Consider the following 54869-nt stretch of genomic DNA (forward strand, 5'->3'; position numbering starts at 1 on the left):
TAAGACCACTACGTTCGGTAATACAAAACTCCTAGATGGTTCCGGTGGTAAATTAGAATTCCACGTCGGTGCCTACGGTGGAGAAGAAAATATCATCGCCTTCGACTTCGATGCCGACGCGACAACCAGTGCTCTGGGTATCAGCGGTATTGATGTGGCGGATAAATCAGGAGCGCGTAGCACTCTGGAATCCGTCGACGAAGCCATCCAAAAAGTCGGCTCATTGCGCGCAAGTTTCGGTGCGATGCAATCACGACTTGAATCAACAGTAAGTAACCTCGATGTTTCTTACGAAAACTTGTCAGCAGCCAACTCTCGTATCCGCGACACTGACGTGGCGAAGGAAACAGCAGAAATGGCGTCAGCAAGTATCTTGCAAAACACAGCGGTATCGGTTTTGGCTCAAGCCAACCAGTTACCAAATGTGGCGATGAAACTAGTATAATAAAAAATCAAAAACCATATTCGTACACTACGATATCGAGTGGGGCCTTACTGGGATAGGGTCTCATTCGAGAATGAGGGGTCGCCCACATATACCTCTCGTGTCTTAAGCCCACCCTGGGAGCACCCGCTCCCAGGGATTTTCAAGGTGCCTGCTTCTTTTTTGGGTCTACACCGCATCAAAAGGCAGAATCTGAGCTTCGGACCGCAGCAATATCCCGATCGAACTTAGGTGAGTTACATCACCCTTTTTCCTTTGCATTGGTCCCACTTCATGGGACGACCGATATTCCACAATCACACAGAATTTCCTTATCACGTGACCGCGCGATGTATTAATCGAGATTGGTTTTCTTTAGACATGGATTTCATCTGGGAAGTTATGTCTAGAAATCTGTATTTCTTGAATGGCGCATTCAATCTGCGAATTCATGCTTTTGTTTTGATGAGCAATCACTTCCATATGATAGTTCGTACTCCGGATGCTAATCTTAGTGAGGCTATGAGATATTTCATGCGAGAAACAAGCCGTGAGATTTCTTTTAACAGCTTCCGTATCAACCAAACTTACGGATCTCGTTTTCACCGTACTCTAATAGATAATCCGCTTTATTATCTTCACGCCTATAAATATGTTTATCGAAACCCTGTAGCTGCCGGACTCTGTAATAAGGTCGAAGAGTATCCTTACTCTTCTTTGCAAGGACTCTTGGGAAATACATGGATGGACGTTCCTATCTCCGAAGACGAGAACTGGGGTTTCTTTTCATCAAGAACTGAAACGTTGAAGTGGCTAAACACGACACCAGACCCACAATGTATGGAGGAAGTGCGAGTTGCTTTGAGGAAGCCAACTTTTAAACTTTCTCCGCAGAACAAGCGACCTTCAATTTTAGAAAAGCATCCGCTATAAACAGGCAACATCATCGTTACATTGTCGATACTTCGTATTGCAGGAACCTTCGCGCCAGTGTTCTTTTCTGTTGTAACGACGCACTTACGTCGAGTGAAAATAGCTATACGTTCGTGACTCGAATATTCAAGCTTCCCCTAAAAATTTCTGTTAACGCGGTGTAGACCCAAAAAAGAAGCAGGCACCTTTTGGTCGGGGTGGCTTTTGGTCTTGGGCTGGACTTTGGTTTGGGATTTGGATGGATTTTGGGCTGGTTTTCAGGATGTTGGTCTAGGTTTATCTGGATGATGGTCTAGTTTTGCAGGACGCGACTAAAGGCTTCACAGACCTCGCCGAAAGGTATGTCAGAAGCAACGACGGAACTTAAGTCGAAGTACTCGAGAGACTCGGATGGAGTGACTGCCTGAAGAGAATCGTTAGCAGAGGAACCCGACAAAAGTGAAGTCACTAACGTGTACAACAGGCAAGCCTAAGTAGGTATAAGGCTGCCGCAATTAATGGGGGTCCCACATGGGAATGAGAATTTCTACTAACGTATCAGCGATCAACGCACAGAGAACTATGATTACTTCTCAGCGTTCAATCGGTAAATCCATGGAGCAATTGTCTTCTGGATCACGTATCAACAAAGCGGCAGATGACGCTGCGGGATTGGCGATCAGTGAAAACTTGAAATCGCAAATCAGATCATTGAGCCAAGCAGGCCGTAACGCCAACGATGGTATCTCAATGGTACAAACTGCAGAGGGTGGCTTGAGTGAAATTTCTAACATCTTGACTCGTATGAGAGAACTAGGTGTTCAGGCTTCATCTGATACTGTTGGTGACACTGAGCGTGGCTTCTTGGATAAAGAGGTTCAACAATTAAAAGCTGAAGCTCAACGTATTACTCAAACAACTAAATTCGGAACTACAAAACTTCTTGATGGTTCTGGTGATAAGTTCGACTTCCAAGTTGGTATCAACAACAACGAAGAAGCAGACAGAATTTCGTTCAATGCAGGTGAAACAGATTCAACAATTGCAGCTCTTGGAATTGATTCTTTCGACTTCTCTTCCAAAGCGGGTGCGCAAGAGGCTCTTGAGCTAGTGGATAAAGCCCAATCTCAAGTGAACGGTTACCGCGCGAATCTCGGTGCCCTTCAAAACCGCTTGCAATCCACAGTTGATAACTTGGGTGTGCAACATGAGAACATCTCTGCTGCGAACTCTCGTATCCGTGACACTGACGTAGCTGCAGCATCTGCTGAGTCGACTCGTAACTCAGTACTATTGCAGGCAAATACTGCGGTGTTGGCGCAAGCGAATGCGATGCCAAACTCAGCATTGAGATTGATTGGTTAATTATATAAGAAAATAAAAAGTTTGATCTGGGAGGGCACCTCCGTTCCCTCCCGGTACCAACCTACCCAAGGAAGCTGTAACGCTTCCTTGGGGTACTAACAGGCCTTGCAAGAAGGCTTTTTGTATTTGTCCTTACCGTTACCGCAAATGTCGTCGGTCAAAAAAATCTTGTGATAAGATTCAAATTACCAAAAAAATTCTAAGTGATCAGAACGTAATGGCGGTTTCCTTGACCGTTGAATCGTGTCGTAATTTTGTAAGTGCCTCACAGAAAACGGAGGTATTTATGAAAATTGTTCTAGCATCACTATTATTAATGGCTTCTTCATCTGCATTTGCTCTTGAAAGTCACTATGGCCAGGTTTCAAGATCAGGTCATGTGTGGCATTGCTCTTTGAGCAACCAATCAGATGAAACTCTGAGTATGAAATACGTCGAGTTTGGATTTTCTCGTTTAGGGTCTAAAGGAGAGGATCTTGAAATCCGTAAGCAGATTGATGAGCAAGTTTATCCAGGTGAAACTGTGACTTCATCAGTAAGGGAGTCGCGGGCCCACGGTGCTTACTATTGCAGATTCTGGGCTCGCTAATTCCGAGTTCATTATTGCCAGTGAGGATTTAAAAATAAAAGAGCTCTTCCATTTATGAAGAGCTCTTCCTCACACTACTGCGGCTCTACTTTCCATATCTGGCCTTCATCGGTCGCAATATACAGATTGCTGTCAGGACCCATTACTAACGAACGCATGCGAGCCGAAGGTAATGTCGCGGTGGTTGTGGCTTCTCGCTCTCCAGAACTATTTAAGTAAAAGACGTCCATACGTTGAGCCGCCATCATGCCCACGGCAAGATTACCTTCCCACGCACGCCATTTAGATCCCGTGAGGAATGTGGCAGGTCCCATACCTTGAGAATCCGCGTAGACAACTGTAGGGCGCATGGCATTCGGAAACTTTTCTAAGTCCGTCATGGGTGTCGGAATGCCGCTGGGTTTGTTCGAGATGTAACCACAATAATTATCCGCACAGGTGACCCCGGGTTCTGGTTTTGGATCCCAGCCACCATTTCCCCCGGCAACAAGACGAGTGACTTCATCGCTGTGATTTGGACCGTGTTCGGAGATATAGGGCTGACCTGTTACGGGATGAAAAGTGATGCCCTGAACGTTGCGATGACCAAAGGTGAAGATACGCGGATCACCACCGGAAGGAAAATTGTTGTTCGGAGCTCCATTGCCGCTGGTATCGATACGTAAAACTTTCCCACCCAGCTTTGTGACATCTTGAGGGAGTGGACCATTGTGATTATCGCCCGTAGTGACGTATAGGTATCCATTGCTGTCAAAACGAATGCGGCCGCCACTGTGAGATCCTGCCCCACCCCAATTGTTCGCGGCATTTTTATAAGAGATGTATGTGACGATATCGGTACGACTTAATGCCGTGGATAAATCTTGCGATAACGTCAGCTTCACAACGCGATTGGTGCGAGGGCTTGAAAGATTCGAAGCCATGTAAACGTAAATCAAACGATTCACCGCAAAGTTTGGATCTAAAGCGACACCATGAACACCCGATTGACCTTCGCAGAAAAGATCATTCGCAACAAGAGTTGAGCCTGATGTGCCGAAAAGGCGAACAACACTGCCGTCAGTTTTACGCATGGAAAGACCACGGCATTTTTCGGTGTAAAACATTGTGCCGTCTGGAAGAAACGCAAGGTCCCAGGGATTCTGCAACCCGGTCATAAAATTTGTTTTTACTAACGTGGGCTCGCGAGAAGATCCTAAAGACTCTTCTGCGCCATTTGAACTGCCATTTGCACACGCTGCCTGCAGGACCACATAAGCCAAGAGTAGCTTTTTCAGAGACATCCATCACCTCCATGAATTCTGATAACGAGGCAAGGGTACACAAGGCGTAGACTGGGATCAAAGAATTGAAATATGTATGTTGATAGTTGTGAGAGTCACACGGCTGATTTAAAGGGTGGGGCAGCGGAAATGAAATAAAAAAGGGAACTGGTGTCTGCCAATTCCCTATCGAAAGTCTTAATTCTAAGATCCTATTTCTTTTGGCAAGTGACTTCAATAATATCGCCATCCAGCGCCAATCCGCCACGCCCATTAGCTTCGTAAATTAAAGCAACACCACGACGAGAAGCTCCGCCATCTAGATCATTGTCCTTGATTGCGATCACGCTGCCGTTGTTGTTATGAGTGACAAGGAAACGCTCTTTAGACTCGCTCAAGTGGTGGATCGTCAAAGTCTCTTCGCCACCATCGCGATCCACTGTGACAAAATCAAAGCGGTTGGTTTGCGTAATGCACTCCACACCCGCAGATGCAGCTTGAACAGATAAACCGATTGATAAAGACAGTAGCGTAGCCATGATTTTCATAATTTCTCTCCTTTTTTAAACGTAAAGATCCGACTTGAAGAGTGCGAAAGCCGTGCCCTGGTTTTAACGCTTTCAGCAGGGATTGAACACCTGGCGTCTGCCTGCGAATAGGACAGGTGACGGTGAGGGGCGCTGGGCTATAGAAATGGAAGTCTCAATATGAGACAAGAGGCATGAACGTTGAATCGGCTGTGATAAAGAGATCCAAGGCGAACTCCGATAAGTTCTTCATTATGAACGTCATGGGACTTCTTCTATCTTTAATGATTTTTTCTGCGGCTCACGCAGAGGAAAGTTGTTCGACTATTGATTACCGCCAGGAGCTTGGCCCGAACCGGGATCAAGGCGAACTGAGCTGGTGTTTTGCTTACACTTCGGCGGACCTTATTTCTCAACGAGTGAAAACCCGTGTTTCGGCGACCGACATCGCTTCAACTTTCATCTTGGCTGACCCTTATAAGCTGGAAGAGTCTACTCAGCCTGAGGTGAAAAACTATCTGCAGGAAAATCCAGAAATTTACACACGTCTTCAAGGAATTCGCCTAGCATCCGCGGGCAAATACGATCCGGAGCATATCTTACGCAAAGAGGGTTTGATGGATACCGGAGGCCAGGAAGATGCTGCTATTATTTTGGCAAATACCAAAGGCATGTGCACAGAGAAGAACTTTCCCTCTACAGAATCCAATCAGACAAAGTTTTTTGGCCAGATCACAAAACTGTATAAGAAGCGAAACGAAGCACATATAAAACAGAACAACTGCGGTCTATTTCAGTCCCAGGCCGATTTCACTTCCGCCGTCGTTGATCCCTTTTCCGTTGCCATCACCAGCGTGTATGAAGATGAACGCGATCGCCGTTGTCAGCGCAAGCCGTGGCCTGTTCCTCTCGTTCCAGTCATGACGAAGTTCGGTGATAGCCTTGAAGAATACGAAGCGCGTATCAAAAAAGGCGAGATCAACAAAGAAGAGGGATCTAAAAAGCTTTTTGCAACCATTGATCATGCGTTAGAAAATGGCCGTATTGCTGGCATTGGATATAACGCGTACTCATTGATGGCTCCCGAAGAAGGGGAAGACAACAAGCATGCGGATCATTCAAGCGTGATCGCCGCGCGCAAGAAGATTGGCGGAAAATGCCAATACTTGATTCGAAATACCTGGGGCAGCGATTGCTCTATTTACTACGCAAAATTTCACAAACGCTGTGAAAAAGGCAACGTGTGGGTCACCAAAGAAGAACTGAAAGAATCGTTGTATAGCGTCGTCTATATGAAATAGGCCCCGACGAAGGTGACGAAATTTAAGTTTGCTCTTCGAAAATCCGATAAGAACCTCGTATGAATATCAAAGGAATGATTTCAAATATTCTGCCCAACACTGAGGTTCGCTCTGTCGACCGCACGGGGCAGGCTATTAAGTCAGATCAAACCAATGACCGCGACGCCAACGGACAAGAGATGTACGGTGGCAACCAAGAGCAGCGCGAGCCCATGACGGATGAACAGCTTGAAAAAGCCATGGAGCATCTGCGCAACCTTCCTGCGATGAAAGAACACAAGTGGACGGTAGAGCTTGATGCGGATGAAAAAGGCCGCTTCGTCATCGTGAAAGACAATCTGGGCACGGTCATTCGCCGCATTCCAGAGTTGGAATTATGGACTCTTCCCTCTGATAACTCTCACCGTGGGCAGTTGCTGAAGCGATCTGCTTAATTATTTTCGTTCTAACTGCAATTGCTTCCTAGATCGACGTCCAGAGAAATCACCCTCTGTCAAAATCCCTGCTGTCTAAAATTCATTAGAGCCCGGAAACGCTCTCCACTGGCCCTTTCGAGAGACATTTAATTGACTCACGGTTCTTGCCTCACTTTGACACAATGAATTCATGGCAGGAATACGTTTTTCAGGGATGGCCTCTGGCTTACCACCAAATATCGTTGAGCAGCTGATGGAAGCTGAGCGTATTCCTGTGAAACAAATGGAAGTGCAGAAAACCAAGCAGGAAGACAAATTAAAACTTGTCACTGAGTTGGAAACGAAAGTCAGCGATATCACCAAAAATCTGGGTGAACTGACTTCGACAAGCGGATTCATCGACAAGAAATTTGTTAGCGGTGATCCGAATGTGATTGAGGGACAGGTGGATCCCAATTCGGCAATTCCAGGGGACTATTCGATTGAAGTTGTGCAGCTGGCGCAAAAGCCCGCGGCGATTTCAAACGGTTTTCCCGATAAGAATGAAACGCAAATCGGTGTGGGCTACATCAAGTTCGATACACCCGAAGGCGTGAAAGAAGTTTATATTAACGGCAAAAATTCGACGTTAGAAGGCGTTATGAAACAAATCAACGCTGCAAACGTGGGATTGAAAGCACAAGTTTTGGAAGACCGAAAGGATGCGGATAATCCTTTTAAACTTTTGATCTCTGGTCTTTCCACAGGAAAAGACAGCCAGGTGACTTTCCCGAAGATTTATCTTTTGGATGGGGACCAGGATATGTACTTCGATCAATCCCGCCCGGCGCAAAACGCGAAGGTGAAGGTAGACGGATTTGAAATCGAGCTTCCTGATAATAAATCCACGGATTTGATTCCGGGAGTGACGTTGGACTTTAAATCGGCGGCTCCGGGACGTGAAATCCGTATGAGCGTGAAAGAAAACTTGGAAGTGATCAGCGGAAAAATCAAAAGTTTCGTTGATTCTTACAATGCGGCCTTGGATTTCATCCAAAAGCAAAACAAATTGCAGGCGGGTGACGGGAAGAATCCAAAGCTGGGTCCTTTGGGCGGTGATGGAATGCTTCGTTCCATCGAAAACTCACTTCGTCGCGTGATTTTAAATCCGACGATGGGGGTTGATACTCCGATCCGCCGTGTGGGTGAATTGGGAATTGAGTTTAACAGAAACGGTACTTTGAACTTCAACCAGGACAAATTCAACAAAGTGTTGAATGCGAACCCGGCAGGAGTGGCCGCCTTCTTCCGAGGCGACGGTTTCAATACGGGCTTCGTGTCAGGATTGAAAAGAGAAATCGGAAACCTGCTAAACGGTCAGTTCGGTACGATTGCCAATCGCAAAAAGGGACTGACAGATCGTATTAATCAGGTCAACGGACGTATCGAAACCAAAGAGCGTCAGTTGGAAAGAAAAGAAGAAAGTCTGCGACGTAAATTCGCGGATCTGGAATCGAAAATGTCGGACATGCAGGCGCAACAGGCACGTTTCGCGGCAATGGCTCCGAAAGCAGGGTAGTTAAGTTAAGAACTTTTTAGAGTTTTAGGTGTGAGGGACTATGAACAAGAATGCGTATCAGAAATATAAAACGACGTCGGTACAAAGTGCCAGTCGCGAAAAAATTCTTTTGATGCTCTATGAAGGAGCCATCAAATTCACCAAGCTTGCAATCAAAGCTGCTGAAGAAAAGAAGATTGCAGACCGTGGAATGAATATCGGCCGTGCTTTCGATATCATCATGGAATTAAACAACACGCTGGACCACAAGGTCGGCGGTGATGTCGCTGTTCAGCTGGAACAGCTTTATATGTTCATGATGGAACAATACACCAAAGCCAACATCTCGGGCGATCCAGAACCTTTAAGAGCAAATCTAAAGCTTCTGAACACGCTTTATGATGGTTGGGTGCAAGCAGTTGAAAAATTGAAAAAAGAAACAGATAAAGCAGGCTAAAAATTCCCACGGAGGGGACATGACTAGGATTATCACGTTGTTGAACGAAAAGAATCACTACCTCGAGAAGTTCTATTCACTGAACGAAGTAGAGTTGGCGAATTTTGCTCAAGGGCAATTCGATAACTTGGAACACTTCTATCAGACTCGTGAAAGAATTCTTGAAGTTCTAAAGTACGTTGATGCACAAATTGAAAAAGTGCACGACGAAGAAGCTCAACAAAACGCAATCACTGAGGGCGAACGCCGTGAAGTGAAAGAGGCGTTGGCAATCAAGGATGAATATGTTGCCCGCATTATCGAACAAGATATCCAAGTCTTGGCCTGCATCGAGATGGCGAAAAACTCTATCATCAAGGAATTGCAAGAAGTTCGACGTTCACGCAAAGCGGTGGGTAGCTATAAAAGCAAGACCTTCAGTAATCGCTTGAACGAAGAGGTCTAGGAAAATATTTCCTGACAAAATCATGACGGCGAGTTCAGGCAAAGAGTCAAATCTCCTCACTGAACTTGCCTCAGATCAAATTAAAATGAAATGAAGCTTTGGCATCTGTGTTGCTCCTACCAGTCTTTCGAGGAGACCTATTCAGATGTTGGAAAATCAGATCGTTCAAAAGTCCAGTGAAGTTTCTGGAAGCATTTCAAATACCGAATCACAAATTGAAGAGTCCGGTAAAATCTATTTTGATCCGCAACAAGCTATCGCGGAATTTGAAGCCGAATCACAAACAGAAAAAGAAACTTCTGTTCAAGATCCTCGTGTTGCTAAGTTTATTCAAAATGCAAAATTGTTGATGAAGCACAAAGAGTACGCTTTGGCGATGAATCTTCTTCGTCAAGCCAGCAATGTGGACTCTAAAAATCCTGCCACTTTGCAGTTGCTTGCTTCATGCCTAGAGACAACGTCTCGCCTGGATGAGGCTTTGATCGCGCGCAAGACATTGGCGAAAGTGGACTATAGTTTTGAGAACATGTGCCGTTATGCCACGACTCTCTATAAACTAGGTCGCGATCAGGAAGCTCTCGATAAATACTTTGAGGCTTTGGCGATCCTGACTGAAGAAAACGATCATCTTTTTGAAGTCTATAAGAATATGGGAAACATCTTTGTTCGTCAGGGCGATTTTGATGGTGCGGAAGAGTACTATAATAAAGCCTACACAATGAATGCTCAAAGTGACGTACTGCTTGTGAACTTCGGTACTTTGGAAGTTCAAAGAAACGATTTTGAAAAATCCTTATATTGCTTCCGTAAAGCTGTTGAAATCAATCCTGAAAATGACAAAGCTTGGGTGGGCCTTGCGATGGTTCACAACCAATTTGGTGATAGCGACCTTGCTTGGGCCAATATTGAATCTGCTTTGGATATCAATCCGCAAAACCGTACTGCCGTGCACTTAGCGGCGAACTGGGGCTTGCGTGACGGTAAAATCCAAAAAGCTATCGATGCTCTTCAGTCTTATCTTTCTTCTGTGGAAGAAGATGAAGACATGTCTTTAGTTCTTATCAATCTTTTCTGCTCAGCGGGGCAGGTCGACAAGGCTCTGATTGAAATGGAAAGAGTCCTTTTGTGGAACCCGGATCATAAAGAAGTTCGCGCTTTAAAAAAGAAAATTCTTCAATCGCAAAAGGTGGCTTAATCATGTCGATCACATTTTCTGAAAATCACGAGTCCTCTTTAGTGGCGTTTGAATCTGGTGAGTCTTTGGCTTCGTTGCGTGATCCTCGCGGTGAAGGTCTTAAGTGGGTTTATTCTTTGGGTGCGATTCCAACATCTCATGTCGTCGTCGTGGGTTTGGGCTCCGGATTTCATATCGCGGCATTGGCCGACGTCGATCCCAGTTTAAAAATCAGCGTTGTGGAGTCTCGCGAATCTTTGATTCCCGTATTCCGGTCGCAGTTTCCTGAGCTGCAAGACCGCGTTGAGATCGTTATCATTCAAGACGTTCAAGACATCTATAAAGGAGAATTCTTCCAGGAAATCCTGAACAATCGTTCTTACGTTCTTTCTTTTAAAGAATGTTGGGGTCAGAACGTTCAGTTCTTTTCTGAGGTGTTCGCGGGTCTTACGGGACGTTCCGTAGAGTCCGTAAAATATCACTTTGAAGAGTTCAGCATCAATATGAAAGCGCTTTATCTAGAGCAGAACAAGCTCTTGTCCATCAAGGATGTGATCCCAGTGGTGGAAGCCTCTGTGATGCCAGAGAACAAAAAACAGATTTTCCGTATTCTCGGTGAATTGGTGAAATAATGAAGATATTAGTTCTGTCGCTCTTGAGATTGGGCGACATTATTCAACAAGCTCCATTGCTTAAAGGCCTGCGTGAGAAAAATCCTCACGCCGAAATTCATTTGCTCTTAAATCGTCAGTTCGCCAATGTCGAAAAGATTTTGGATGGGGTGGTCGATCATTATATCTATTTCGAGCGTGAAACTTTGCAAAAGGGCTTAAGTGACGCTTCGGCGAACATTTTATGGTCGTATCAGCAGGTGGAAAAACTTGTGGAAAGCCTTAATGGGCAAGGGTTTGATCAAGCGATCAACTTGACTCATAACAAACTAAGCGCTTATTTGCTGGGGACTCTTGAGATCGCGGATAAGCGTGGTCTTTACCAGGCGGAGGGACGCTTTCAAGGTTTGTCGAACCGTTGGCTTAGATACTTTAACGATCGCTTTTCTGGAACTCAAAAATCTTTGTTCCATTACGTCGAGCTTCTGGGGAAAGCTTTTGATATCCCAGTGCAGACGGAAATTGCGACGACGCCACGTAAAAAAAGCAAACTCGTGCTGCTTCAGTGTCTTACAAGCGACTCCAAGAAAAACTGGGGACTTGAACGATTCGCTCAATTGAAGCGCACAATAGAAATTTCTTTGGTGGATTACGAAGTCATGGTTCTGGGGGCCTCTTTTGAAAGAGAAACCTTGTTGGAGTTCTTCTCTGAAAAAGATCTTCTAATCTGTGATCTGCCCGAAGCGCGCAAGCACTTGCAAAGTGCGGCTTTGTTGGTCACCGGAGATACAAGTATTAAACACATGGCGGCTCAGATCGGCACCCCGATTGTGGAAATCGCTATTGGAAGCAGTGATCCTTCAAAAACGGCAGCTTATTCTTCTCAAGCCTTGGTTATTCAAACTCAAGCTGGCTGTGCGCCTTGCGTGCACTCGCAAGCTTGTCCTCAGCCAACTCATCTTTGCGCTGAGGATGTATCCGTTGAACAGGTTTTCGGTGCGGTATGGGACCAGTTGAGCGGCGAAAAGATGGCGCAAAGAAGTTTACAGCTCTCTTTAGAAAAAGCCGTGTGGACTTTGTATTTAGATAAGGCGAATTCCCAAGTTGAGCCCTTTTATGCTTTGGCAGCGGCTGAGTTTTTAAACTCTCATCCGACGGAAGAACTGCAGAATGTTTTGTCTGCTTGGAATGAAAAGTCGGAACAATACCGTCAGTGGTTGAAGAAAGCCTTTGAAGTATTGCCAACGCGCGAAGAACTGGCAGTTAAAAGAAGTTTCCAAACTTCCGATATTTCGGACTTAATTCTTTGCGCTCAGGATATTCTGAAGTCGAAAAAAGATGAGGTCGGTTATTTCCAGGTTTTTGTGGAAGCTTTGTTATCTCGCTTTAATCAACCTGTGCAAATCTATGATCGTGTGTCAGCAGCTTTGCAAGAAGTTGAAGAATTATTAACTATTCGTGAATCATTCACTCGTCATTTGCAAACAATCTCCATGGAAGGGGCATATTATGCAAAAGGAATTGGACAATTATCTATCAGTGGCTTTGAAGAGACTCGAAAAAGCCTACAGCCAAATCCTCAAAACGCAGAGCTATAACCAGGATGCGGAAAGAGTTCAGTTGCTAAAAGAACTTATCAAGGAACAAGTGAAAAATGAAAATACTCGTCACACAACTCGCTAGACTTGGCGATATTTACATGTCATGGCCGGCGATGCGCGCTTTACGTCGTGCGCACCCAGATGCAGAAATTCATTTCCTCACTCGTCCTCGATTCGAAGGCGCCGTGGAAGGATTGACGGCGATTGATAAACATCTTTCTTTGCCGGTCAGTTCAATTCTTGCTCCTTTGGTGCAAGAAAATGCAGATATTGAATCAGCTTTGCAAACATTGAACGAATCCGTAGATGCACTTCGCGATGAAAACTATGATTGGATTATCAATCTGACGTTTTCCCCGGCATCGAGCTATCTTACTCATGCTGTCACAAATCCGGCAGCTACGGTAACGGGTTACACTCGTTATAACGACGGAAGTTTGTGCCTGTCTGACGAGGTCAGCTCTTATTTCTATGCGCAAGTGGGTATTGATAAGCCTAACCGCGTTCACGTCGTGGATGTTATGGCTTCGATGTTGAATTTAGAATACATCGAGTCTGACTTCGCAGCTCCGCAAGTTGGCAGTTTTGCCACGACTCTTCCGGAGACTTATTTAGTCTTGCACGTGGGTGCGAGTGAAAAACACAAGTCTTTGTCTCCGGAAAATTGGGCGAAAGTGCTTCAACCGCTTGCCGCAACGCAAATCCCGATCGTTCTTATTGGAGCGCAGGGTGAAGCAGAACTGGCCGAAGAAATCCAAGCTCACGCGATCGAAAATGAATTCGTCAACCTAGTAGGTCAGACGAAAATTTCTGATATCTTCGCGGTCTTACAAGACGCCGAACTTTTAATTGGCTGCGACAGTGCACCGATCCACATGGCTTCTTTGACGGATACGCCGACATTCAATGTCAGTATCGGTGAGGTGAACTATTGGGAAACCGGGCCAAAATCCACTTTGGGATTCATTTATCGCGCTGAGAATGAAGAAGCTCTGAATGCCGCTCGTGTTGGTGAGTGCATTCTAGGTCTCTTACAAGGTCAGGCGGCGCCGGAGCTTATCACTCGCGCAGCCGGTCTTGTCAGTTACGAAAAGAATGAAACGGCTCAAGAGCGTTTTCAATGGGACTTAGTACAAGCACTTTATTTGGGTGGGGCTTATCCTTTAGCGGATCGCATGGAAATTCTTCAAGGTGCAAGCCAGTTGGCTGATATCAATCAGTTCGCCATGGAGCAAATCCGTCTTATTCCCGAGAAGGGCTTGCAAAATGTCGGTCCTTTCTTGGATCGCGCAGAAGAAGTGATCGAAAGTATTAGCCGAATGGTTCCGGAACTGAGTCCTCTTATTAGCTGGTATCAAGCGGAGAAAGTCCGTGTAGGTCCCGGCACTTTAGAGGAAATCTGTACCGCAGCTTTGGATGTGCATGAACGATTGGCTCGCCATGTTCATGTCTACGTTCCTCAAGAGGCTCTGATCGAACAAGAGCAAGAGCGCAAGGAGGTCTGCGATGGAACGCTTTAAAGTGTCCGGCCAAGAGCTACGCGATTTTTATAAAGAAAATATCGTGCTGGGAAAAGTCTTTACCGATATCGAAAATGACCTTCGTTCAACGAATCAGGTTGTTTGTCGCTATATCGTAAATGGATTGGAAATCAACGAAACGGAAGAAGCCCGTTTTGCCACGGTTCCTTTAGAGCAGATCGACACGTTAGAATATCTTACGGAAAACAGCCGTGATCTGACTTCGATTGTTTTAAAGGGTTGGATTGATGCATTGCCTGAACTTATTCAGAGCACCGAAAACCTGGCAAAAAGAATGCGCGTTCAAGGACTCAGTGGTCTTTTAAAACCGATTCATGATCTCGTACAAAACTGTGAATTCCTTATCGACAGCACGATGACGGTGAAGGAAATGATGGGGGATCAATTCCTGGTTTCCAGTCCAGTTGATTGGTTTAAGGCGGAGCAAGCCAGCAAGAATACCGTTTTGCAGGCACTGCGCGCCTTGGAAAATAAGGATTTTGTTCTTTTAGCCGATGTCCTAGAGTATGATTTGAACAATGTTCTGCAAATGTGGTTAGATCATTTGCGAGTGTTGGAGAAATCACTGAATGGCGAATACACAGGATCTCATATCCATTCCGAACAAACTGGATCCCATCCTGTGGATCGGAAACGTCTCGCCAATTAGACTGCCGCATTTCTTTCCCTTTCAAAAAAGGGAAGTAGAAATCATTTTCAAGGCCTCCTGTGGTGAGGCCTTGTCTCTTTTGAAAACCCAGAAATTTTCCTCGATCTTAGTCCAGAATACGGCCGGTGATGACAGTCTGGAATTCTTGGTCCAAGCCCGGTTATATCAGCCCATGGCTCCACGGCTTTTGATTGCCGAAGATTTAAGTGAAAGTGAAGTGCGCGAGGGGATTAATAAAGCCCAAGTGTATCGCTTTATGCGCTGGCCTTTATCAGAGCGTGAAATCTGGGCGCAGTTGGAAAGCGCTTTGCAAAAACATTCCATGTATTTGTCGCGCTCCCTCTTGTTGCGGGAATCATCGCATCAGAATAAGCAGCTTGAGGCTTTGACGCATTCTTTAGAGGCGATGGTCGAAGAGCGCACGCAGTATATTGAACTGTCCCATCACGAAGAATCTGAAAAGCTGAACCGTGAAAGACAGCTTGTCCGTTTTATCAAAGATCTTGCGACGCAAACCTCGTTTGAGGATATCTTAGGAATCTTACGTAAAGAACTGCGCAAATTTCATAAGATGGGTGATCCCATCTTGGCTTATCGCTTAGGCGGCAATAAAACTTTCTTTTTGAGTTTTCAACTGGGGCATTTTACTCAAACCGAGTCTTTGACTCCCTACGAGTTTCCCAAAACACCGCAAGTACCCAGTGCCGAATTGATTCGCTATTTTGCCAACCATTTTGGTCGTCCTTTTATTAAGGCCTATGTTGTTCCCTTAGAGCTGCGTTTGACCAGTCACTTTGTAGGTGGTGAAGGCGAAGCCGTCTTGTGTATTGAAAACTCACTCTCTGATAAAGAGATGGGGCCCTTCATCGACTTTATGAGCGATCGCATGCGACCCTTAAGCATGGCACTGGATCGTGTTCTTTTGGAAAGCCAGCTCTCTAGTTTTTCCTATCGTTGGGAGAAAACTTTCGATGGTATGCGCGATCCTATTGCCATCGTCGACGTCGATTACAATGTGGTTCGCGCGAATAGAAAATTCTCGGATCGGTTTCTGCAACATAAGTGTTATGAAAGCTTCGCGCATCGCAAGTCACAGTGTGAAGGTTGCCCCGTTCCTCAAGCTATGAAAGAGGGACACCCTCAAGCAGGGCAGATTCAGGTCGATGGGCGTATTTATCAGGTTCATAGTTATCCTGTGCTCTTAGATCAGGGAACACGCCCTACAAATGTGGTAAATCAATACGTGGACATCACGCAGTCTCGCGAGCTTTATTTGCGGATGTTACAGAATGAAAAAATGGGTGCGATCGGCATGCTTGCCGGTAACATCGCGCATGAGTTGAATAATCCACTCACCGGCTTAAGAGCTTTAACTCAAGTCCTGTTGCAAGAGGCGCCTCAAGAAGGAAACCTCCACGCGGATCTGGTTGAAATCGAAAAAGCCACGGCGCGATCGCAAAGAATTATTAAAAACCTTTTGGACTTTTCAAAAGGCGAAGATCAGCCATCGGAATACATCAGTGTTGATGAGATCATCGAACGCACGTTGCCGATGTTGAAGTCTGCTTTGCGCACACATCGTCTGGAAGTGGATTTACAAACATTGGGACAAACCGTCTTCGTAGAGCCCCATCTATTGCAACAAGTGGTGTTTAATCTGATTAACAATGCTTGTCAGGCGATGAAAGATCCCGGCCGTCTGAAAGTGACGACGCGCTCTGAAGGAAAGTTTGTTATCACTGAAATCGAAGACACGGGCCCGGGGATACCTCTGGAAATCCAACGACGTATTTTTGAACCGTTCTTTACGACAAAAAAAGAAGGACATGGGACCGGTCTTGGGTTAAGTATGTCTAAGTCCATCATTGAAAAATTTGGCGGCACTATTCAGTTCCATAACGTCGAACCTCACGGGAGCTGTTTTACAATCGAGCTGCCCCGCAAGGATTCGGAGTAAGCGTTGAAGATTCTGATTGTGGATGATGAAGCGTTAGTACGTCGTTCGTTGAGCCGTGCTTTGAAAAGCAAAGGCTTCGACGTCATGGAAGCCACAAATGGTCACGAAGGCTTGCAATCCTGGAAAAGTTGGTCGCCAGATCTGGTTTTCTTAGATGTGCTGATGCCGGGAATGACGGGGCCTGAAGTCTTAAAAGAGATGGGCTCAAGCAACTCCGCCAAAGTCATTCTGATGTCGGCGTTTTCGGGCGAACACAATATGCAAACGGCCCAACAGATGGGTGCGAATCTTTTTGTTCCCAAACCTTTTGAAGATATTTTCGCCGTCGTCAAGATGGCTGAGGACCTTTTAGCATGAGAATTATTTCGGGTAAGTACCGCGGGCACCAGCTTGTGGCCTTTAAAGCTGATCATATTCGTCCCACCACGGATCGCGTAAAAGAAACGCTGTTTAACAAAATCCAGTTTCAAATCGATGGTGCCAACGTCGCTGATTTGTTTTGTGGCACAGGCAATTTGGGCATTGAAGCGTTATCTCGTGATGCTAAGTTCTGCACCTTCGTAGAAAAAAATCCCAAATCTTTGACCATCACTCGTCAGAACTTAGAAAAGCTTAAAGTCCCTAATTCGGAATATAAGATCATCAATATGGACGTCATTGCTTTCTTGAAATCGTACCAGGGAGAAGCTTTCGATATTATTTTGGCGGACCCTCCCTTTACGGAAAAAATGGCTCATTCAGTCATGGAGGCTGCGAGCGTGAGCGCGGGCTTTGCCGAACACACAATTATGGCGATAGAATCTGAAAAGAAAGAGCGCATGGAAGAGCGTTATGGTTCCTTGGTGCGCTATGACCAGAAAGACTACGGCGACAAATATTTGAATATGTTTTGTCACGAGGCGGCCCTAAAGGAAGAGAACAATGAGTAAGATTGCAGTTTATCCAGGAAGTTTTGATCCAATCACTATGGGCCACGTGGATATCATCAATCGTATTGCGGCCGTGTATGATCAGGTCATTGTCTTGGTTGCACAGTCGTCACAAAAATCCTCTATGTTCAGCGCAGAAGAACGTAAAGTCTTGATTGAAAAATCTTTGTCTCATGTGAAGAATGTGAAGGTCGATATTTTCGGTGGTCTGACTGTCGATTATATGAAAAAGGCTAAAGCTCAAGTCATCGTGCGCGGTCTTCGTGCCGTCGTGGATTTTGAGTACGAGATGACCATGGCTAACATGAACAAAAAACTGGCTCCGGAAATTGAAACGCTTTTGGTGTTCGCAAGTCCTGAGTACTATTACATCTCTTCTCGAGGTGTGAAAGAAGTGGCCGTCAATGGCGGTGCATTAAAAGGCTTAGTGCCCGACGTGGTGATAGAGGCTTTAGAGAAAAAGATCAAAAAATAAAAGGAGTGGGCTTTGCTTCAACTTTCTAAAAGAGCACAAAACTTAAAGACGTCTCCTACTTTATTTCTCGTCGCAAAAGCCAGAGAGCTGGCTTCACAAGGTCACGATGTGATCTCACTCACTGTGGGTGAACCCGATTGGCCCACGTTCAAAGCACCTTCCGATGCCGGCATTGAAGCCATTCAAAAAGGTATTACGAAGTACACACCTGCTAACGGGACTTTAGAACTTCGTAAAGCCATCACAGAAAAAATGAAGCATGAATTAGGCTTTGAATACACGCCCAAAGAAATCACGGTGGCATCGGGTGCGAAATATATTATCTTCGCGGCTTTGCAGATGTTGTGCTCTCCCGGTGATGAAGTCATCGTGGCGACACCTTACTGGGTCAGTTATCCGACGATGATTGAACTTGCCGATGGCGTGCCTCATATCGTCGAATGCGGTGAGCTTGAAAATTTCAAAATCACTCCGGAAAAGTTAGAAAAAGCCATCAATCTTAAAACGCGGGCATTCTTGTTCTGTTCACCGAGCAATCCCACGGGATTGTCTTACACGGCAGACGAATTAAAAGCTTTGGCAGAGGTTCTACGCAAACATCCACAGGTGGCGATTATTTCTGACGACATTTACAACCGTCTGGTTTTTGATGGCAGCAAAGTGGCGCCGCATATTCTTTCAGTGGCTCCAGATCTTCGTGAGCGCACAGTTTTAGTGAATGGCGGATCGAAAGCTTACTCGATGACCGGCTGGCGCATTGGTTGGGCGGCGGGCCCTGAAAAACTAATTACAGCGATGGCCGATTATCAAAGTCAGTCGACGGGTTCTCCTTCGAGTATTTCTCAACACGCTCTTCTTGCGGGCCTTCGCACCAGCGAATCTGACATTAACGGCGTGGTTGAAAAATTGATTTCAAGAAAAGTTTCAGGGTTGAAAGAGCTTCAGGCGATTGAACACTTTAAAGTGGCTGAACCTCAAGGCGCCTTTTATTTCTGGGTCGACATCCGCAACTGTCTTGGTAAAACCTATCAGGACCGTGTCGTACGAACTTCTAAGGACTTCTGCGATATCTTGTTAGAAAAGTTTTTCGTCGCGACTGTGCCGGGGGCCGAGTGTGGGACTGAAGGTTTTATGCGTTTAAGTTTCGCCGTATCGGAAGACACTATGAAACGCGCCGTTGGAAGAATGCGCGATTTTGTGGGGCAACTGGTTTAGTGAACGCCTTAGAATAAAAAAAGGAGAGTGCGAACTCTCCTTTTTTATTTCCATATCAGATTTTCTCTAAAATAGATTTTTGAAGAAAGAAACAATCTTAGCAAAGAAGCCTTGCTCCGCCAGCGGAGTCGCTTTAGTCGCTGAACTTGGGCTGCGGCCGTCGTCAGGGCACGAGTATTTCAAATCAATCGTGCGGCCTGCTGGAACCGGAGTATCAAACACCAAGTTCATACCTTCGATGCGTGAAGAGACAACTCCCGCAGAAGGAGTGATTGTCACGGTGATGTTTCCATCCACCGGAGCACATTCTAAAGGAACAGAGCTTAATGAATCTTGAATGCGATCTAAGAAAAGATTTAAGTTCGTCGAGAAGTCTGATTCGCAGATGGAACCAACACCACCGCCGGTCATCTGTGAAAGTTCGGCGTATTTAAATCCGTAGTGAGATTTTGCTCCACCCGCATCTTGAGAAGCTTTGCACGAGCTGTCGCCTGGCTTCACGATGATAGAGTTCACGGTAAAGCGGCGATCGGCACCGAAAGTGTCGCGGAAAGACTGAACGAAAACTTCGGGTTTATCCTCATCTTCAAGAGGCTTCAATTCTCCAGAGTAAACTTGTTGAGAAGAATCTCCACCAATGCTGCGCTCATCTTCATCCGAAATAATGATATAAGCCACAGCAGAATCAGGACGATAACAACCATTGTTGCCTGAATAGCGAAGGTCCCCGTTATAAACGTGGCGCCACATAGCTTTAATAGCACGTTCGTCGTCAGAACCAACCCAACCGGCATTAATGTAGTTAATTGTGTTAGAGAAGATTTGCGAAAGATTCGATGTTCCTCTTTGCAAAACCATTCCTAAAGAAGTGGAAGCCGTCGAAGAGCTTTGCCAGTAAATCGAAGCACCCCAAGCCGTTTGCGTGGAAGAAACGGGAAGAGCACGAGTCACCGTCGCACACATCTGCCAATCAATATTGGAATTCTGAAGCTTGGTTACGAAGGGGGCTAAATTCGCCGCAAGCTTTTGGTTATCAGGAAGCATTGAGTTTGAATCATCGACAACAAGAACGATATCCAACTTGTTATCGCGGGCGCTGACGGTATTTGTATAATTTACTTCGCGGATCGAGCCGCCAGGAACGGGGCCGGGATCGACATTGCTATCATCCACATCTCCCGCTGACTTTGAAGAAAATTGCACAGGTCCACAAGCGGTCAATGACAGCACCGCCGTCAAAGAGGCCCACACCAACCCCTTAGATAATTTGAGCAACATATCCCACGCTCCCCTTTGTTGCATAATAACACACCATTTTTTGTGTACCAAAGCAGGGCGGAGTCCAGGTCCTGGTTTGATACGATTGTGACCTAAGTCTCGTTGTGAGACGGACCTTCGGCAGTTTAGAATTTAATTAATGTTCGGCGGGGAGGCCTAGTGAGTTTCTGGTTCTTACTACAAGTGCTTGTGAATTTAATTCTATTAGCAGGTGTTGTTGGTTTGTGGGTTCGTTTAAACCGTCCTCCTAAAGATGATCCAAGACTCAGTAAAGGCTTGCAGCTTTTGCAAAGCAAAATCGCCGTATTGGAAGACCTTTCAGACAGAACTGAAACTCAGGTTAATCAGTTAACGGCTTTGTTGGAACAGAAAGTAAAAGACATTCAAACCAAAATTCAGGCTTCTGATAAACAGCTTGCGAAAATCGAACAGAGCATGCAAAAAAGTTTGGAAGTCGCAAAGATCTTCCAAGATCGTATTCCTCACAACGAAATCTTAGAACGCAAAAACACGATTAAATACGTTAAAGCTGCTCGTTTAGCGCATCAGGGTCACAGCATCGATGATATCGCTTCTCAAGTGCCAGAACTTTCTCGCGGGGAAATTGAATTCATTGCGAACGTGAACCGTGATCAATTGATGTTCTGTGAAGACAGTTTACCGGAATGGGCGCAAGGCGAAGCCGATATGCACGATTCAGCATCGGATTTGAGTGACGTGGATAACATGTCCTTCATGGCGCCATTGCAAAGAGATTCGGCGCATGACATGAGCACTGTATTTGAAGTTCCCAAAACCGACAATGAAGCACTTAAAAAATTAGGCGAAGCTTTTAAAGCGGCTTGCATTGAAGTGGAAGAAAAAGAAACAGCGGCGCAACAAACCGCCAACAATGTTTCAGCTCTATTCAATGTCACTCAGAATATCGCGCAAACTTTCTTAAGCGAAAAACCGACGCCGGTGGCTCCGACAGCGGCTCCGAAGGCGCAGACCTTAGCAACGACGGCTCCAACATCTGCTCAGGGAAAAAAAGACAACGTGATTCGTCCCGTTGAATTCCGTCGCTTAGATATGACGAAAGATTTAGGATAAAACTTTGGCTTCACGGAGCTTTATAAAATCTTTGCAGAAAGGTCAGATTCTTCAGGCGATTGTGGAAGAAGTGACTTCTTCCAAGGAAGCTCTGTGCAACTTTCAAGGTGATCTTTTGCTCGTGGGTAACCACACCGGTCTGCCGCTAAAAAACGGCGACCCCATCAAATTACAAGTCATCAGCACTCAGCCTTTGCAATTTCAAATATTCGACGCCAAGAATATGCGATTTCAACGAGTCGTTTAATATTTCTAGGGCTGCTGACATCCCTCCCTTATCCTGAAAGAACAGGAAGAGAGGTGCGTATGGTTACAAAGATTGAAAAAACAATCTCCCTTAAAGCTCCGCGCGAAGATATTTGGCGGGCCCTTACCAAGAAGAATGAACTCTCTCAATGGTGGAATGAAGGTGTGATCCTTCAGCCTGATATCGGTGGTATCTTTCAAGAGCCCTGGATTGATAGCGAAGGTCAAAAACACCTGGCGTCGGGACGTGTTGTTTATTCCCGCGAAAACCACGATATTGTTTTTACCTGGCATGAACACGAATGGCGCCCGGAATGGGAAACTGAATGTATGCTGAAGATCGAAGACAAAGGCGAAGAGCGGACGGTGACCTTACAACATTATGGTTGGGAACACTTTCCCGATGCACAACGCGAATCCTTACAGAAAGAATTCGACGTCGTGTGGGATATCCATCTTAAAGATTTAAAAAAATATATCGAATCAGGTCCTCATTAAGAGGACCTTTCTTTAGAAGCAGTTATAGCGCGGAGCTTTGCCGGATTCTTCGATAGAAGCGCAAGCCACGTGGCCTCGGCGAACGGTCACATCGTCAAACTGCTCTTCTGATTTCGGAGAAAATGACAGATAGAGCTCTTCGGCGATCTCACCAGTAATGCCGCCTTCTGAGCTCATGCAATAGACTTGTTTATTCTTATGAAGCGCACAAGACACATTCGCCGAAACTAGAAGAACCCCATCGCCGGCATTTTGTGGAGACTCCATAGTTGCTAAGAATCCAAAAAGCAATCCGCCCTTAGCGGGATCTGTTATTTTCAGTTCGGCATGGGCTTGAAGAGTCAGGACCAGGGTCGCGATAGTAAGTACGATCTTTTTCATAAAAAACTCCTTATTTATAAATGTTCATGTGGTTTCTATAGCTACACCCGTGCCATTCAGGGGGCTGTTTGCGAAATTTTCCAAAACACCTTTCAGTGTCAGAAGCTTAGACAGTCTTGAAAATAGCGCTCCAAGAATGTCATTATGAAAAGGCGATGTGATGGAACAGTTTTTCCAGTCATCAAGAATATTTGCGGCATGATTTCGAAAAGTTCTGCATACTTTTATTAAGAGGTTCTTATGAACGCGTTAAGGTATTGGATGGCAGGGGTTTTGGTGAGTTTGTCTTGCTCGATGGCGTCGGCCGCCACTCCGGCATTGTGCGGTGGTCTTCAGTTACCCAAAGAGGCTTATAAGGCCTGCTTGAAAAGCCAGCTCCCTTTAGATGGTTTGTATGCTTGTGCGAAAAGCTTTAATCGCAATGATGTGATCGCCCAGTGTGTTTCCAGCAATCAACCGACGGATGTCATTTATACCTGTGGGCAGATCAATCATATTGAAACCCAAAAGAAATGCCTTGCGGGAAATAAAACTTCCGAACAGCTCGTGAAATGCATGATCTCTAATAACAACATCAAACGATTAGATTCTTGTGTTGGGAATTCATCCGCAAAATCAGTGAGTCCTGAGGGCCAGCACTAATAAAAAAAGCGCTGCTTTGTGGGCAGCGCTTTTAAATTCTTTTTAAAATTTTAAAACTACTTCGAACTTTCTTTGATGAACAAAGTCAGATAGTGGCGAACCATGTATTCCAGTTTCACAGGCAAACCTTGGTACATCCACACAAGCTCGCCGAATGCACCCCATTTCGCTTCAACAATATGCTCGTCCATAACGTTCGTCGCTGTTTGTTGAGCTTCTGTAGAACCCGGAGTTGGAATGTAGTTCGTTCCAATAAAATTGAAACGAATGCTGATTTGTCCCGGCGCTTTTAAAGAGAAGATCATTTTAAAGCCGTTACGGAACAGCATGAAGTCGGCGTGAGTTTTCGCGATACCGTAAATTTTGATACGACCCAAAGCCGAAGGTTTCAACTCGTTGAATGAAGTGGAGGCGTCAACAAATTCAGTTTTTAGCTCTAGCAGGAATTGAATGCTTTCGTTGATCAGAATTTTTTCTGAATCAAATCCGAAGCTCATATCCACGAGGCCAGACTCTTCCATTTGTTGTTCAGCTTTCACAAGTTCTTTAATCCAGCTGATTTTTTCCATGAACCCTCCCGGTTGACAGCATAACGCAGCATCCTCGCCGCTAGTTGTCGATTACTTTAATAATTTCGAGGGCCTGGGTCTTTGTCAAGACTGGTAAGTTTGGCTCGGCGCGAAAGGGGGACTCCCATCGCCCGAGGAGGGGGATCCTTTGTGGGCGATGGGGCTTTTCAGCACTCATTAGTAAGACGCTGAAGAGCCTAAAGAGGGTTAAAACCCAGTGATCTGAAGGGCGCTTCCGATGACTCCCTCAGAACCGGCGGGGGTGTTGAAAGCCACGTAATATCCGACGACTAAGCTCACGGGGATGACGTAGCCCAAAGTGGTTTCTAATTTAAGTTCCACCCCCGAACTCCAATACCAACGTTTCATGTCGGTAGTTTCATAGACGGAGCGAACATCGTTCACAAAAAGTCCATCCGCAGCGGCACCATCGGCAATAACGGCTGCTGAAAGACGACGCAAGAAAAGAGGATCCGTTCCTGAACCGCGATAAAAATCCATCACGGGCAAGCGGTATTCTGCATTCACTACCGCCAGGTTTTTTCCGAACAGCTGACCTCGTTTGTAACCGCGCAAAATATATTGGGGCAGAGGACTGTCTGGAACGAAGACCAAAGGCTCCGTCGCGACACCGTAAACCGCAGAAACTCGATCTGGCGTGTACACACCATTCGTTCGTAACATCAAGGCGTGATGTTTCGGCAAATAGTGAGACAGATAAATTTCTCCACCGGCTAAAAACTGCGTGTGGCTTAAGTATCCATCTTGAGCGATGTAATCATAAGCTCCCAGGTAAGCGCCGCCGCCACTTTCCGGAGAAATCTGCGCGCCCGCTTTTGAATAGTTCGCGTGACTCAACATCGCATAGGGGCCGGTGCGTTTGGTGTTTGTATTTACGGTTTCGCGTTCAAGATATTGCCAGCCGATTTGCAAATTCGTGTATTTTGAAACCCAGAACATACTTGGTAAGACTGCGGCGGCAAGACCGTAGTCATTCAGCTCATTAGATACAGTGCCTAAGTAAGAACTGCGTTTGTAAGCCAAAGCCGTCCAGGGAAGAGCCGTGGTTTGATTCAAATAAGTTCCCACAAGACTTCCACGGTTAAGCCCCGTGTCCCACGACCCAATGAGTGTATAGCTGTGTTTTTTCAGGGGATCAAAACCCGAAGTCTGCGCTGTCAGGATGATGCCGGTTTCGCTGGAAGAACCTGACACAAAAGGCATCCAGTACTGAGGCCACAGGTAACCATAAGGAGAATAATCTTCAAGCGTTGATTGGTTTAAAGCGGCACGAGCCTCTTCGATCTTTTTTTCATCAGGTTTTACTTCAGGATAACGATCCGCCATCAAACCTTTGATTTCGGGAAGTTCGGAAGGCGCATTTCTCCACTCTTCCGACTTGATTGCGACAACCTTGGGGCCTTGGGATGTCATATGAGTCGCAAAAATATCTTTACTGAGAGGATCAAAATCGGCTGTAAAAAATGCCGTCAACGTATTTGAAACCGGGCGCGCTTTTTTAAGATCATTGTCGGCAAGATAAAGATTCAAAACACCACTTTGCCCGGAAGTGAAAAGCAGACCCTCAGGTGTTTTCTTTGCGAAACGAATATTTTTATATTCCGGGAATAGAAGCTCTGATTTTTGCGACGACAGAGAATAGCTATAAAGATGTTCTGACCCATCCACTTTGCGCAAAGAGAATAAAAGAAGATCCTGATTCCAGAACAGGGGATAAGAGATTCTTTCTTGCAGTTCCGGAGAGTAAACAATCTCTTCTTTCCAAGTGCCTTGAGTGTCTTTTAAAATTCCTAAGTGAGTTTTCCCACCATCTAATTTTACAAAGACAATGGCTAAGCCATCGGGGGCGACGGAAGGCTCTCTTCCCCGAAGTTTCTGTGTCAGGCGTGTGGTTTTTTTGTGAACCAGATCGTAAACATGCAAATCAGAAAAACGCTCGATGCGATTCACATAGTCGATCTTGTCATAGACGATTTTTTCCGAATTCGGAAACCAACTGACTCTTTGGATACTGCCGGTAGGAGGTCCATCTCGCGGAGAGGCCGGTTCAAATTCCTGATTGAATTTTTCAACCGTATCCGAGCTTTGTGCATCCAAAAAGCTTTGTGAATCGTTCGCGCGAGTGATGATTTTCACGGAACGGGAGCTGGCATCGTCTTCAGTCACAACCGCCAGGTGTTTTCCATCCGGGGAAATAGACGGGGCGGTCACAGAGACAAAATTATTTTTCGGAATTACGACTTGAGTGATTTTGCCTTCGCGAATGGTTTTTAGCTGTGTCTGCGCGCGAATGACGACTTCATCCAGCATCTGATTGTATTGGGCCGTGTAGTTCATTCCTAAAATTTCTTTGGCCGGAGTTTCGATGAAATAAGGAACCCGGCCCCCTTGGCGCTCGTTCAGGTCTTTGGCGACGTGAAGACCGTGCTCAGTGAACATCTGACTCCACATAAGGGAGCCAAACAAATAAGCTCGCATGCCTTCGGGCCAAGTGGGAATGTACTCGTTGGCTTCGGCAATGTCGTAAGAGTAAAAAGTTTTGTCTTCGACCATCGCGCGAATCGTCGCATCTTGATAAAAGGATCGCAGGCGGCCGTGGTTTCCTAAGCGCGTTTCCATTTCAACCGCCACGCCTTCCTTCCACCATGTTGGCAAAAGAATATTCGGTGCGATGATATTTCCAAAAACGAAACGCAAAGGTTTCATGATTCCATTGGCGGGTTCAAAATTGAGAATGTGAGTGTATTCATGGGCAAGAAGTTCAAAGGCCCAGTCACCCGTGTCAGCCAAGCTCTCTTCCGGGCCCGGCAAAACGGGGTAAGCCATAATGTGAGGGTAGGGAATGCGAGTGGCATATCCATTTGTGACGTCAGTTTTATCGTTTATAATAACGATGGTTTTTTCGGGCAGAGAGTGAAAATAAGAGCGGAGTTCGGCGTAGGCTTTTTCCAGTTTTTCGGCGTAAAGAAGACCAAGGTCCTGCTGCTTGGCATTAAAGATGATTTCAAAATGAGGAGTCTTCAGAGTCTTCCACTTTAATTCAGGCGGAACCTCAAGTTGTGCGAACGCTGAGAGAGGAAAAAGAAAAATGAAAGAGAACCAAAGATGTAAAACACGCCGTCTGTGCATAAAGTCTCTTAGCCGTACAGCAACACAATATCATTTAGGAAATCTAAGGTTTGACAATGAGCCGCTATAAATTAAAGTTTTTATCTAATGATAACTATTGGATCTTCATAGGAGGACATCATGTTTCGTAAATTAGCTCTTGGTCTTGTTGCCTGCGCGGTTGTTGCTGGTTGTAAAGGAAAACAAACTCAATCGGATCAATCCATTGAAACTTTGCCTGCAGGCGGCCAATCTACTGCCATTGACTCATCACCACTTAGTTATGATCCAATGGGTTCTGACTCTGGAAAAATTGCGGGTCTAGAAACTGTTCACTTCGGTTACGATAAATCGAGCTTGGATGCGGCTTCTAAAAAAGTGATCGCTTCTAACGTTGAGTGGATGAAATCAAACCCAGGCGTGAAAGTTCAAATCGAAGGTCACTGTGACAACCGCGGTACTATCGAGTACAATGTGGCTCTAGGTGAAAGACGCGCTAACGCAGTGAAAGCTTATATGGTAAGCTTGGGTATTGCTGGCGATCGTTTGAGCGTTATCAGCTACGGTAAAGAAAAACCACTTGATATGGGTGACACTGAAGCAGCTTGGGCGAAAAACCGCCGTGCGAACTTTGTTCCTGCTCAGTAATTTAAGTTAAGAAAGGTGTGCAGTGAGACTACAGAGACTTTTCATCGGAGTTCTACTTTTTACGGTGATTGTCAGCTGTCAAACAGTCCCTGCACCCGTTGAGGATTATTCCCTCGCAAGAGCTGCACTAGATGCGGCTCGTTCTGTTCAAGCGGCCCGCCATTCCCCAGGTTATTGGCATCAAGCTGAAGAAGCTTATCGCAAAGGCCGTATCTATTTTGAAGATCGTGATTATTCGAAAGCTAAAGAACAATTTGTGCGCGCACGTGTTTCTGCAGAAAAAGCAGAAAACTCAGCACGATTGATTCGTCAAAGAACAGGAGATGTTCTATGAAGAAAATCCTAGTGGCTCTTGTTGCCACTCCTCTATTTCTGACTGGTTGTTTGAAAACGCGTAACGAAGTTCGTGAAACTGAACAACGCCAAGTCATGCAGCAACAAGTAACGACACTGCAAAGAAGCAATGCGGATGTTTCAAACCGCTTTGCCGACATCGAAGAACAAATGAGAAGTCTGAATGGCCGTGTGGACGTGGTTGAAAACCGTGTCGGCCAAGGAAACTCGGGCATAGAAAATGCCGTTAGAAACACACAACAACAAAATCAAGACTTAAACCAAAAAGTCACGCTTCTTCAAGAGGCTCTGACGAAAATGGAAAAAGACATTTACACTTTGAATGCTGAAATCCAATCATTGAAGGCCGAACGAGTTGCTGGCCAGGCAGAAAGATCTGCGAAGCAAGCCAAGAAAAATGTTTATGAAGTCGGTGAAGAATTCTTCAATAAAAAAGACTGGAAACAGGCTATCTTAAACTACCAAAAATACCGTGACGACAATCCGAAAGGGTCTAAGTTCGCGGATGCGACTTATAAAATCGGTGTGTCCTTCCAAGAGTTGGGCATGAAAGATGAAGCAAAAACTTTTTACGACGAAGTGGTCAGCAAGTTTCCTAAATCAGATGAAGCTCGTCGTTCTAAAACTCGCTTGAAGGGTTTAAAAAAATAAATTCGTGATTGAACGTGTATTAGCCATTGAAACCAGCTGTGATGACACTTCCGTAGCGATCGTAGATCGCAGTGGTTGGGTGCACTCTGTTGTCGCGGCTTCTCAAGATTTAGAACACGAAATCTATGGCGGTATCGTTCCTGAAATCGCGGCTAGAAATCACTCCATCGCTCTGATTCCCTTGATTGAAGAGGCTTTTAAAAAAGCCGGAATGACTTGGAAAGACGTGCAGGGAATTGCCGTCACCAATCGTCCTGGTCTGATTGGCGCCTTAATTGTGGGGCTTGTGACGGCGAAATCCTTGTCGCAGGCAAAAGGTCTTCCATTTCTAGGGGTGAATCACCTAGAAGGTCACTTGTTAGCGCCTTTCTTGCGTGATTCTCAATATGCTCCCCCTGAAGACTTCGGATATCCTTACGTAGGATTAGCCATCAGTGGTGGTCACACCAGTCTTTATCAAATCAAAGGTTTGGGTGATTACAAAGTTCTGGGCGCAACGAAAGACGATGCAGCCGGGGAGTGTTTTGATAAATTTGCGAAGATGGCGGGTCTGGGTTTTCCAGGCGGTGTGCGTATCGATCAAATGGCAAAAACCGGAAACCCCCATGCTTTTGAATTTCCTCGCAGCATGATTCATGACGAAACTTTCGATATGAGCTTTTCCGGCTTAAAGTCATCGGGTCAGCGCATGTTGGAACAATTAGGACCAGAACTAGTGCAAGAGCAGCTTCCTGATCTTTGTGCTTCTTTCCAAGAAGCCATTGTCGATGTTCTTATTGCTAAATTAGATCGAGCGGCCAAAGTATTTAGATCTAAGCGCGTGATCTTAACTGGCGGCGTGAGTGCGAACTCTCGTCTGCGCGCACGTGCAGAAGAATGGGCCGCGAAGAAAGGTCTGACCCTCGTAGTTCCACCAATCCGCTATTGCACGGATAATGCCGCAATGATCGGGTATGCCGGCGTTCTAAGAATGAATGCCGGGGAATTTTCCAACATCGACCTCGGACCTTCACCACAAGTTTTGACAACGGATTTTAGATGAGCCAATCAAGAGAACGCTTAGAGCAAACGCTGCAAGAACTTGGCATTCTTGCCAAAAGATCGTTAGGTCAAAACTTCTTGGTCAGCGATGTCGTCATTGAGCGCATCATCAATCAGGTGAAAGAATTCAACCCCGAAGAGCTGATTGAAGTGGGCCCAGGTCCTGGAGCTTTAACTTACTTTTTAAAACAAATGAATGTGCCTTTGACTTTAATTGAGCTGGATCGTGTGATTGCGAATTACTGGCGTGAGCAAGGGCAAAATGTCCTTGAAGAAGACGCTCTAAAACTCGATTGGTCGCGCTTCTATTCAGACAAAAAAGTCGTTTTCGTCAGCAATCTGCCTTATCAGATTTCTTCAAGCATCGTCATTGAGCGTTCGATGGAAGCTCCGGGTGTTGAGCACATGGTTCTGATGTTCCAAAAAGAAGTGGCTCAAAGAATCCGTGCCGTGGCGAAGTCAGAGCATTACGGACTTTTAAGTGTTATTGCTCAAGTCTTCTGGAAGACGGAAATGGTGACTGAGGCGGGACCGAGGGATTTTTCGCCCCCTCCACGTGTCGCCAGCCGAGTGCTGTGCTTTTCGCGTCTGCAAAGCGAAGTTAAAAATCGCCAGGCCTTTCTCACTTTTGTTAAAGCCGCCTTTGCCCAACGCCGCAAGCTTTTAAAGAAAAATTTGTCTGGTCTTTTAAGTCAAAAGAAGCTAACTGAAGAGCAATTGGTGGGCTGGATCACCGGCATGGGTTTTACAGAAACGGCCCGTGCGGAAGAACTCAGCCCCGCGCAGTTTGTGACCTTGTATAAGCACTTTGGATTTGAAGCATGAGCATTTTAATTGTTCAAGAGAACAAAAAAGCCCGATTTGATTACACGATCGTAGAAACCTACGAGGCGGGCTTGCAGCTTATGGGAAGCGAAGTGAAATCCCTGCGCAATAAAGATGTGCAACTAAAAGACTCTTACATTTCTTTTCGGGGTGATGAAGCTTTCTTGCAGAACGCACATATCGCCGAATACAAAGCTTCCAGTTACAACAACCATGCTCCAGAAAGACTTCGTAAGCTTTTACTGAATCGCAAAGAGTTGGATGAGATTTTCGGTGCCTTAAAGGAAAAAGGCTATTCTTGCGTGCCGCTTAAAATCTATTTTAAAAACGGCCGTGCGAAATTAGAAATTGCGTTGGTGAAGGGTAAAAAGACTCACGACAAGCGTGAGGCTATTAAGAAACGCGACGTCTCTGATCAAATTCGCTCAAGTCTACGACGGAATCGTTAGTAATAAACTCTTCACGAATACCTAGGCGCGCGCGTTTTTCTGCCAGCAAATGTTTCCAAGCGGCATAAGCTTCGCGGTTTTGCGGATCAATGCTTAATTTTTCTAAAAGCTTTAGTTCAGTTTCAGTATTCGCCTTTAAAGCGCGATAGAAATAGTCATACGTCATCGCAAGGTCACGATAGTCGTCTTCTTCTGGCAAGTGATAATCAGGAATATGCCACTGACCCAACATCAATTGGTGCATGTGTCTTTCCATCGTCACTAGTGGCGAGAGTAGATTCTTCGTCATACGAATTCCCAAGAACAAAGTAACTCCCATAAGGAACAGGAAACTGGCGCTTAAGAAAATTTTAAGCCACGTCACTTCGCGCTCAAGATGCTCTACCAAGTAAGGATGTGTGTCGTAAGCAAGACTTTTGAAGAGATCATAATTCTGAACGATGAAGTAATAGGCTGGAAGAAGAAATAAAACCGCGCCACCCGCAACGGCTGTCACCATGTACCAACAGTATTTGTACTGAAAGCTTTTATTTAAAATGAAGCGGCGAGGACCTTGTCCATGGGGCACACGCTGGGGTTCGATAACTCTTCGTCCGTATAACATATGACCTCTTATCGGTCTGTTGTGTTTTCAAAAGAGTCCAATTATTCTCAAAAGTATACATTCGCCGAAATAAAGAGGAGTCTTCATGCGTAGTCCGGTTCAAGATACAAAGCGCCGTTGGATTTTCACCGTATTCCTGACAACTCTGCTGGTATTTGGTGCTGAAAAACTCTGGGCCTTAGATGAGCCGACAAATCGCCCCGACAATGACACGACCTTGGTCGACGACAAGTATTCGTTAAAAGCCGACCGCGAAGCCTTTGATAAATTGCGCAAAGATATTCCGCCTGAACGCCAAAAAGAAAACGATGAAAAAGCTTTTATGGATCAGCTGATGTCGGATTTTTCACGTTCGCCTTCCGAAGTGCGCTCCAAGTTTTCTAGCATCATCAATAAAAAGCGCGAGCTCTTTAACAAAGACATGACGAAAAGTCGCGAGCAGTTTAATAAAACTCAAAAGAAAGAGCGCGACGAATTTTCCAAAAAACAGGGCGACGCGCGAAAAGACTTTTCAAAAAAGAAAGTTACTTCCGATGAACGCAAAGAGTTCTTTGAAGAGCTTGATGGCGAAAGAAAAGACTTTTATTCCAAGCAAAAAGAACAGCGCGATGAGTTTGAAGCCGATATGCGCGATAAAAGAAAAAACTTTGACGATTACGCTCGTTCTAAAACGGATGAATTCAATCAGTTACACCGTGATTATACGAAACGCTATGACGAGAATAAAAAAGCACAGTCGGACCTGAAAAAACAGGCTGAAGAAAAACGGAAACAGTTACAGAAGAGTATTGATCAAGAGTACGAGGGCATTCGTCAGAAGGATCCGACAATCCTGGAGCCCACAACCCAAGGTCAGTAATCACGAAGGTCTTTTAAAGACTTCTTTATGAATCTCCATTGTCAAAGCGAAAAGTTTGTTTTCGATCATCGTTGATAGTGGAGTGAATTCAATCCCAAAGGTCTGAATCACCTTATTGCCTTCGTCGACTTTGATGTGACGGACCAGGCCTTGAATTTCAATCGGCGATCTTTTCCCAATCACCAAATGTCCGGTGACTTTATCGCCGATCTTCATCAGCGGAGCATCCATTCGGTAAATCACGCGACAGCCTTGGCTGCTCAGATCGGCCAATTGACCGATGATTTTCTGCGGCTGTTCGTTCACCAGAACGATGTTGTAAAAAGCTTGATAGCCTTCCGGGATGCGCACGCGGTAGTTTTGGCGGCGTTGAAGATGATAGAGTTCTTCAGCGACGGGCACGACGACTTTTTCCTGATGAATTTGCGCGAAGCCTTGGAAGTAGTATTTTTCTCCACCCAAAAAGAAATGACCTAGGTATTCTTCTTGAGGTTTTAAAGTCGTGATGGATTCGACAGTGCATTCAAGGCATTTGGTTTTAGAATTAAAAAAGTTCACGCGCAGTTTGCAAATCGATTCTTCTTTACCTTTACAAAGAAGCTCTCCTTGAGCTTGAGCAAGATCCTGCCAAAGCTTGATCTTTTCGTCTTCGCGACCTACTAGGGTGAAGATGTCTTTATCCATACCGTGACCTCGTGCTTGTTGTGATGCAGATGTTGCACACGTGCATTTTCTAAAGACTGGAACTTTTTGAGAGTCGCAAAGTCCGTCTTACCTTGAAATTTTATCGTGCAAACGAAGTTCGAGCATAGTCCTGAACTCTGCCACATTTGAACAAGTTCCAGAAGTTTTTCGGGATAGCAGATGATATCAGAAAAAAACCAATCAATGGCCCCAATGTCCTCGGGCTTCACCGTGAAAGCATTCGTCTTCATAAAGTGAATGCGCGGAAGTTGGGCGATGTGGGGTTCTAAAGGTGCGCGGTCGATACTGACAACCTCGCAACCGATCTGTTGAAGCACCCAGGTCCACCCTCCGGGACAGCTTCCAAAGTCGACAACTCTTTGTCCTGCTTTAGGCAGAATTCCATACACCGTGAAAAGCTCCCAAAGCTTCAGGTAAGCCCGCGACGGCGGATTCTTTTTATCCTCATTAAACTGCACTTCCCCTAAAGGAAATGGGGAGTTGGTTTTGCTTGAGGCTAAAAGCGTGTTCTTATCTATCAATGTCCAAGCCCCTAGATTGTCTTCGGGGAGGGCCCCTAAGAAATCCACGATACGGGGTTTTACTTTTAGCAGTTGTTCTTGAATAAGTTGTGCGCGTCGATGATGGTCGAATGTATAAGGCACCCACAGCTTGCCTAAACCCTTTAAAGCTTTTGCCGCCTGGCTGATGGATTCAAAAGATATGATTTCGGGGTTGAGCCAAATATTTTGGGCCCAGACAGAGTGCTGCAAGGGCCCATCAGTAAGAACCAGGCTTCCATGGACTGAGCGAACATTTTTAAGTTCCTCAAGAAGCTCTGGCAGAAATTGTTCTGTGGTTAAGTATGCGATCATGAATTAAAAACCAGTCCAGCTCCGCGGCCCGAAGGCCGCTGCGCCTTCTGCGCTGCCGCGCCTTAAGCTGCTTTAGTTGCCACAGCTGGAGTCAGAAGTCCACGACTGTTCCAAGTCGTCATGCAATCATTCCAGAATTTTTCTTTCAATTTGATATCGGCAGGACCCATTTTCACTTTGGGGAAATCCTGTTTAGTGAAGTGCTCAGTGAAATGAGCTTCGTCACATGCGCGTACGATCTTCAACATCAGGTTGAAGTGAGCCTCCGTCATTGGCTTGTTGTCCACGAGCATTTTTCTGAGACCAGCCTCTGGTGTGTGCAATAAAAAGTTATAGAGGTTTGGTACATCATAAGTTTGACTCATTTTGAAACTCCCTTTGTTTTGTTTCATTCCTCATATCGGCGAATCAAAAGGGGAGCTTGAACGTTTCTTTAGGACCATAGTCCTAGCGTGTCTGATTAATAATTTTTCAGTTTATCCAGACTTGCCGATGATCCAGGAAAAATGGTCCAGGTAAAGTCTAGGTTCCCTTAAGTCCTAAGACCTAGCTCCGATCTAGGAGGCATGAAAACACAAAAAATCAATACAAACATCTTGGCAGCTTTGATCGCAACAACACTTTTCTCTAGCTCGACATTCGCTATGGCTAAAAAGCCGGTCAGCGGGGGCGGAGGTACAACGACTCCTCCAACCACGACTCCCAGCAATCCCACGACACCGACGACGCCACCTCCAGCGCGCGAGCCGGCGGCGGTCACCGATTCAATCACTCCGGAAGGCTTTAATGTCTTTTCCGAAGTATCTTACCCGGTCGGTTCCGTTGTCGATACCAACTACAAAAACTATCGTGAGTTGATCCCGACAAGAAATGCGCAACAAGCTCACGCCACAGATATGTGCGATACGAACCTAGACCAGAACGACCGTTTCTCTGATCGTATTGCTTATGCGGTGGAACTAAAAATGCAGCCCGCGAAAGCACAATTAGGCTACGTGGCTTCTTACTTTGGTTTAAATAGTGATGTGAATACTTACTTGCCGAACAGTTTGATTTCTCATCCATTGTGTAACGTGACGTCGTCTACGTTGAACACGACATTAAATGGCAAGAATGTTCCTGGCGCTTCGACGATTAAAAAAATCAATGAATTCGCAGATCGCATGAACTCTTACCGTCGTGAAGCTTTGTCTGGAAACAGAGAAGGTTATGTCAAAGCTTCAAAACTTTGGTCAAAATTCATGATGTGTCTTTCGTATATGGAATCTTTGACGACTGCGGATAACTCGAAATCACAAAGTGTGGCAGCAAAATATGCTCCATCAGGTTATCGTCGTCCAGCCGGCGTGAACTTTTATGAAGACCCTTATCAACCTGCAGAGTCTCGTTTGAATATCGGTCTTTTCCAATTCACTCCCGATGCCGGTGGCAATATCCAAGCTTGTATTCGTGAATGGAATGCTCTTTATCCAAAATGCGGTATCTCTCAGAAAGCTAGCCAGTCTGAATTGATCCGTATCTTGGGAAGCTCGCTGCAAACGTTCAACTCGTTCTGTGCCGCTTCGAAGGTCACAGGTTCTTTTGCCGTACAAGTGAATACGACGAAGTCAGCAAACACGCATCCATATAACGTGAATTCAAATGGCAAGTTGAAAGCTCCGGCTGAACGTTGCGTGAGCCCGCACATGGCCGTCGGCCGCTCTTACAATCATTTCGGGCCTTTCCAAAATACGTCAGGCTATACAACAGAGACGATCATCAACTGTGCGTTGACGGGCGAATACTAAAAAATTAAAGCCTTCTAAAAAGAAAAAACCCTGATGTTTCCATCAGGGTTTTTTTTTAATCTTGTCCTAGTCTCGGGATCGTTCGAATCATTCTTTCCATATATCCGTTGATCTGATGTTTTTCGGTCTCATTAAACTCGCTCCAGAATTGTGTGATACGAGTATGATATTCAGGAATAATTTCATCGCAAAGGGCGCTTCCCTTGTCCGTAATAAGAATCACGAAAGAACGGCCGTCTTTTTCATGCGTCGTTCTTTTCACAAGTTCCGCTTTTTCCAAACTGTTAATCAGTCCAGAGATGGTCGCTTGCGTGACACCCACTTTTTGCGCAAGCTCAGAAGGCATCATACCTTGAGGCGTTCTTTGTAGAAGGATCATCAATGTAAAGCGGCCCGACGACAAGTTGTAACGAGAAAAGAAACTATCCAGATTAATTTCCATTTCTGTTGTGACTTTGCGAAGTAAGATATGCGAATACAGCGTCAAAGAATCCATGTCAGGATAAAGAGGACTCTCAGACTTTTCTAAGGCTTCCCGAGTCGGAATCTCGGTAAAATACAGCTTTGCCATAGGAATCTCCGATCGTAGAGGTTAAGCAGCCTTAGTAGTTTAATTAGGGGTCTAATAAAGCGCAAGAAAAAGGACGCAAAACTTACACCCAGGGCCTATTATATGCGCTTTAGAAAACTAACTGAGAATAGAACTGACGAAAAAAAAATGGAAGGGGCTCAACCCTTCCATTTTTCATCAATGCAGACTCTAAAAAGATGAGATCTATTCTAGAGTGTAAACAACGACTTTCACAGAATCTTTAGCTGCAAGAGAGCGACCCAAGCAAGCGCGAGATGCTTCGAAAGTTGAAGATCTTTCTTTCGTACCGAAAGTGATCAACAAAACGCCGTTCATTGTTTCGCCATAAACTTGGCAACGCTCGTCATCTAGTCTGAAAGCGCGACCTTTGCTTACTGGAACTTCGCCAGCAGACGTGTACTTGATAGCGCAAGAAAAGAAGCTTTGCGGTTTGTCTGTTTCGCCAGAAACGTTTTTCAAGCAAGTGGCATTAACATCGTTGATTTCTCTTTCAACTGCGATCACGTTTCCAACTTTGCGATCGTTAGCTTGAGCAGAGAAAGCCAAAAGCATAGAAGCTACAACAAAAAATAATTTCATAAATCCCTCCGTATTAGACACCGATAGCCTTTCACCTTTTCAGGGAAGCTCAAGGTCTTTGGCACCGTGTCTATGAGAAATCATTCCGCGTCAGGATGAGAGGCTTCAAACTTCAAAGCTCCCACGGACCACAAGACCGCTTGATGAGCTACCCAGCAGAGCAGAATTATGAACGAGATAGAAACTTCGTAGGGCATAAGACCTCCGTGGAAAGCAGACCTACAGAGGATTTTAGGCGTTAAACGGAGGTAGAATCAAAGAGACCGAATTTGTATTTAGACAGGATCAGGAATGGTTACGATCAAGGCACGGTCTTTTAAAACCACCATCGTGTGTTCAAACTGAGCGGTGCGGTGCTCGCGTCCTGCAACCAGCGTCCAATGATCCGGCTCTTCATCAACGACACGGGCCCCAGTTGAAACAAAGGGCTCAATCGTGATGACATGGCCCTCTTTCAATTTTCTTTTGTCGCGTTTGTCATAATAAGCCGCGATGAATTTTGGTTCTTCATGAAGACCGCGGCCGACGCCGTGGCTTCCTAAATTCTCAATCACGGTATAGCCGTTTTCAGTAGCGACCTTTTCGATCTGATAGCCAATCATATTGATGTACGCGTCGGCTTTCACAATACTGATCGCCGCTTCCAAGGCCTGTTTTGTAACATCAAGCAGTCGCTGATCCGCGGCTTTACCTGGAGGAATAATAAAGGAGCCACCGTTATCGGCGTAATATCCATCCAACTCTGCCGAGACATCGATATTAATTAAATCGCCGCGTAGAATTTGCTTTTGAGACGACGGAACGCCATGAGCGACCTCATGGTTTAAGCTAATGCAATTGTAACCTGGAAAGTTGTAAGTCAGCATAGGGCCCGAGCGTGCTCCGTGCTTTTCTAGGAATTTTCCGCCAAGCTCATCAAGCTCTTTGGTTGTCATACCGGGCTCAATGGAGCGTGCCATGTACTGCAGGCAGTTGGCGACGACCTTACCAATTTTTTTTAGACCTTCGAGATCTGCTTCCGTCTTTACGATCATGCAAGGCTAGTTATACACTGATCCGGATGAAAAAAGCCACTCCGCAGAGATATTTCCTTAAGAAACATGGGGCTAAGAAACTTTTACCCAAAGTTTCAACGTCGGATAATAAGTCGTCCCGTGGTCGCAGTCTGATTTTAGCCGGCAGTGCAGAGTACCCGGGCGCCGGAGTCTTGGCGGCGAAAGCCGCACTTCGCACGGGCAGTGGTTACGTGACACTGGCGCAAAAAAATATCGCGGTTTCGTCATTGGAAAATCCTGATTTTTTGCTTTGTGATCTTAACAAAAAATCTTGGCATGAGTTGAAATTCGACGTGATTCTGGTTGGGCCCGGATTTGGAGTTAATAGTTTTACAGCCCAAGTTATTCGCGAATTAAAGAATAAAAAAATCGAAAAAGTGATCTTAGATGCGGATGCTCTTACAGTGTGCGCGAATGAAAATCTATTTCCTTTGCCGGCGACTTGGATCGTCACTCCGCACACGGGTGAACTCGCTCGTTGCTTAAAGATCAGTGTAGAGGAAATCAATGCGGATCGCTATGCTGCCGCTCGGTTCGCTCAAAATCTTTTTCAGTGTGTGGTGATTTTAAAAGGGCACGAAACCCTGATCGCAAACCGCCAGCGAATTTATACCAATAAAACGGGAAATGCGGCCTTAGCGAAGTCCGGGACTGGGGATGTGCTGGCAGGAATCTTAACGGCCTTACGCGGGCAGGGGCTGACAGCGACACAGGCGGCTGTCTTAGGGGTTTATATCCATGGAGCGACGGCCAATCTTTGGGCTTCGCGCCAGAAAGACCTTTTATCGATGATGGCCTCGGACGTAATCGAATATATCCCATCTGTACTGCGTATTCTTCGTGGGAATTGAAAAAAGTTCTCACTAGCAGAGCTGACACAACCTTGTCTTTCCTTTTTGAGGCCTCCTAGGTAAAAACGGCCGCAAACAGGGAGAATTTCATGAATAAAGGGCTTTTGCTCGCAGCTCTTGTGACTTGGACTTTCGCGGCCCAAGCACAAACGTCTACCACGACACTTTCAACGACTTCTTCAGCCCCAAGCTCTGAAGTGGTGACTCAAGAATCCACAATGAAAGTGGATAGCGTTCTAAAGAACAAAAAATTCGAAGACGATAAAGACATCACAGATTCTCGTTTGAAAGCAGATTCTGGATCTCTTTCAAGATATTCCCTGAAATTTTCTTTGTCTTACTATGGTCCTCCGATCGGTGACCTTTCCAACAAAAAACAACCAAATCCAGACGGTTCTATCGGGAACAACGACACCTCATTGAGCGGTTCTATCAGCGGTCGTTACCGTCTTGATAGCAAAAGCGCGATCAGCATGGGGACGGGTGTTAGTGCTTTGACGCCTTTCCACGGTTCCGAGCGCACGGATGTAAAAACACCGTTTGTGAACTATGACCGCAACACGCGTCTGGGTGACGTACAAATGAGAAACTCTTACGGAGTTTCTGTGACGACAGTTCAAGAGTACATCGACGTGGGTCAGTATGCGACTTTAAGCTACGATAACTCTTTGGTTTACAACTTGGGTGCCTCTGGCTTTGCAGTAGGTATGGATGCCAGCTTAAGCTACTTCCTTTACAATCGTGATTATCAAGCTAAAGACCGCACGGCGGGTCGTTACTACCTAGGCTGGTATCCGCAAGTGAAGTACAATGTGACAGACAAATTCAACATGTACACTTCAGTTGCTGTTGGTTTCACAAACCCACGTGCTCGTGAAGATCAATTCGCTATGTTGAACAGAACAACAAGCCAACGCCTAGGTGCAGGTTACGCCTTCACTCGTGACATCTATCTTTCAACATTCCTAAATTTCTACCCCAAAGATCTAAGAACAGAGTCTACGACAGTCAGCTTCTCTACCGTCTTCTCGATCCTGTAGGTGCCTGCTTCTTTTTTGGGTCTACACCGCGTAAAAGTAAAAAGGGAACTCATTGAGTTCCCTTTTTTATTTTTCAACGTCGTTCAAAGGCGCCTCTAGAGCGATTTTCGCTGTATCAAAAATAAATTTTCACTAAAACCCCTGACGATCTTCTAAACACTGCTTGAAGTTTGATCAGACTTTCTTGTTTCAATCCAAGAATCGCTGCGATTTTTTAAAAATTTGAAAAATTCCCCTCAACTCTACAAAGGTCCAGCCGATAAGTTTACTACCTTGAATGAAAGGAGCCTTGAATGGCGAAATCCAAAGTAGTACGTCACGAATATATTCTTAGTCAGGAGATTCGTGAATTGGCTCTACACAGGGAGACAGGTCCACCTTGAAAGAATAATTAAAAGGTGAAATTGGTGAAACCAGAATCGACAAGGGATTCTGGTTTTTTTATTTCTAATTCTGCGGTCCCAAGCTGCGCAGCCGATTGAGCAGATCAATCACCATCATGTAGGTCAGTCCCCACAGTGGTGGATCACGATCTAAATAAATCGCAGGCAAGTGGTGGTCATGACCGTTGTCACGTTTGATCTTATAATGTGTCTGCCTTTGCGGATTTTGGATCTCTTTCAAAGGAATCCAAAAGAAGTCGGCGACTTCGGATGCATCTAGTGTCAGCGCAAAATCACGATTCGTATAAAAAACAAAAGGACGAATATAAAAATCCAGCATGGAGCCCGCTTTGCGTGCCTGGACATCGTCCAGTCGACCTAACAATTCATCCACGGTTAGATCGACTCCGACTTCCTCTTTTGTTTCGCGAAGCGCGGCATCTAAATCGGTCTTATCATAGTTTTCACGTATACCGCCGGGAAACGCGAGGTGACCCGCCCAGCGATCTTCGGGGTGAAAAGCTCTTTGAATAAACGCAATCTCTAATTGTTCAAAAGAGTGTCCGCGCAAGATCGCAGCGACACATGCATGACGTGTCAATTTGGATGCAAGATCCACGGGAGGTTGAGACTGAAAAAGAGAATGAAGTATGTCTTTCAAGGTAAAATCCTTCGCAAGTTCTATCATAGCACGAGGCGGAGCAGAATCTTAGATTTTCATCTTGTTTTCAGTGAGGTCGAAGGGCACTCTAGACTCTGGACAAGGTCCGTACAATTCAGCAAAACGAAGGACCACTTATTGGAGGACTAAAAGAATGAAAGCTCTATTCGCTATCACGGTACTTTTCGCAGGTTCTGTTTCTTTCGCTGCGCCAGATTGCACTAAAGAAGCAAAAGACAAATGGATGCCAGAAGCCAAAATGAAAGAGATGATTTTGTCTCAAGGGTATAAAATCAAAAAATTCAAAGTGGATGGCAATTGCTACGAAATTTATGGTTGGGACAAAGCGGGTGCGAAAGTAGAAATCTACTTCAACCCTGTGGACGGTTCTATCGTGAAAGAATACAAAAAGTAATTTTACTTTGAACAAGGGACTAGGCCATGAATGCGGGTGAAAAAAGAATCTACGTTTGGGATCCTTTTATCCGCGTATTTCATTGGACGCTGGTCCTTTGTATTTTTCTAAATTATTTTATCACCGAAGAAGGCGATACGGTGCATGAAGTGATTGGATACGTGGCGGCGGGGTTTGTTATCGCCCGTGTTGTTTGGGGATTTATTGGCGGACCCACCGCACGGTTCCGCAATTGGCTCGCCAATCCCGTGACGGTATATAAATATCTGCGAGATTATAAAAATCGTAAAGCCTATGTGACTCACAATCCTATCGCAGGATGGGTGATGATCTTTTTATTAACCTGTGTGATTGGGCTCGGCATCACCGGTTATATGATGGGAACTGACACTTACTTCGGCGAAGAGTGGGTCGAAGAACTTCACCACAACATTGGTAATGTCATGATGGGTGGAGTTGCAATTCATGTTCTAGGCGTTCTTTTAGCCAGCTACCACGAGAAACAGAATCTCGTGGCAGGCATGATTCACGGTTACAAAAATCAAAAAGACTAACGGCAGTCGCGACGAGACACAGTCTCTGAAGTTTCGCTGCAGCTTACGATACGGCAGTTGTTATAGCGATATTGACATTGATAGATAGCGTCTCTTTCTGAGCTATAACGATCAGGTCCACGGCCTTGCATTGTCATGCGGTAGCCACGGTAATCTGTTCCTTCCGCAGTACATGAATAGAAACTGGATTTACATGTCTCTACGCAGTTGCCGTGCTTTGCTAAACACTCACGACAGCTTCCGTGTCCACCCCAGTGTTCTTCCCAACCATCATCAGTGGCCGAGCAAGTTATGTTCGGGCGATGTGGTTCATAAGGACCAGGACGACCTGGGCGATCTGGCTTGATCCAACCAAAAATGCCTGCGGCGAACGCGTTTGCAGTGAATAGTGTGATCATTAAAACGGTGGTTAGTGCTTTCATGGTTTTCCCTCCAAGTTGGTTAACAAAGAGGGATATATCAAAGAAGATGCCAAAGAATTCAGAGTCACTCTGACACTTAAATCAAATAGAGCAGTATGCAGAAGTACTGACACGCACTGCCACCCAGGACAAAAAGATGCCAGATGCCATGGAAGTGGCGCACCTTTTCATCGAAAAGAAAAAAGACAATGCCCACGGTGTACAGGATTCCACCCAACGTCAACCACACCATGGCCGCTGTTGATAAGACTGCCGTTAAAGGTTTCAGAGCCACAACAATCAACCATCCCATCACGACATAAATAATCATGGAAGGTGTGCGTGTGCGATGCGCGAGTGTCAGTTCGTAAATGATTCCCAAGGCAGCCAGTGTCCAGTTGATTCCAAAAATCCACCAACCCCATGGTCCTCGCAAAGTAATCAAAGTAAAAGGTGTGTAAGTTCCAGCGATAAGCAGATAGATAGCGATGTGATCTAGCTTTTGAAGGATTTGTTTCGCGCGACCTTGCATGCTGTGATAAAGAGTCGAGATCGTATAAAGAAAGACTAACATCCCACCGTAAACGCTGGTGCCGACAATCTTCCACACGTCGCCATGCACGCTAGCCAAAGTGACAAGCACAGACGTACCTGCCACCGACAATGCGGCACCCACAAGATGCGTGATACTGTTAAAGCGTTCACCGTGGTAGATAAGGCCTCCAGTGAAAACAGGATATCACAATTTTTCTTTTTAAGCTGAGTTACAAAAAATTATGCAAAGAAAAGAGGACAGATGAAAGCTCGTTAAGAAGAGAGCTTTCATCTTATTTTAAGTCGCATGTTTGTCTTTTATAAGGACAATCCAAGCCACGAAGCACACGACCGCAGCAAAGAAGTACGGTGCACCTGGAATATAAACTCCAGTTTTGTCGGCTGTAAAGACGGCAAAGAGTTTTGTAGTTACAAGGGGGTTAATGATTGCAGCAAGACTCGTCAAGCTGACAAGAGTCCCTTGCAGCTCACCCTGTTCTTGAGGTGGAGTATTGTGAGTCACTAAGGATTGAAGTGCAGGACCACACACCCAAAACACCGAGGACGCCGTTAAAATGGCGTACATCATCCATCCTTGGTTGGCTAAGCCATAGAAAATACAAGCCACACCAAATCCCACGGTTCCCCACACAACTGTTCGACGTTCCCCTAATTTAGGAATTAAAAGTCGCGTCAGCCATCCTTGGGAAATCGCGGAAAGGACCCCGACAAGCGCCAAAGACAGCCCCACTTCTGAAGTTGTCCAACCGAAGCGAGTCTCTGTGTACAATGTCCAAATCGAAGGATGAGTTTGCCCTGCAAGTTGAAAGCAGAAGTACACGATCAACAGTGCTAACAAATGCTTAGCTTGGAAAATTTTTGAAAGCGAGCTGAAGGGATTTGTTTTTTGCAAAACCACTTTGCGTCGCATTTCTTGAGGTAGGGATTCTGGCAAAATGAAAAATCCAAAAAGAAAGTTTAGAAGATTCATTCCCGCGGCTACTAAGAAAGGATAGTGCGGACCATAGTGACCCAAAAGTCCCCCGATCGCGGGACCAATAATAAAGCCCAAGCCAAAAGCGGCACCAATCATACCAAAATTTGCAGAGCGATTGCTGTCATCACTGACATCGGCGATATACGCCATAGCCACCGTGATGTTCGCACCTGTAAGGCCCGCCAAGATACGTCCAATAAATAAAATTTCAATCGTCGGTGCGTAGGCCATTAAAATGTAATCAATGCCTGCGACAAACAGGGATACTAAAAGAACGGAACGTCGTCCGAAGCGATCTGAAAGGGCTCCTAAAAGAGGAGAAGCCACAAACTGCATCAGTGCGTAGATGGAGATAAAATAGCCGAAGTATTCAGACACTGAAGTTTCGCTAGAGACAAACCTTCGCATGATATCGGGAAGGGACGGAATCACTAGACCCACGCCGATCATATCCAAAGTCACCGTAATAAAAATAAAGAGCAATCCAGCTTTTGATTTCGTCATAAAAACGAGGCTACGAAAGTGCCCTAATTTTGTCAGCAATAAGATTTGGGAGCCCAGCGATTTTCTTTAACCGAAGCAAGGGGCTGCGGCATCTTATTTATAAGAACGGGAGGGCAAGGATGCGCTTCTTAATAGCTTTAATAACTTTGACGGGATCGATCTCTTTTGCGGAAGTAAAAAACTTTAACGGTTTGGTGGCAGAGGCCACTCAACAAGAAAAGAGGATGCATAGAAAGCTACTTCAATCGATACAGAATGTTCAGGTGTCTATCGCCTATAACGATAAATTAGATCAGATTCGATCGGCCCGGGAACCCGCTTCAGAAGCGATCAAGGTTCGACTGGTGTCGGCGGAATAAAAAAAAGGGGATCGTAAGATCCCCTTTTTGATTTTCTTATTTAGAAGAAAAATTAGTAACGAGAACGACCACCGCGATCGCCGCCACCGAAGCCGCCGCGAGAGTTACCGCGACCGCCACCGAAACCGCCACCACGATTTTCACGAGGAGCCATTGGTTTAGCTTCGCTAACGTTCATGTTACGGCCACCTTGTTCAGAACCGTTCAATTTTTCGATAGCTGTTTGAGCTTCTTCATCAGAAGCCATTTCAACGAAACCGAAACCTTTGCTACGACCTGTTTCGCGATCAGTGATGATGCGAGCAGATTCAACTGTGCCGAATTGTGCAAAGATGTCGCCCAAAGATTGATCATCTAGTGAATAAGAAAGATTTCCAACGTACAATTTTTTGCCCATTATTTCCTCCGTAGGATGGGGGACTCTTAAGGGAATGAGCACTATGCTTTTCACACTAAAGAAGACCGATAATTGCTGAAACTGTTTGTAGCCTGCCTGTCTTTAAATTGAAAGAGGAAAGAAAGAGAAAATAAAAAATGATTGGGTAATCGATAATAACCGTTCTCAAGTCGCGTATATTCGATCCTAGACCTTCGTTAGGGCCTATGCGGTCTTATTTTCAAGCCTTTTTAGGTAACTTTTCAGGTTCAAAAGGGCCCTATCGGGGTTGCCCCCACCCAAGACATACAGGTCCAAGCCCAGGGCATAGATAAATACATCCTCCGCGAACTTCTTCATGCGGGAGGGGAGAAGTTCGCGGAGGGAGCCGATCACCTGTTCATTTTCATGCAGACGCGAAGTCTTTCGCGGGTTCTGCAACGTCGATATCAAACTCAAACGCCGATCGTCTTTGTTGGAGCTTTGCAAAGAAGAATGCCACGCCTGACACACAAGAGCTTTCCAGTTTTTTTGGGGAGGGGCGCTGGAAAGATCCTTATGCAGCCGTGGCTCAAGGAGCTTTTGACATTCATTGATCAAATTTTCTTTCGTGCCGAAGTGATGGACGAGCATGCGTGTGGTGGTGTGAAGCTGTCGTGCCACTTCGTTCAAGGACAAGTCCCAAGCGCCGTGTTTACGAAACACCTTAAGAGTTGCTTTTAGAATTTCTTCGCGTCGTGCGAAATCCTTGGGTCTTGCCATGAATCTCCATTCATGTACTAATTAGTTCATAAATGATTTTTGATGGCAACAGAAATATATTTTTTTTGAAAGAAAAGTGATGGATTTACCTGAAGAGTTTCGGAAAAACATCGTCGAGGTTTACGGCGAAGATGGAAAAAGGTGGTTGGCGAATTTGCCAGCACATTTGCAAACCCTCTCACGCCTCTATGATTTGCGTTCTTTAAGGCCGATGAAAAATCTGAGCTACAACTTCGTAGCAACGGTGGAAAACTCGAAACAAGAAAAATGGGTTCTAAAAACAGGGCCCGCGGGAGCCGATTATCGCAAAGAGACTTCGTGGTTAAAGCAGAATGCTAAGGTCTCTCCGCGTGTGCATTTCTTTGATCAGGAGAACAATGCATTCTTCATGGACTTTGTACCTTCAACTCAGACTTTGCAAGACCTCGTCTATGAAGGGCATGATGACCAGGCGACGCATGTCTTAGCGGATCTGATTGTGAAAATGTATGGCGATGGGAAGGGCATCCCGCAAGGAGTTCCGCACTTATCCACATTGATTTCCTCGTTCGACTTTCTTCACGGAAAATTACCCCAGGCTTTTGTGTCGAAAGCCCGCACTTTGTGGCAAGAACTTACCACTTTCAGTCCTGGTGATGTTTTTCTGCATGGAGATCTTCATCACGACAACGTTCTTATCACATCGGATGGTGCGAAGGTGATTGATCCCCATGGTTATGTCGGTGATCCGGCATCGGAAGTGGGATCTATGATTTACAATCCGTTAGGGTGGGAGGCTTTGCACGATGAAAAAGTCTTACAACGTCGGTTGTACATTCTGAGTGAATGTGTGCCTTACGATGCAAAAAAGATCCGCGCCTGGGCTTTTGTGAAAACCGTTCTTTCCATTGCGTGGACGGTCGAAGGTTCTGGAAAGGTGCCGTCGCATGAACTGCGAATTGCAGAAATTTTAGAAAATGAACTCTGACACTTTGGCAGTGGTCAATGCCCGGATTCTTGATTGCAGGGGGCCTTCGTGTTCGAATGGGGAAAAAGGATAAAGCCATGAAAATGATGAGAAAAGCCGACAACGAAATCATGCCTTGGAAAAACGGAATGGGAGTCACGGCCCAAATCGATATTTATCCAGAATCGGCAAAGTTTCCAGACGGTGATTTTTTATGGCGATTAAGTTCGGCGACGGTGTCGGCGTCGGCCCCTTTTTCCAAGTTTGAAAACTGTGATCGTTTGCTGGCCGTGTGGAAAGGGAAGGGTATGAAGTTGAATGATCATGATTTACCTCCTTTGACTCCCTATAAGTTTTCCGGCGACTCAGCGATGGAAGGGGTTCTGCATGACGGAGAAGTCATGGACTTGGGCATTATCTATCGTCGCGGAAAAGTGACCGTTGATATGACTTCGGAAGAATTTACGAAAGAAGTCGTCGCACTGAATCTGGAACCTGGTGTGCATTACTTCTTCTGTGTTTCCGGCAGCATGGCCGTGGGACAAAATCTTTTAGAAGAAGGTGATACAGTGCGGGTGGATGGTGCTCAGGCCGTGAAATTGTCAGGCAAGTTAGGCACAAAATATTTCCACATTGCGGCAATGCCACACTGATGCGGCAGCTCCTCGCTTCCCAAGAACTAGATCATGTGCTCTAGTACGATCTATTCAAGCAAGTGAGGACTCATGAAAAAGGCCAACAAAAAGGCGATGTCGCCGCGAACTCAAGCAATTCACGGTGAATTCCAATCCAGCTCGTGGGAGTTTTCTCACCATTTAATTCCACCGATGACAGCGTCGACAACCTTCCGTTTGGAATCCTTGTCTCGTGGGGCTGAGGGTTTTAGTACCTTTGGTGCCCAAACCGAATCCGGAAAACCTATTTGGATCTATGACCGACTGGAAGAACCAACAACGAAGATGTTGGAAGATCAATTAGCGATTCTTGAAAAAGGCGAGTGCGCTGTGACGTTCGGAAGTGGTATGGGGGCGATCGCTTCCACTTTCATGTCTCTACTAAAAACCGGCGAGCGCATTGTGGCCCACAAGACTTTGTACGGCTGTACTTACAGTCTTATCACGAACTGGCTTCCGCGCTTGGGCGTCGAAAATTCTTTAATCGACATTAATGACTCAACGTCTTTAGCAAAGCTGTTGGCTGATGAAAAAACTCGCGTCGTTTACTTTGAAACGGTGTCTAATCCGATTTTGGAGATTGCCGACTTAGAAAAAATCGTCAGTCTTGTCAAAGCCGCGAATAAAAAAAGAAAAAAGGATCAACAAATTTATACGGTGGTCGACAATACCTTCGCGACACCTTGGGCCTTGCGCCCGCTTGAATGGGGTATTGATTTTGTCATTCAAAGTTTGACGAAAAATATCTCTGGTTTTGGCACCGAGATGGGCGGAGCCGTTATTGCTCCTAAGTCTTTCGAAAGCATGTTGCGTGTGGCTCGTAAAGATTTCGGTGCTATCATTCACCCTTATTCCGCGTGGCACATCTTGGTTTATGGTATTTCGACTCAAGCCATCCGCTTTGAACAACAACAGGCGACGGCATTTAAAATTGCACAATTCTTGGAGAAGCATCCCAAGGTGCAAAGTGTGACCTACCCAGGTTTGAAAAGTCATCCGCAGTACAAGCTTGCAAAGAAATATTTGAAATCTCCAGAGTCTCAATTTGCTCCGGGCACGATGATCTCCTTCCAACTTAAAGGGGATATGAAAAAGTGTCAGAAGTTCGTGGATGACATAGCTAAGAACTCTTACGCGATCACCTTGGCAGTCAGCCTGGGTTTAACGAAGACTTTGATTGAAGTGCCAGGCTTTATGACTCATTCGGCGATTCCCAACGAAAAGCGTGGGGAAAGCGGTATTGATCCTCGTGCGATTCGTTTAAGCATTGGTTTAGAGAACGCGCAGGATATTATCGATGATCTTGCCGAGGCTCTTAAAAAGGTTTAGGTGGAACACTGTCTCAGACTAAGAAGTTTCATTCTGAGAAAGTGTTGAAGGTGACAGACACTGTAAAAAGGGCTGACGATCAACTGCCATAAACTGGCACCAGAGTTGGTCTCAACCTTGCTTTTAGTGTTTGCATGACAAATCAAAGTGGTCGCGAAAAAAATAAAAGAAGTGCGCTAAAGACAACGGTTCAAGTGTTTGCCGTGGGGGCGATGTTGATTGCCGCCAATGCCAGCAATGCGCAGTTGTGCCCTAAAAATATTGCGACGACGACGACATACTTCGTGCCTCATATTAAGGATTATTGCTCATCGCCGACTCCGTGTGCGGCTTTCAAGAAAGAAGTTCGCTTACAGGGTTCTGGCACTTTATCAGGTGGCCGTATTCTGACTTACACAGGTAAGATCGTAAAAATGGATAACTGTGACACGGCCATTGGTGCGAGTGGAAAGTGTCTGATTCCTTTTATTTCGGTTGCGGCGGATCCACGTCATCACAGTATGGGTGATATTATTCAAATGTCTTCTTTAAAAGGAAAGATCATCACTTTGCCTAATGGTAAAACAATGATCCATCCCGGTTATCTTATCGTGCACGACACAGGTGGTGCGATCAAAGGCGCCAACCGGTTTGATATCTTTACCGGTGGCTTCGATATGAATAACGATCACAATGCCTTCGGAACTTTAGGAAAGCCTGAAACGCAAATGGTCGATAAGACTGATTGCGCTAGCCGTAAGCAGTTCACGGTGATTCGTCGAAGTGCTCCTAATTATGAAAATGCTTTAGTTGCCATCGAGGATTCTGTCAGCGAATCTATTGAAGAGAAAAAAGTTATGTATGCCTCAGTTATGGAGTCAGCTCCAGCACGCGCGGGAATTCAGTAATGAGTAAAACGGTTTTCATATTGGTTTTGTTTTTAAGCATGATGTCCATGGGTGTTGCCAAAGCGGCAGAGAGTTCTGAGATCGACATGTCTGCACCTCCATTCTGGATGTCATCCCACGAGGAATTTAAGGACCTTCGTGAAGAGCAAAAAAAATTCTATCTTGAAAAACTGGTACAAGAGTTCAAGAAAGTAGATACTTTAGACAAAGTTACTTTGCATGAACTCAAAGAGGCGGCGGAGTGGACACCTTCATGGAATACCATTCGTCGTAAGCTTTATGTGGCTTGCCAAGACAAAGAATTGGAAAAGACTTGTGAAGAAATTGCGGATCTTCGCATCACAGCTCTAGAAATGGGATCTCCACGAGCCCCACAAATAGAGTCCGAACCGGCTGGAAAGCCTGCCTCAGACTTAGACGCTAAAAAGAAATCAGAGCCGGCTAAAAAGTAATCCTTTCTGCTAAATTACAAACTCCTCATCTAAAAGGCCCTCTCTTTGCCTGTCTCTGCATTTGCATATAGACTTAAAGAGTTGGGAGGTCCCATGAGCCGAGCCGTGCGTTTTCAACCAGATCCTTTGGATCATGCCCTTATTGACTATTTAGATGAAGATACTTTTGATCCCACTGCGGTTGGCATCATTTTAAATGAATCATTTACTGGCTGCGCCTTGGTGGTGAAAGCCAGTCCCAATCTTGTGCCGAATCAAACTATCAAAGTGAAAGTGGGACGTTTAGATCCTATGTCGGCACGCGTGGTTTGGATGGAGCCTTTAGATACCACGCTTGTAAAAATCGGTATCGAGTTTTTAGAGAATATTTAAAAGACGTCGTTAAAGAACATGCGGTTCGGATTGGCTTCGGTCACTTTGGTGACTTTGAAGTAGATCCGACCGATCTCTCGGCCATCCGTTGTTTCTACACTCACACGCCATCGACCTTCCGAATAATTCTGCTTTGAAGAAAATCCGCGATATCCTGTTTTGCGGCCTCCAGCAATACTCATCGGAATTTTATCGGTGGTCTGCCATCCTGCACGGGGATCCAAATAGTACCAATGCAAAATCACGGAATCACTAAAGCGAGCGGGAGAAAAGATCTGAGCAAAAATGTAAATCGTGTCGCCGGGCTCGGCGGTGAAGTCTTGGTCTCCATGAGTCCAGAATTTCCACTGGGGAGTTTCATAAGAGAGAATGTATTGGCCTTCGGATTTTTCGACACCGTGATATACGCCGATGCTTTGAATCGAAAGTGGTACTGGTGGAATCCAGCCCAAGAAATAAAACACCAAGAAGAGTGCGACGATGGCTCCGCTCGGCGCCAACAATCTTTTCTTAAGATAGTTCAAGTCTGTGGAACGAGACTTCAACAGAAGAAAAATGCCGTACATCACAAGAATCGTCAGGAGAATGGATAGAAGGAAAGGGATAACGCCCACGAATCCTAAAAGCACAGGAACCGTCATCGAGAAAAACGAAAAAATACAGATCACAAAGAGCGCGATTTTGATTGAGATATCGCCCTTACGGATCCTTTGTAATTCGTTAGCAACCATCACCGCTAGTAACAGGACGATGAAAATGATTGAAGAAAACATCGAGGCACTTTTGATAAAGAAAAGCGAATAGATGCTAAGAAGACTTCCGAAAAGAAAGTGCACCAGAAGCTGACGATAATCCCAGGCCTTTTCAAAGCGTTTTGGAATTTGGACTAGGCCTTGCGTCGCCAAGAAATCCCAGTAAAGAACCGTCCCTAGAATTAGCAGATAGGCAACCTGTTGACCAATTCCAAAAAGGTTGTCGATATCCGACAGCGTAAAAAGATCAAAAAAGAAACCGCCTAAGAAAAAGGCGATATCCACTTTCACTTCGTTTTCTTGGTACAGCTTATACAGGCGTTCCTTCAGTGCAGTCATAACCCCACCTTAGCGCGAGAGAGCTCGAAGGACCATGTTTTCTTTATCCCGTGAACTGAGGCATTCTTTATTGTCGTTGCTAGATTCGTCGACAATATAAAAGGCATTGGGTAGGTTTTCCCAATGTCGCAGGTCCGGACCTAAAGTGTATTCAACGAGATCCCCCGAGGCCATAATAATTCCCCCTCCGCCTTGAATGGCAGCGCGGCAAAGATCGTCAGAGCGAAATTGGCTAGCCACAACACATCCAGACACTCCGACGGCGACGCCGGCACTGACGCCCAGGATTCCGTAAGTTACTCCAAAGGGAACTCGTAAAAGACTTTTTGTGTAAAGAAGGGGATGATAATCCACCTCATAACGGCGAGAAAGTTTGTCAATCCATGAAGACGTTGGAATCACTAAATCAGTCGCAGACGAGCAAGCCTTGGGAAAGCCCCCGGCAGCAGAAATTTTGTAAGGCCCTTTTTCTCTTTTAATGAAATCGGCTTTCCAAATCAACCCGGGTAAGGTGCCAACTCCATAGATTTTCCAATTTCGCTTTGTCGAAACGCCATCGCTATCAATTTCCATCAATCTTGCTTGCGCGAACTTTGCCACGGCCTTTGAGGATTTTTTATCTTCACTCAGTCTTTTCCAGTACGGGCGAGCGACTTGGGGATCAAAACGAGTCCATAAGGTCGCATGAAGAGCCGTTATAACGGGATCATTTCCGTGATTGTAAAGCTGAGCTTGCTCGTCAGTCATACTCTGACGAAGCTCAACTTGGGCGGCGTTTTCGTCATTTAAATTTAAATAGCTTAACGAGATAAGAAGGCTTAGGTAGGAGCGTTCATAAGATTCTAAAATATACTCTGTCAGAGTTCCTTCAGGAGTTGCCAGCTCGCCTATTTCAGAAGTGATACTATAGAATTTATCGCGGTGATGAGATCGAATGTACGACCCTAAAACAATAACTTCATTGAAGCAGCCCATTTCAAACAAAGTGCTGACTCGATTGAGTTGAAGATCAGAGGATTCCAGAACTCCGTCAGAGAAACTTTGCTGGCAGGGCACCGAAGTGAACTTCTTTGGTTTTGTTATTTGAGGTCTGCTGGCGCAAGCACTCAGCACTAAAAACAATAAACAAAGTTTTTTCATGAGTATGAGCTTATCAGCTTTTTCATTCGAGGGAGTGATTTCAATAGGAAATATGCGTCAGGATGACGCGAAGGCTATTCCAGAGCGTAAACAACGAAAAGTCCTTCTTGTATCTCGTACTTAACGTCGTGTTCTAAAACGTCAAAGCCGTAGCGGCGGCCCCAGGTTTCTTTTTCTGAAACGGGGTGTTGGCGTTTTTGAAATGCTGGGCGGGGATCTAATTCTAAAATACTGATGATCAGGCTGCGCAGATTCTTTTCTCCAACGGGATCCTGCTTTTGAATTTCCGCGTCTGCTTCGGGAGTAAAACGCACCTCAAATCGCGGAATAGGTTCCGAAGCCCATCCTGCATTCGCGTCGGGGATAGAGTCGGCGTAAGGAATGTAGGGCTTGATATCTAAGACGGGTGTTCCATCAATAAGATCCACACTGCCGACATAAATTTCAGGCCCACCTTCCGCATCTAAATCGATTTTCTCAATGCTAACAGCGGATAGACCAATGGGATTTGGGCGGTGAGGAGAGCGTGAGGCTAAGACGCCTACTTTGCGATTTCCACCCAAGCGCGGAGGACGAATGCTGGGCTTCCAGTTTTTTCCGCCGTGTTCGTGGAAAACAAAGACGATCCAAAGATGGCTGAATTCCTCAAGACTTTTAAGCGCGGTTTTTAAATCGGGATCGGGAAGAAGCTTGATAACACCTTTGGCTTCCGCCGCAAGGCCTGGCTGACGTGGAACTCCGAACTTGTCTTTGAACGGAGTCCTGACGTGACCGATAGCTGCGAATTCGAAAGCCTCACCGTGTTTTTTCATTATGAGCGAGGCAGAGCTGTAACGCCGATTTTGATCACTTCGCCATCGATGTCTGAAGTTTCAGTGTGCACACCTTTTGGATCTGCATTTAAATCTAAAACATTCAAATTCTTCGTCAAAGTTTCAGAAACGATCATATCTTTATGAGCATTCAATGCTTCAAGCAAAGCGCCCGCACAAGCGATATCCAAAGTGATTTTGTCATCCATTTGGAAATCGGCCGTTTTACGAGCGACTTGAATCTTACGCATGATCTCGCGAGCCAGACCTTCGCGTTCTTGCTCTGGAGTCACTGTTGGATCCACTTCGATCGAAACCACTTGGTGCACAGACAAGTTCGCGTTGTCGCCTTTTGGAGCGCGGCGGATTTCAACGTCAGAAAGCTGAATCTCTTCACCTTCCACTGTGATGGTTTCGCCGTTTTCAAGTTTCAACAAATCTTGCAATTGCAATTTTTGAATCGCAGCGCCTACAGACTTCATCTTAGGTCCCAGGCGTTTGCCCAGAACAGGGAAGTTGGCTTTCGCTGTGATTTGCACGAATTGGTCTTCGTTCGCATCATAGTTCACTTTACGGAAGTTCAATTCGTCGATGAAGTAAGGTTCAAAACGTTTCAACGTCTCAAGGACTTTTGCACTTCTGTGGATGATGCGGATTTCACGTAGAGGGATTTTCGCTTTCACCTGAATTTTTTCGCGGTGATTACGTCCCAAAGTTACTAGCACATCCATAGCTTTCACGGCTTCTTCCAATTCAGGGCGAAGCAATGAAAGATCGGCTTCTGGGAAGCTTTCTAAGTGCACAGAGTCTTTTTTGTTTGGAAGAACTTGCGCCAAGTTTTTGTAAGTCGTCTCGGACATGAAGGGAGCAAATGGCGCCATCAAACGAGCCAGCGTCACAAGAACTTCATGCAAAGTTTCGTAAGCAAAACGCTTTTCTTCCGGCATGCCGTCTTGCCAGAAGTGGCTGCGGTTAAAGCGGATGTAGGTGTTCGTCAAATCCTCGATGAATTGAAGAAGATGAGGAACAACGTTGTACAGGCGGTAAGCGTCCATCTCTTTATGTGTATTTGCGATCAGACCGTTTAAGCGAGAAAGAACCCAC

General features: G+C 45.5%; 65 protein-coding genes (2 of these 65 cut by a window edge). 42 read left to right on the plus strand and 23 right to left on the minus strand.

Annotated elements, in window-relative coordinates; all coding sequences use genetic code 11:
- The 4 genes from AZI87_RS09635 to AZI87_RS09650 all read left to right on the plus strand — a co-directional run.
- Nucleotides 1-445 carry the 3' portion of a flagellin gene (locus AZI87_RS09635; RefSeq protein WP_063206324.1) on the plus strand. The gene continues 380 nt to the left of window position 1, outside the view, so only the last 445 of its 825 coding nucleotides appear in the window; its start codon lies off the left edge, out of view; the stop codon is at nt 443-445.
- A 273-nt stretch (nt 446-718) separates the two neighbouring features.
- Nucleotides 719-1357: a transposase gene (locus AZI87_RS18005; protein ID WP_301335616.1), complete on the plus strand. Its 639-nt coding sequence runs from the start codon at nt 719-721 to the stop codon at nt 1355-1357.
- Nucleotides 1358-1867: 510 nt separating this feature from the next.
- Complete coding sequence (locus AZI87_RS09645) at nt 1868-2701, plus strand: flagellin (protein WP_063206326.1); 834 nt, start codon at nt 1868-1870, stop codon at nt 2699-2701.
- Between the two features lie 286 nt (nt 2702-2987).
- The gene (locus AZI87_RS09650) at nt 2988-3290 is read left to right on the plus strand and encodes a hypothetical protein (RefSeq protein WP_063206327.1); all 303 of its coding nucleotides are present in this window, start codon (nt 2988-2990) and stop codon (nt 3288-3290) included.
- Nucleotides 3291-3364: 74 nt separating this feature from the next.
- On the opposite strand, the gene AZI87_RS09655 is transcribed toward AZI87_RS09650, so the two are convergent.
- Nucleotides 3365-4573 carry a PQQ-dependent sugar dehydrogenase gene (locus AZI87_RS09655; RefSeq protein WP_063206328.1) on the minus strand — a complete coding sequence of 403 codons (1209 nt, stop codon included), beginning with the start codon at nt 4571-4573 and terminating at the stop codon, nt 3365-3367.
- Between the two features lie 191 nt (nt 4574-4764).
- Nucleotides 4765-5100 carry a hypothetical protein gene (locus AZI87_RS09660; RefSeq protein ID WP_063206329.1) on the minus strand — a complete coding sequence of 112 codons (336 nt, stop codon included), beginning with the start codon at nt 5098-5100 and terminating at the stop codon, nt 4765-4767.
- Nucleotides 5101-5273: 173 nt separating this feature from the next.
- On the opposite strand from AZI87_RS09660, the gene AZI87_RS09665 reads away from it, so the two are divergent.
- The 15 genes from AZI87_RS09665 (at nt 5274) to AZI87_RS09735 (ending at nt 19387) form a co-directional block, all read left to right on the plus strand.
- A complete protein-coding gene (locus AZI87_RS09665) occupies nt 5274-6380 on the plus strand; it encodes a hypothetical protein (RefSeq protein WP_063206330.1) in 1107 nt (368 codons plus the stop codon).
- Nucleotides 6381-6439: 59 nt separating this feature from the next.
- Complete coding sequence (locus tag AZI87_RS09670) at nt 6440-6814, plus strand: hypothetical protein (protein ID WP_063206331.1); 375 nt, start codon at nt 6440-6442, stop codon at nt 6812-6814.
- A 172-nt stretch (nt 6815-6986) separates the two neighbouring features.
- Nucleotides 6987-8354: a flagellar filament capping protein FliD gene (fliD, locus tag AZI87_RS09675; RefSeq protein ID WP_063206332.1), complete on the plus strand. Its 1368-nt coding sequence runs from the start codon at nt 6987-6989 to the stop codon at nt 8352-8354.
- Nucleotides 8355-8394: 40 nt separating this feature from the next.
- The gene (gene fliS / locus AZI87_RS09680) at nt 8395-8790 is read left to right on the plus strand and encodes a flagellar export chaperone FliS (protein WP_063206333.1); all 396 of its coding nucleotides are present in this window, start codon (nt 8395-8397) and stop codon (nt 8788-8790) included.
- Nucleotides 8791-8809: 19 nt separating this feature from the next.
- Nucleotides 8810-9235, plus strand: a complete 426-nt coding sequence (locus tag AZI87_RS09685; protein ID WP_063206334.1) for a hypothetical protein — start codon at nt 8810-8812, stop codon at nt 9233-9235.
- 145 nt (nt 9236-9380) lie between these two features.
- Nucleotides 9381-10430, plus strand: a complete 1050-nt coding sequence (locus AZI87_RS09690; protein WP_063206335.1) for a tetratricopeptide repeat protein — start codon at nt 9381-9383, stop codon at nt 10428-10430.
- A 2-nt stretch (nt 10431-10432) separates the two neighbouring features.
- Complete coding sequence (locus AZI87_RS09695) at nt 10433-11041, plus strand: hypothetical protein (RefSeq protein WP_063206336.1); 609 nt, start codon at nt 10433-10435, stop codon at nt 11039-11041.
- Nucleotides 11041-12618 carry a glycosyltransferase family 9 protein gene (locus AZI87_RS09700; protein WP_063206337.1) on the plus strand — a complete coding sequence of 526 codons (1578 nt, stop codon included), beginning with the start codon at nt 11041-11043 and terminating at the stop codon, nt 12616-12618. Before AZI87_RS09695 ends, AZI87_RS09700 begins: the two co-directional genes overlap by 1 nt.
- Before the next feature lie 56 nt (nt 12619-12674).
- Nucleotides 12675-14141: a glycosyltransferase family 9 protein gene (locus AZI87_RS09705; RefSeq protein ID WP_063206338.1), complete on the plus strand. Its 1467-nt coding sequence runs from the start codon at nt 12675-12677 to the stop codon at nt 14139-14141.
- On the plus strand, nt 14128-14811 hold the full coding sequence (locus AZI87_RS09710; RefSeq protein WP_063206339.1) for a hypothetical protein: 684 nt from the start codon (nt 14128-14130) through the stop codon (nt 14809-14811). Before AZI87_RS09705 ends, AZI87_RS09710 begins: the two co-directional genes overlap by 14 nt.
- Nucleotides 14812-14983: 172 nt before the next feature.
- Complete coding sequence (locus AZI87_RS09715) at nt 14984-16768, plus strand: PAS domain-containing sensor histidine kinase (RefSeq protein WP_253696632.1); 1785 nt, start codon at nt 14984-14986, stop codon at nt 16766-16768.
- A gap of 3 nt (nt 16769-16771) precedes the next feature.
- A complete protein-coding gene (locus AZI87_RS09720) occupies nt 16772-17125 on the plus strand; it encodes a response regulator (protein ID WP_063206340.1) in 354 nt (117 codons plus the stop codon).
- The gene (gene rsmD, locus AZI87_RS09725; protein WP_063206341.1) at nt 17122-17697 is read left to right on the plus strand and encodes a 16S rRNA (guanine(966)-N(2))-methyltransferase RsmD; all 576 of its coding nucleotides are present in this window, start codon (nt 17122-17124) and stop codon (nt 17695-17697) included. Before AZI87_RS09720 ends, rsmD begins: the two co-directional genes overlap by 4 nt.
- Nucleotides 17690-18172, plus strand: coding sequence for a pantetheine-phosphate adenylyltransferase (coaD, locus tag AZI87_RS09730; protein ID WP_063206342.1), 483 nt, complete (start codon nt 17690-17692; stop codon nt 18170-18172). Before rsmD ends, coaD begins: the two co-directional genes overlap by 8 nt.
- Nucleotides 18173-18184: 12 nt before the next feature.
- Nucleotides 18185-19387 (plus strand): pyridoxal phosphate-dependent aminotransferase, encoded by a 1203-nt coding sequence (locus AZI87_RS09735; protein ID WP_063206343.1) that lies wholly within the window; start codon nt 18185-18187, stop codon nt 19385-19387.
- 66 nt (nt 19388-19453) lie between these two features.
- Here the strand turns inward: AZI87_RS09735 and AZI87_RS09740 are convergent, their stop codons facing one another.
- Nucleotides 19454-20665 (minus strand): hypothetical protein, encoded by a 1212-nt coding sequence (locus tag AZI87_RS09740; protein ID WP_063206344.1) that lies wholly within the window; start codon nt 20663-20665, stop codon nt 19454-19456.
- 159 nt (nt 20666-20824) lie between these two features.
- Here AZI87_RS09740 and AZI87_RS09745 point away from each other — a divergent pair, with 159 nt between their 5' ends.
- The 3 genes from AZI87_RS09745 to AZI87_RS09755 are packed head-to-tail and all read left to right on the plus strand — an operon-like array spanning nt 20825 to nt 22501.
- On the plus strand, nt 20825-21757 hold the full coding sequence (locus AZI87_RS09745; RefSeq protein ID WP_063206345.1) for a DUF2802 domain-containing protein: 933 nt from the start codon (nt 20825-20827) through the stop codon (nt 21755-21757).
- 4 nt (nt 21758-21761) lie between these two features.
- Nucleotides 21762-22004, plus strand: coding sequence for a hypothetical protein (locus AZI87_RS09750; protein WP_063206346.1), 243 nt, complete (start codon nt 21762-21764; stop codon nt 22002-22004).
- Nucleotides 22005-22063: 59 nt separating this feature from the next.
- Nucleotides 22064-22501, plus strand: a complete 438-nt coding sequence (locus AZI87_RS09755; RefSeq protein ID WP_063206347.1) for an SRPBCC family protein — start codon at nt 22064-22066, stop codon at nt 22499-22501.
- A gap of 12 nt (nt 22502-22513) precedes the next feature.
- Here AZI87_RS09755 and AZI87_RS09760 read toward each other — a convergent pair whose 3' ends face one another.
- Nucleotides 22514-22882 (minus strand): hypothetical protein, encoded by a 369-nt coding sequence (locus AZI87_RS09760; protein WP_063206348.1) that lies wholly within the window; start codon nt 22880-22882, stop codon nt 22514-22516.
- A gap of 240 nt (nt 22883-23122) precedes the next feature.
- Between AZI87_RS09760 and AZI87_RS09765 the strand changes: the two genes are divergently transcribed.
- Nucleotides 23123-23524: a hypothetical protein gene (locus AZI87_RS09765; RefSeq protein ID WP_155722526.1), complete on the plus strand. Its 402-nt coding sequence runs from the start codon at nt 23123-23125 to the stop codon at nt 23522-23524.
- A 56-nt stretch (nt 23525-23580) separates the two neighbouring features.
- On the opposite strand, the gene AZI87_RS09770 is transcribed toward AZI87_RS09765, so the two are convergent.
- A complete protein-coding gene (locus AZI87_RS09770) occupies nt 23581-24093 on the minus strand; it encodes a hypothetical protein (protein ID WP_041869467.1) in 513 nt (170 codons plus the stop codon).
- 207 nt (nt 24094-24300) lie between these two features.
- A complete protein-coding gene (locus tag AZI87_RS09775; RefSeq protein WP_063206350.1) occupies nt 24301-27243 on the minus strand; it encodes a TolB family protein in 2943 nt (980 codons plus the stop codon).
- A 120-nt stretch (nt 27244-27363) separates the two neighbouring features.
- Here AZI87_RS09775 and pal point away from each other — a divergent pair, with 120 nt between their 5' ends.
- Genes pal through smpB form a run of 6 tightly spaced genes read left to right on the plus strand, consistent with a single transcriptional unit; the run spans nt 27364 to nt 31190 of the window.
- Nucleotides 27364-27870, plus strand: a complete 507-nt coding sequence (gene pal / locus AZI87_RS09780) for a peptidoglycan-associated lipoprotein Pal (RefSeq protein WP_063206351.1) — start codon at nt 27364-27366, stop codon at nt 27868-27870.
- Nucleotides 27871-27892: 22 nt separating this feature from the next.
- On the plus strand, nt 27893-28204 hold the full coding sequence (locus AZI87_RS09785; protein WP_063206352.1) for a DUF4398 domain-containing protein: 312 nt from the start codon (nt 27893-27895) through the stop codon (nt 28202-28204).
- Nucleotides 28201-28875: a tetratricopeptide repeat protein gene (locus AZI87_RS09790; RefSeq protein WP_063206353.1), complete on the plus strand. Its 675-nt coding sequence runs from the start codon at nt 28201-28203 to the stop codon at nt 28873-28875. The genes AZI87_RS09785 and AZI87_RS09790 overlap by 4 nt, the downstream gene beginning before the upstream one ends.
- Nucleotides 28876-28882: 7 nt before the next feature.
- Complete coding sequence (gene tsaD / locus AZI87_RS09795; RefSeq protein ID WP_373999710.1) at nt 28883-29917, plus strand: tRNA (adenosine(37)-N6)-threonylcarbamoyltransferase complex transferase subunit TsaD; 1035 nt, start codon at nt 28883-28885, stop codon at nt 29915-29917.
- Nucleotides 29914-30741 (plus strand): 16S rRNA (adenine(1518)-N(6)/adenine(1519)-N(6))-dimethyltransferase RsmA, encoded by an 828-nt coding sequence (gene rsmA, locus AZI87_RS09800; protein ID WP_063206355.1) that lies wholly within the window; start codon nt 29914-29916, stop codon nt 30739-30741. Before tsaD ends, rsmA begins: the two co-directional genes overlap by 4 nt.
- Nucleotides 30738-31190, plus strand: coding sequence for an SsrA-binding protein SmpB (gene smpB / locus AZI87_RS09805; RefSeq protein WP_063206356.1), 453 nt, complete (start codon nt 30738-30740; stop codon nt 31188-31190). The genes rsmA and smpB overlap by 4 nt, the downstream gene beginning before the upstream one ends.
- Here smpB and AZI87_RS09810 read toward each other — a convergent pair.
- Nucleotides 31135-31794 (minus strand): hypothetical protein, encoded by a 660-nt coding sequence (locus tag AZI87_RS09810; protein WP_063206357.1) that lies wholly within the window; start codon nt 31792-31794, stop codon nt 31135-31137. The two genes, smpB and AZI87_RS09810, sit on opposite strands and share 56 nt — an antisense overlap.
- Before the next feature lie 85 nt (nt 31795-31879).
- On the opposite strand from AZI87_RS09810, the gene AZI87_RS09815 reads away from it, so the two are divergent.
- Complete coding sequence (locus tag AZI87_RS09815) at nt 31880-32653, plus strand: hypothetical protein (RefSeq protein ID WP_216635255.1); 774 nt, start codon at nt 31880-31882, stop codon at nt 32651-32653.
- Here the strand turns inward: AZI87_RS09815 and AZI87_RS09820 are convergent, their stop codons facing one another.
- From AZI87_RS09820 to AZI87_RS09830, 3 genes are all read right to left on the minus strand, one after another.
- Nucleotides 32654-33337: a PilZ domain-containing protein gene (locus AZI87_RS09820; protein ID WP_063206358.1), complete on the minus strand. Its 684-nt coding sequence runs from the start codon at nt 33335-33337 to the stop codon at nt 32654-32656. It lies immediately after the preceding gene.
- Nucleotides 33313-34212 (minus strand): SAM-dependent methyltransferase, encoded by a 900-nt coding sequence (locus tag AZI87_RS09825; protein WP_063206359.1) that lies wholly within the window; start codon nt 34210-34212, stop codon nt 33313-33315. The genes AZI87_RS09820 and AZI87_RS09825 overlap by 25 nt, the downstream gene beginning before the upstream one ends.
- Before the next feature lie 62 nt (nt 34213-34274).
- On the minus strand, nt 34275-34577 hold the full coding sequence (locus tag AZI87_RS09830) for a hypothetical protein (protein WP_155722527.1): 303 nt from the start codon (nt 34575-34577) through the stop codon (nt 34275-34277).
- A gap of 201 nt (nt 34578-34778) precedes the next feature.
- On the opposite strand from AZI87_RS09830, the gene AZI87_RS09835 reads away from it, so the two are divergent.
- Nucleotides 34779-35999 carry a hypothetical protein gene (locus AZI87_RS09835; RefSeq protein WP_063206361.1) on the plus strand — a complete coding sequence of 407 codons (1221 nt, stop codon included), beginning with the start codon at nt 34779-34781 and terminating at the stop codon, nt 35997-35999.
- Nucleotides 36000-36054: 55 nt separating this feature from the next.
- Here AZI87_RS09835 and AZI87_RS09840 read toward each other — a convergent pair whose 3' ends face one another.
- The 3 genes from AZI87_RS09840 to map all read right to left on the minus strand — a co-directional run bounded on the left by AZI87_RS09840 (nt 36055) and on the right by map (nt 38204).
- Complete coding sequence (locus tag AZI87_RS09840; RefSeq protein ID WP_063206362.1) at nt 36055-36570, minus strand: MarR family winged helix-turn-helix transcriptional regulator; 516 nt, start codon at nt 36568-36570, stop codon at nt 36055-36057.
- A gap of 204 nt (nt 36571-36774) precedes the next feature.
- Nucleotides 36775-37170 carry a hypothetical protein gene (locus AZI87_RS09845; protein ID WP_063206363.1) on the minus strand — a complete coding sequence of 132 codons (396 nt, stop codon included), beginning with the start codon at nt 37168-37170 and terminating at the stop codon, nt 36775-36777.
- A 275-nt stretch (nt 37171-37445) separates the two neighbouring features.
- Nucleotides 37446-38204, minus strand: coding sequence for a type I methionyl aminopeptidase (map, locus tag AZI87_RS09850; RefSeq protein WP_063206364.1), 759 nt, complete (start codon nt 38202-38204; stop codon nt 37446-37448).
- A 26-nt stretch (nt 38205-38230) separates the two neighbouring features.
- Here map and AZI87_RS09855 point away from each other — a divergent pair, with 26 nt between their 5' ends.
- Nucleotides 38231-39076 carry an NAD(P)H-hydrate dehydratase gene (locus tag AZI87_RS09855; protein WP_063206365.1) on the plus strand — a complete coding sequence of 282 codons (846 nt, stop codon included), beginning with the start codon at nt 38231-38233 and terminating at the stop codon, nt 39074-39076.
- An 89-nt stretch (nt 39077-39165) separates the two neighbouring features.
- A complete protein-coding gene (locus tag AZI87_RS09860) occupies nt 39166-40116 on the plus strand; it encodes a hypothetical protein (RefSeq protein WP_063206366.1) in 951 nt (316 codons plus the stop codon).
- 447 nt (nt 40117-40563) lie between these two features.
- Here the strand turns inward: AZI87_RS09860 and AZI87_RS09865 are convergent, their stop codons facing one another.
- On the minus strand, nt 40564-41160 hold the full coding sequence (locus AZI87_RS09865; protein ID WP_253696633.1) for an NUDIX hydrolase: 597 nt from the start codon (nt 41158-41160) through the stop codon (nt 40564-40566).
- Between the two features lie 154 nt (nt 41161-41314).
- Between AZI87_RS09865 and AZI87_RS09870 the strand changes: the two genes are divergently transcribed.
- On the plus strand, nt 41315-41575 hold the full coding sequence (locus tag AZI87_RS09870) for a PepSY domain-containing protein (protein WP_063206368.1): 261 nt from the start codon (nt 41315-41317) through the stop codon (nt 41573-41575).
- Nucleotides 41576-41601: 26 nt separating this feature from the next.
- A complete protein-coding gene (locus AZI87_RS09875) occupies nt 41602-42129 on the plus strand; it encodes a cytochrome b/b6 domain-containing protein (RefSeq protein WP_063206369.1) in 528 nt (175 codons plus the stop codon).
- Here the strand turns inward: AZI87_RS09875 and AZI87_RS09880 are convergent.
- The 3 genes from AZI87_RS09880 to AZI87_RS09890 form a co-directional block, all read right to left on the minus strand.
- A complete protein-coding gene (locus tag AZI87_RS09880) occupies nt 42126-42551 on the minus strand; it encodes a hypothetical protein (RefSeq protein ID WP_063206370.1) in 426 nt (141 codons plus the stop codon). The genes AZI87_RS09875 and AZI87_RS09880 overlap by 4 nt on opposite strands.
- Before the next feature lie 76 nt (nt 42552-42627).
- On the minus strand, nt 42628-43245 hold the full coding sequence (gene trhA / locus AZI87_RS09885; RefSeq protein ID WP_063206371.1) for a PAQR family membrane homeostasis protein TrhA: 618 nt from the start codon (nt 43243-43245) through the stop codon (nt 42628-42630).
- 117 nt (nt 43246-43362) lie between these two features.
- Nucleotides 43363-44565 (minus strand): TCR/Tet family MFS transporter, encoded by a 1203-nt coding sequence (locus tag AZI87_RS09890; RefSeq protein ID WP_063206372.1) that lies wholly within the window; start codon nt 44563-44565, stop codon nt 43363-43365.
- Nucleotides 44566-44684: 119 nt separating this feature from the next.
- Between AZI87_RS09890 and AZI87_RS09895 the strand changes: the two genes are divergently transcribed.
- Complete coding sequence (locus AZI87_RS09895; protein ID WP_063206373.1) at nt 44685-44924, plus strand: hypothetical protein; 240 nt, start codon at nt 44685-44687, stop codon at nt 44922-44924.
- A 52-nt stretch (nt 44925-44976) separates the two neighbouring features.
- Here AZI87_RS09895 and AZI87_RS09900 read toward each other — a convergent pair whose 3' ends face one another.
- Together AZI87_RS09900 and AZI87_RS09905 are read right to left on the minus strand one after the other, a co-directional pair.
- Entirely contained in the window at nt 44977-45321 is a 345-nt protein-coding gene (locus AZI87_RS09900) for an RNA recognition motif domain-containing protein (RefSeq protein ID WP_063206374.1), read from the minus strand.
- 204 nt (nt 45322-45525) lie between these two features.
- On the minus strand, nt 45526-46062 hold the full coding sequence (locus AZI87_RS09905) for a TetR/AcrR family transcriptional regulator (protein ID WP_063206375.1): 537 nt from the start codon (nt 46060-46062) through the stop codon (nt 45526-45528).
- Nucleotides 46063-46141: 79 nt separating this feature from the next.
- On the opposite strand from AZI87_RS09905, the gene AZI87_RS09910 reads away from it, so the two are divergent.
- The 6 genes from AZI87_RS09910 (at nt 46142) to AZI87_RS09935 (ending at nt 50722) form a co-directional block, all read left to right on the plus strand.
- The gene (locus AZI87_RS09910) at nt 46142-47029 is read left to right on the plus strand and encodes an aminoglycoside phosphotransferase family protein (RefSeq protein WP_063206376.1); all 888 of its coding nucleotides are present in this window, start codon (nt 46142-46144) and stop codon (nt 47027-47029) included.
- A gap of 77 nt (nt 47030-47106) precedes the next feature.
- Complete coding sequence (locus AZI87_RS09915; RefSeq protein WP_172795510.1) at nt 47107-47661, plus strand: HutD/Ves family protein; 555 nt, start codon at nt 47107-47109, stop codon at nt 47659-47661.
- A 72-nt stretch (nt 47662-47733) separates the two neighbouring features.
- Complete coding sequence (locus tag AZI87_RS09920; RefSeq protein WP_063206378.1) at nt 47734-49011, plus strand: trans-sulfuration enzyme family protein; 1278 nt, start codon at nt 47734-47736, stop codon at nt 49009-49011.
- 134 nt (nt 49012-49145) lie between these two features.
- On the plus strand, nt 49146-49898 hold the full coding sequence (locus AZI87_RS09925; RefSeq protein ID WP_063206379.1) for a 3D domain-containing protein: 753 nt from the start codon (nt 49146-49148) through the stop codon (nt 49896-49898).
- Nucleotides 49898-50350, plus strand: a complete 453-nt coding sequence (locus tag AZI87_RS09930; protein WP_063206380.1) for a hypothetical protein — start codon at nt 49898-49900, stop codon at nt 50348-50350. Before AZI87_RS09925 ends, AZI87_RS09930 begins: the two co-directional genes overlap by 1 nt.
- Nucleotides 50351-50443: 93 nt before the next feature.
- Nucleotides 50444-50722 carry a PilZ domain-containing protein gene (locus tag AZI87_RS09935; RefSeq protein ID WP_063206381.1) on the plus strand — a complete coding sequence of 93 codons (279 nt, stop codon included), beginning with the start codon at nt 50444-50446 and terminating at the stop codon, nt 50720-50722.
- On the opposite strand, the gene AZI87_RS09940 is transcribed toward AZI87_RS09935, so the two are convergent.
- From AZI87_RS09940 to ileS, 4 genes are all read right to left on the minus strand, one after another.
- Complete coding sequence (locus AZI87_RS09940; protein WP_063206382.1) at nt 50719-51813, minus strand: DUF2914 domain-containing protein; 1095 nt, start codon at nt 51811-51813, stop codon at nt 50719-50721. The two genes, AZI87_RS09935 and AZI87_RS09940, sit on opposite strands and share 4 nt — an antisense overlap.
- A gap of 9 nt (nt 51814-51822) precedes the next feature.
- Nucleotides 51823-52953: a hypothetical protein gene (locus AZI87_RS09945; RefSeq protein ID WP_063206383.1), complete on the minus strand. Its 1131-nt coding sequence runs from the start codon at nt 52951-52953 to the stop codon at nt 51823-51825.
- A 74-nt stretch (nt 52954-53027) separates the two neighbouring features.
- A complete protein-coding gene (gene tsaA, locus AZI87_RS09950; RefSeq protein WP_063206384.1) occupies nt 53028-53765 on the minus strand; it encodes a tRNA (N6-threonylcarbamoyladenosine(37)-N6)-methyltransferase TrmO in 738 nt (245 codons plus the stop codon).
- On the minus strand, nt 53765-54869 hold the 3' end of the coding sequence (ileS, locus tag AZI87_RS09955) for an isoleucine--tRNA ligase (protein ID WP_063206385.1). The gene runs 2072 nt beyond the window's last position; 1105 of the gene's 3177 nt are visible here — the last part of the coding sequence; its start codon lies off the right edge, out of view — the gene reads right to left on this strand; its stop codon occupies nt 53765-53767. Before ileS ends, tsaA begins: the two co-directional genes overlap by 1 nt.

It is taken from the genome of Bdellovibrio bacteriovorus (assembly GCF_001592745.1).
Lineage (GTDB): Bacteria > Bdellovibrionota > Bdellovibrionia > Bdellovibrionales > Bdellovibrionaceae > Bdellovibrio > Bdellovibrio bacteriovorus_B.

Excerpts from the sequence above, each read along its gene's own strand:
- fliS (WP_063206333.1), top strand. The coding sequence starts at position 8,395 with ATGAACAAGAATGCGTATCAGAAATATAAAACGACGTCGGTACAAAGT.
- AZI87_RS09690 (WP_063206335.1), top strand. The coding sequence starts at position 9,381 with ATGTTGGAAAATCAGATCGTTCAAAAGTCCAGTGAAGTTTCTGGAAGC.
- AZI87_RS09860 (WP_063206366.1), top strand. The coding sequence starts at position 39,166 with ATGAATAAAGGGCTTTTGCTCGCAGCTCTTGTGACTTGGACTTTCGCG.
- AZI87_RS09875 (WP_063206369.1), top strand. The coding sequence starts at position 41,602 with ATGAATGCGGGTGAAAAAAGAATCTACGTTTGGGATCCTTTTATCCGC.
- AZI87_RS18005 (WP_301335616.1), top strand. The coding sequence starts at position 719 with ATGGGACGACCGATATTCCACAATCACACAGAATTTCCTTATCACGTG.
- rsmD (WP_063206341.1), top strand. The coding sequence starts at position 17,122 with ATGAGAATTATTTCGGGTAAGTACCGCGGGCACCAGCTTGTGGCCTTT.
- AZI87_RS09775 (WP_063206350.1), bottom strand. The coding sequence starts at position 27,243 with ATGCACAGACGGCGTGTTTTACATCTTTGGTTCTCTTTCATTTTTCTT.
- AZI87_RS09925 (WP_063206379.1), top strand. The coding sequence starts at position 49,146 with ATGACAAATCAAAGTGGTCGCGAAAAAAATAAAAGAAGTGCGCTAAAG.
- AZI87_RS09930 (WP_063206380.1), top strand. The coding sequence starts at position 49,898 with ATGAGTAAAACGGTTTTCATATTGGTTTTGTTTTTAAGCATGATGTCC.
- AZI87_RS09685 (WP_063206334.1), top strand. The coding sequence starts at position 8,810 with ATGACTAGGATTATCACGTTGTTGAACGAAAAGAATCACTACCTCGAG.
- AZI87_RS09740 (WP_063206344.1), bottom strand. The coding sequence starts at position 20,665 with ATGTTGCTCAAATTATCTAAGGGGTTGGTGTGGGCCTCTTTGACGGCG.
- AZI87_RS09810 (WP_063206357.1), bottom strand. The coding sequence starts at position 31,794 with ATGTTATACGGACGAAGAGTTATCGAACCCCAGCGTGTGCCCCATGGA.
- AZI87_RS09670 (WP_063206331.1), top strand. The coding sequence starts at position 6,440 with ATGAATATCAAAGGAATGATTTCAAATATTCTGCCCAACACTGAGGTT.
- AZI87_RS09855 (WP_063206365.1), top strand. The coding sequence starts at position 38,231 with ATGAAAAAAGCCACTCCGCAGAGATATTTCCTTAAGAAACATGGGGCT.
- coaD (WP_063206342.1), top strand. The coding sequence starts at position 17,690 with ATGAGTAAGATTGCAGTTTATCCAGGAAGTTTTGATCCAATCACTATG.
- AZI87_RS09835 (WP_063206361.1), top strand. The coding sequence starts at position 34,779 with ATGAAAACACAAAAAATCAATACAAACATCTTGGCAGCTTTGATCGCA.
- AZI87_RS09870 (WP_063206368.1), top strand. The coding sequence starts at position 41,315 with ATGAAAGCTCTATTCGCTATCACGGTACTTTTCGCAGGTTCTGTTTCT.
- AZI87_RS09710 (WP_063206339.1), top strand. The coding sequence starts at position 14,128 with ATGGAACGCTTTAAAGTGTCCGGCCAAGAGCTACGCGATTTTTATAAA.
- AZI87_RS09900 (WP_063206374.1), bottom strand. The coding sequence starts at position 45,321 with ATGGGCAAAAAATTGTACGTTGGAAATCTTTCTTATTCACTAGATGAT.
- AZI87_RS09825 (WP_063206359.1), bottom strand. The coding sequence starts at position 34,212 with ATGATCGCATACTTAACCACAGAACAATTTCTGCCAGAGCTTCTTGAG.
- AZI87_RS09935 (WP_063206381.1), top strand. The coding sequence starts at position 50,444 with ATGAGCCGAGCCGTGCGTTTTCAACCAGATCCTTTGGATCATGCCCTT.
- AZI87_RS09830 (WP_155722527.1), bottom strand. The coding sequence starts at position 34,577 with ATGAGTCAAACTTATGATGTACCAAACCTCTATAACTTTTTATTGCAC.
- AZI87_RS09765 (WP_155722526.1), top strand. The coding sequence starts at position 23,123 with ATGAACGCGTTAAGGTATTGGATGGCAGGGGTTTTGGTGAGTTTGTCT.
- AZI87_RS09665 (WP_063206330.1), top strand. The coding sequence starts at position 5,274 with ATGAACGTTGAATCGGCTGTGATAAAGAGATCCAAGGCGAACTCCGAT.
- rsmA (WP_063206355.1), top strand. The coding sequence starts at position 29,914 with ATGAGCCAATCAAGAGAACGCTTAGAGCAAACGCTGCAAGAACTTGGC.
- AZI87_RS09845 (WP_063206363.1), bottom strand. The coding sequence starts at position 37,170 with ATGAAATTATTTTTTGTTGTAGCTTCTATGCTTTTGGCTTTCTCTGCT.
- AZI87_RS09755 (WP_063206347.1), top strand. The coding sequence starts at position 22,064 with ATGGTTACAAAGATTGAAAAAACAATCTCCCTTAAAGCTCCGCGCGAA.
- AZI87_RS09910 (WP_063206376.1), top strand. The coding sequence starts at position 46,142 with ATGGATTTACCTGAAGAGTTTCGGAAAAACATCGTCGAGGTTTACGGC.
- smpB (WP_063206356.1), top strand. The coding sequence starts at position 30,738 with ATGAGCATTTTAATTGTTCAAGAGAACAAAAAAGCCCGATTTGATTAC.
- AZI87_RS09880 (WP_063206370.1), bottom strand. The coding sequence starts at position 42,551 with ATGAAAGCACTAACCACCGTTTTAATGATCACACTATTCACTGCAAAC.
- AZI87_RS09760 (WP_063206348.1), bottom strand. The coding sequence starts at position 22,882 with ATGAAAAAGATCGTACTTACTATCGCGACCCTGGTCCTGACTCTTCAA.
- AZI87_RS09645 (WP_063206326.1), top strand. The coding sequence starts at position 1,868 with ATGGGAATGAGAATTTCTACTAACGTATCAGCGATCAACGCACAGAGA.
- AZI87_RS09770 (WP_041869467.1), bottom strand. The coding sequence starts at position 24,093 with ATGGAAAAAATCAGCTGGATTAAAGAACTTGTGAAAGCTGAACAACAA.
- AZI87_RS09660 (WP_063206329.1), bottom strand. The coding sequence starts at position 5,100 with ATGAAAATCATGGCTACGCTACTGTCTTTATCAATCGGTTTATCTGTT.
- AZI87_RS09700 (WP_063206337.1), top strand. The coding sequence starts at position 11,041 with ATGAAGATATTAGTTCTGTCGCTCTTGAGATTGGGCGACATTATTCAA.
- AZI87_RS09820 (WP_063206358.1), bottom strand. The coding sequence starts at position 33,337 with ATGGATAAAGACATCTTCACCCTAGTAGGTCGCGAAGACGAAAAGATC.
- AZI87_RS09790 (WP_063206353.1), top strand. The coding sequence starts at position 28,201 with ATGAAGAAAATCCTAGTGGCTCTTGTTGCCACTCCTCTATTTCTGACT.
- AZI87_RS09705 (WP_063206338.1), top strand. The coding sequence starts at position 12,675 with ATGAAAATACTCGTCACACAACTCGCTAGACTTGGCGATATTTACATG.
- AZI87_RS09655 (WP_063206328.1), bottom strand. The coding sequence starts at position 4,573 with ATGTCTCTGAAAAAGCTACTCTTGGCTTATGTGGTCCTGCAGGCAGCG.
- AZI87_RS09715 (WP_253696632.1), top strand. The coding sequence starts at position 14,984 with ATGGCTCCACGGCTTTTGATTGCCGAAGATTTAAGTGAAAGTGAAGTG.
- AZI87_RS09840 (WP_063206362.1), bottom strand. The coding sequence starts at position 36,570 with ATGGCAAAGCTGTATTTTACCGAGATTCCGACTCGGGAAGCCTTAGAA.
- AZI87_RS09940 (WP_063206382.1), bottom strand. The coding sequence starts at position 51,813 with ATGACTGCACTGAAGGAACGCCTGTATAAGCTGTACCAAGAAAACGAA.
- AZI87_RS09815 (WP_216635255.1), top strand. The coding sequence starts at position 31,880 with ATGCGTAGTCCGGTTCAAGATACAAAGCGCCGTTGGATTTTCACCGTA.
- AZI87_RS09905 (WP_063206375.1), bottom strand. The coding sequence starts at position 46,062 with ATGGCAAGACCCAAGGATTTCGCACGACGCGAAGAAATTCTAAAAGCA.
- AZI87_RS09915 (WP_172795510.1), top strand. The coding sequence starts at position 47,107 with ATGAAAATGATGAGAAAAGCCGACAACGAAATCATGCCTTGGAAAAAC.
- AZI87_RS09890 (WP_063206372.1), bottom strand. The coding sequence starts at position 44,565 with ATGACGAAATCAAAAGCTGGATTGCTCTTTATTTTTATTACGGTGACT.
- AZI87_RS09695 (WP_063206336.1), top strand. The coding sequence starts at position 10,433 with ATGTCGATCACATTTTCTGAAAATCACGAGTCCTCTTTAGTGGCGTTT.
- AZI87_RS09945 (WP_063206383.1), bottom strand. The coding sequence starts at position 52,953 with ATGAAAAAACTTTGTTTATTGTTTTTAGTGCTGAGTGCTTGCGCCAGC.
- fliD (WP_063206332.1), top strand. The coding sequence starts at position 6,987 with ATGGCAGGAATACGTTTTTCAGGGATGGCCTCTGGCTTACCACCAAAT.
- AZI87_RS09650 (WP_063206327.1), top strand. The coding sequence starts at position 2,988 with ATGAAAATTGTTCTAGCATCACTATTATTAATGGCTTCTTCATCTGCA.
- AZI87_RS09920 (WP_063206378.1), top strand. The coding sequence starts at position 47,734 with ATGAAAAAGGCCAACAAAAAGGCGATGTCGCCGCGAACTCAAGCAATT.
- tsaA (WP_063206384.1), bottom strand. The coding sequence starts at position 53,765 with ATGAAAAAACACGGTGAGGCTTTCGAATTCGCAGCTATCGGTCACGTC.
- AZI87_RS09895 (WP_063206373.1), top strand. The coding sequence starts at position 44,685 with ATGCGCTTCTTAATAGCTTTAATAACTTTGACGGGATCGATCTCTTTT.
- map (WP_063206364.1), bottom strand. The coding sequence starts at position 38,204 with ATGATCGTAAAGACGGAAGCAGATCTCGAAGGTCTAAAAAAAATTGGT.
- pal (WP_063206351.1), top strand. The coding sequence starts at position 27,364 with ATGTTTCGTAAATTAGCTCTTGGTCTTGTTGCCTGCGCGGTTGTTGCT.